This is a genomic window from Micromonospora sp. NPDC005299, from assembly GCF_042872345.1.
Taxonomy (GTDB): domain Bacteria; phylum Actinomycetota; class Actinomycetes; order Mycobacteriales; family Micromonosporaceae; genus Micromonospora.
Genome location: NZ_JBIAKG010000021.1, coordinates 1 through 44631, shown reverse-complemented (window position 1 = coordinate 44631; position 44631 = coordinate 1). Strand labels below are relative to the sequence as shown.

Genomic DNA, 44631 nt, shown 5'->3' with positions numbered 1-44631 from the left:
ATGCGTACGGCAACCGATACTGAGCCACACCCGACGCCCCTGGATCTCCCGGACCCTACGACTGGCCCGCTCAACCTTGAAAGAAGGTAGGACCGCTACTCGACGAACCTGCAGGTCGCCATCGACGCCAGCACCCGCCTCGTCATCGCCGTCGGCGACCCACAGCCCGGCAACCGCAACGACACCATCGTCTACCGCACCTCCGGCATCGACCAGAAGCTGGCCGGACGGCCCGTCATGGCCGACGGCGGCTACCGCGGCAACCCGGAGGTCATCATCCCGTACCGCAAGAACCGCGACGGCAGCCCGCTACCGGCGTGGAAGGAAGACCTCAACGCCCAGCACCGCACCGTCCGCGCACAGGTCGAACACGCCCTGGCCAGGCTCAAATGCTGGAAAATCCTGCGTGACTACCGCCGCGCCGGCAGCACATTGACCGACACCGCATCCGCCATCGCCCACCTGCACAACATCGCCCTCACCGGGTGAGCACCAACGCGGTCACGGACAACGCCTTCACCGAATTACGAGACGTCCCTTAGGTGCGGCTCCCTCAGCCAACGGACACCGTCCAACGCCAGCCTCGTTGTTAATCCGCTGGTCCGAATGGATGCTGTCGTATGGACATCGCCGCCATCGAGGAACTGAACTCACTCAGCATCCATCTAAGGCGGACGGTCCCCAAATCAGGACCTGCGAGACCAAGCCGGGCCTCAGGTAGCGATGAGGCAGCAAGCCGCCCGATCAGGCTGGTTAGACGAATGCAGAGAAGGCCTTTCACGAGCTGGGCAACAAGGTGGAGCCGGCCAATCGTCACTCCACGCTGGGCAGCTTCGGTCCCAGCACATCGTCCGCGTCCACGATGGTGTACGCGTACCCCTGCTCCGCCAGGAAGCGCTGCCGGTGCGCCGCGTACTCGGTGTCGATCGTGTCCCGCGACACCACCGTGTAGAAGTGCGCCTGCCGCCCATCGGCCTTCGGCCGGAGCACGCGCCCCAACCGCTGCGCCTCCTCCTGCCGAGACCCAAACGTCCCCGACACCTGAATAGCGACGGCAGCCTCCGGCAGGTCGATGGAAAAGTTCCCGACCTTGGAGATGACCAGCGTCTTCACCTCACCGGACCGGAACGCGTCGAACAACCGCTCCCGCTCGCGGTTCGTCGTCGACCCCTGCACGATCGGCGCGTCGAGATACTCCCCGAGCTGGTGCAACTGGTCGATGTACCCGCCGATGACCAGCACCTGCTCGTCCGGGTGCCGCTGCACCAGCGCCCGCACCACCGGCAGCTTCGTCCGCGCCGTCGCCGCCATCCGGTAGCGCTCCTCGGCCTCGGCCGTCGCGTACGCCATCCGTTCGGCGTCGGTCAGCGTGACCCGTACCTCGGTGCACTCGGCCGGGGCGATCCAGCCCTGCGACTCGATGTCCTTCCACGGCGCGTCGTACCGCTTCGGGCCGATCAGGCTGAAGACGTCGCCCTCGCGGCCGTCCTCGCGTACCAGGGTCGCCGTGAGGCCGAGCCGGCGGCGGGCCTGGAGGTCCGCGGTGAAGCGGAAGATCGGCGCGGGCAGCAGGTGCACCTCGTCGTAGACGACCAGGCCCCAGTCGCGGGCGCCGAACAGGTCGAGGTGGGTGAACGCGCCGCCGCGCCGCGAGGTGAGCACCTGGTACGTGGCGATGGTGACCGGGCGGATCTCCTTGCGCTCGCCCGAGTACTCGCCGATCTCCTCCTCGGTGAGCGACGTGCGGGCGATCAGCTCGCGCTTCCACTGCCGGCCGGCGACCGTGTTGGTGACGAGGATCAGCGTGGTGGCCTTGGCCTCGGCCATGGCCGCCGCCCCGACGAGGGTCTTGCCGGCGCCGCAGGGGAGCACCACCACGCCGGAGCCGCCGGCCCAGAACGCCTCGACGGCCTCCCGCTGGTACGACCGCAGCGTCCACGGCTTGCCGCCGTCCTTGCCGGCTTCGGCCAGCTCGATCGGGTGCGCCTCGCCGTTCACGTAGCCGGCCAGGTCCTCGGCGGGCCAGCCGAGCTTGAGCAGCGCCTGCTTGAGCCGGCCCCGCTCGGAGGGGTGCACCTGGATGGTGTCGTCGTCGAGCTTCGGGCCGAGCATGCCGGCGAGCTTCTTGCTCTTGGCGACCTCGATCAGCACCACCCGGTCCAGCGCGCGGAGCACCAGGCCGTGCGCCGGGTCGTTGGCGAGCTGGAGCCGGCCGTAGCGGTCCATCGTCTCGGCCACGTCGACCAGCAGCGCGTGCGGCACCGGGTAGCGGGAGTACTTGATCAGCGTGTCCACCACGCCCTCGGCGTCGTGGCCGGCGGCTCGGGCGTTCCACAGCCCCAGCGGGGTGAGCCGGTAGGTGTGCACGTGCTCGGGGGAGCGCTCCAGCTCAGCGAAGGGCGCGATGGCCATCCGGCACGCCTGCGCGTCGGGGTGGTCGATCTCCAGCAGCAGGGTCTTGTCCGACTGCACGATCAGTGGTCCACCGCTCACGCCAGCGTCCTCTCCCTATGCCGGAAATTCTCGCCCGCACGGCGGCTGACCTGCCGAAGGCGGACCATCCAGTGTTGCACGCCGACGGGTGTCCGGAAAAAGTCTCGTTGGACAGGCAACGGCACACTCCTCCCAGACGTCTAGCAAGCGGGACAACTGTCCAGGGGGAGGGCCCATGAAGCGTGTCCGTTTCGCCGCCCGGGCCATCGGCCTGGCAGCGGTCGTGCTGGTCGGCGTCGGTGCGTGCGCGCTCGATCCGCAGGGCGACGGATCCGGGGCGGCCGCCCCGGCCCCCGTCGGCGTGACGGAACAGGCATCGGGGGCGAGCGCGCCGCCCGCGCCGGAGCAGCCGACCGCGTCCCCGTCGGCGCAGCCGAGCCGGACGGCCACGCCGAAGCCCAGCCGCAGCACCACGCCGAAGCCGACCCCGTCTCGTTCGACGGGCTGCCCCCAGGGGGAGCAGCAGCGGGCCGTGGAGACGTACCTGACCCGGCTGGGCGGCTTCGGGACGCTGACCGTGGACGGCAAGCAGTCGGCCGCCGACTGCGCCGCCATCAAGAAGTTCCAGCGCCGGTACGGGATCAGCCCGGCCGCCGGTCGCGCCGGCGCCACCACGTACGACGTGGCGAAGCGGCTGGCCGGCACCGACACCGGGCGCTGCCGCGCCGGCTCCGGCACCACCTTCTGCGTCGACCTGACCCGGCAGACCGTCTGGGCCATGCGCGGCGGGAAGGTGGTCATGGGCCCGACCGTGACCCGCACCGGCATGGCCGGCTACGCCACCCCGGCCGGCACCTACTCGGTGGGTGGGAAGAACATGCGGGAGTGGTCCAACCCGTACGAGGTGTGGCTGCCCTACTGGCAGCGGTTCAACGGCGGGATCGGGTTCCACGAGACCACGACCTACCTGCACAACTCCTCGATCGGCTCGCACGGCTGCGTGAACCTGCTGCACCGCGACGCGGTCCGGCTCTGGGAGCTGGGCTCGGTCGGCACCCGGGTGGTCGTCTTCGGCCGCCGCCCCGGCACCTGATACCCGACCGGGCGTGACCTCCCGCCCGGATCAGGGTTTTATCCCCTGTCCGGGTGACCCCCTCCGGTGCCACGCTGGAGGCCGGGTCCACCACGGGGCGGGAGGGACTGGAGATGACCGTCAATCACGACGTGCTTCCCGAGGACGACCGGGCGCGCCAGCAGGAGGTCTCACCGGCAGCCTTGGTCGGCTACGCGGCCGCCGCCACCGGCGTCTTCGGCTGGTTCCTGTTCGGGCTGCTGGTCCAGCGGCAGGGCTTCGTGGACTCGGTCGGCGAGTCGGCCGGTGCGGCGTTCGCGCTGCTGCTCACCGTCTCGGTGGTCGGCACCCTGCGCCGCAACGGGGACTAAAACGGCGGTCAGTCCTCCAGCACCGCCGCGGTGATCCGGTGCAGCGCGAACGTGTGCAGCATCTCGGTGCGCTCGTCCTCGGCGCGCAGGTAGCCGGCCCCGATCGACACCGGCCGGACCAGCCGGGACGCGGTCGCCCCATGCGCGTCGACGTAGCCGACCCAGACCAGCGCCTTGTCCCGCACCGCCTGCTGGAGCACTGCGAGGGCATCGCTGTGGGTGTGTGCCGGCCCCGGGCCGGTGCGCGCCGACCCGCCGCGGACCACCGCCGGAGCCCGCCGCGCCGCCCGGGCCGCCGCGTCGCCCCGGCGGATCTGGTCGACCACGCCGAGCAGCCGGGGCATCGGCAGCCGCGGCGCCGCCAGGGGGTCCAGGCTGCGGCTGGCCGACGGTACCCGGGCCGGCGCCCGCCGGGTCTTCGGCCGGGCGAGCACGGTCGCGCCGCCGGCGTCCTCGGCCACCGGCGCGTAACCGGCGTCGCGCAGCGCGATCAGCATCCGGTTCACCTGGTACGGGGTGATCAGCACCGTCGGGGCCAGCCGGCGCAACGCGAGCGCCTCCAGCCGCTTGTCGGACAGCACCTCGGTGAGCAGCGCCTCGTCGTCGCTGCGCACGTAGCCGCCGGCCGAGCCGAGCCGCAGCCCGCCGTGCTTGCGCGCCACGTCGTCCACCAGGTAGCTCATCCCCTGCGGCACCGGGGTACGCGACCGGCGGCGGAACAGCGCGTGCAGGTCGTCGGCCGAGTAGCCGGCGTCCAGGGCCCGCCGCACGCTGGCCGTGGTGACCCGGTACACGCTCGCCCCGCCGGCCGACTCGTGCTCCGCCACCACGTCCAGTTCGGCGGCGAGCGCCGGGTCGGGCGGGCCGGGCACCACGACGGTCAGGTCGGCCTGCACGAGGAAGTGGTCGACCGGGGCGGGAAGCAGCGCGTCCAGCGCGCGGACGGCGGTGGACGGCTCGCCCGACTCGGCCTCGGAGCGCAGCCCGAGCGGGTCGTCGGCCCGCTCGTCGGCGTCGTTCAACTCGGCCAGCAGCAGCCGCCCGTACGAGGTCAGCGCCCCGAGTCCGGTCACCCCGAGCTGGGCCGCCTCGGCCAGCACCTCGCGGTGCGCACCCTCCCGGCCCCGGGCGCGGCGCGGCGCCCGCCAGTCCAGCAGTTCCAGCACCTCGTCGGGCGTCGGGGCGGTCGCCGGAGGCAGGTCGGCCAGCACGGCGAGCACCGAACGCCGGGCGGCCGGCGCGCCGGCCCGTTCCGCCTCGGCGGAGAGCACCGAGATGGGCCGGTCCCGGTCGTCGCGCTGGCCGACCAGGCCCACCTGGCGGGTCATGGTCAGCCAGGCCCGGGCCAGCTGCTCCCAGCGCTGGGCCAGCGAGGCGGCCCGCCACACCTCGTACCCGCCGGTGGGCAGGATCTGCTGGTCGCCCCCGTACCGGCTGGTGGCCGCCCCGGTCAGGTCCAGCTCGCCGACCAGCCCGGCCGCGTACGCCACCTCGAAGAGCAGCGCGGTCGTCGGATCGTCCAGCCCGAGGCCGCGGGCGAGCCGGCGCAGGTCGCGGACGCCCACGCCGCCGGAGCGCAGCACCGGGGCCGGCTCGGCGGCCAGGGCCTCCAGCAGCGCCTCGGTGTGCCGGACCACCTCCATGGTCTGCCCGGCGCCGGCCGAGTCGACGGCCTTGGCCTCCCGGGGCGGGCTCGACACCTCCGGCAGGCTGGTGCGCAGCGGACCGAGCGGGCCGGTGTCCCGCCGCAGCAGCAACCCCACCTCGCGGGGCAGTTCGACGGTGCCGCCGCCCTTGACGGCCGACATCCGCACGAGCAGCCGGTGCTCCACCAGCCAGCGGATCGGGGAGCCGGTGGCCGCCCCGCCGTTGACCAGGTCCGGCGGGAGGATGTCCTCCTCGCCGGTGGCGGGGGCCTCCAGCGCGCCCGGGGGCACGGTGCCGACCGGCGGGCCGGCGGCGAGCCGGTCCAGGATCGCCCGGGCCGAGGGCGGCGCGGCCAGCAGCGTCCGCCGCAGCTTCGCCGGGTCCGTGCAGACGGCCGCCGCCCGCGGGTCCAGCTCCGCGGCCGGCCGGCCCAGGCCCGCCAGGTACGGGGACACCTCGTCGACGCCGCCCACCACGTGCAGGTCGTGCTCCGGCCCGTACAGCAGGAAGAGCGCGCGGAGTCGGTTCACGGCGCCGCGGACCGCGGTCGGGGCGGGCGGGTGCGGGCCGGAGGTGGCCAGGGCCAGGATGGCCTCGGTGGCGGTGCCGCCGCTCTCCGGGTCCCGGGTGAGCCGGGCGGCGTCCAGGATCTGGAGGGTGAACTGGTCCAGCCCGTCGAGCGCCCGCGCCACGGAGACCCGCGACTGGGCGCGGATGGCGAGGGCGGAGACGTCTGCCGGCACCGGTACGACGAGGTCCGGCCGCAGTTGGAGGAGGGCGGCCAGGGACTCGTCGGGAAGGGTCCGCAGATGGTCGGCGAATGAGGTGGTCATCGTCGTTCCACGCTAGCCCGGCCGGGGGCCGTCGCGCCCCTCGGACGTCCGGCTCGGTCCGGCTTGGGCGGGTACGTTCTCGACATGCCCCCACTGATGGTCGGATTCGACCTCGACATGACCCTGGTCGACTCGCGCCCCGGCATCGCGGCCGCCTTCCGGGCGCTGACCGCGCGCACCGGCGTGCCCGTCGACGCGGAGCTGGCGGTCTCCCGCCTCGGGCCGCCGCTGCGCACCGAGATCGCGCACTGGTTCCCGCCGGAGCGGGTCGAGGAGGCGGTGACCGCGTACCGGGAGCTCTACCCGGCGTACGCGATCACCCCGGCCCTGCCGATGCCCGGCGCGGAGGCCGCGATCGCGGCGGTGCACGCGCGCGGCGGCCGCGTCATGGTGGTCACCGCGAAGATGGGCCGGCTGGCGAAGCTGCACCTGGACCACCTCGGCCTGGCCGTCGACGAGCTGGCCGGTGACCTGTTCGCCGAGCAGAAGGGGACCGCGCTGGGGGAGCACGGCGCGACCCTCTACGTCGGCGACCACGTGGCCGACATGGCCGCCGCACAAGCTGCGGGAATCCCGGGCGTGGGAGTGGCGACCGGCCCCTGCTCAAGGGAGGAGCTGAGCGCGGCCGGAGCACACGTGGTGCTGGATGATCTCGCCGGATTCCCGGCGGCGCTCGACCGGATCATCGGGCTAGCCTTGGAGGGGTAGAGGTTCCGAGCGAAGCAGGGGTTTCAGGTGCCGACGGGTCGAGTGAAGTGGTATGACGCGGCCAAGGGATACGGGTTCGTCACCAGCGACGAGGGTGGCGACGTGTTCCTGCCGAAGGGCGCGCTGCCGGCGGGTGTCACCGACCTGAAGGGCGGCCAGCGGGTCGATTTCAGCGTGGTGGACAGCCGGCGGGGCGCCCAGGCGATGGGGGTCAAGCTGCTGGAGGCGCCACCTTCGGTGGCGGAGCTGCGCCGCCGGCCGGCCGAGGAGCTGCACGGCCTGGTCGAAGACATGATCAAGGTGCTGGAGGCGAAGGTCCAGCCGGACCTGCGCCGGGGCCGCTTCCCGGACCGGAAGACCGCGCAGAAGATCGCTCAGCTGGTCCACGCGGTGGCGCGCGAGCTGGAGGTCTGAGGGACGAGCCCGGCGTCGGCGGCCCGGCCCAGCAGCGCCTCCACGGCGGCGAAGCCGGCCTCTCCCAGGTCGGCGGTGAACTCGTTGACGTAGAGGCCGATGTGCCGGTCCACCACGTCGGGCTCCATCTCCTGCGCGTGCGCGAGGACGTACTCCCGGCTGGCCTCCGGGTCGGCCCACGCCTGCCGGACCGACTCGCGGATCCAGGCGGCCGCCTCGACCGGGTCCACCGCGCCCTTGCGGGCCAGGATCGCGCCGAGCGGGATCGGCAGCCCGGTGTCGCCCTCCCACCACTCGCCCAGGTCGACCAGGGCGGTCAGCCCGTGCCGCGGGTAGGTGAAGCGCGCCTCGTGGATCACCAGCCCGGCGTCGTACCGCCCGGCTGCCACCCCCGGCATGATCTCGTGGAACGGCACCACCTCGATCCGCGCCGGCGGCTGCTCCGCCGCCCAGAGCCGGAACAGCAGGTACGCCGTGGTCCGCTCGCCCGGCACCGCCACCGTCGCGCCGGAGAGGTCGGTCCGGTCGCCCCGGGTGAGCACGAGCGGACCGCAACCCCGGCCCAGCGCGCCCCCGCAGGGCAGCAGGTGGTAGTCGTCGAGCAGCCACGGCAACGCCGCGTAGCTCACCTTCACCAAGTCGAACGCCCCACGCTCGGCGGCCGTGTTGGTGACGTCCACGTCGGCGTAGGTCACGTGCACGGCCGGCGCGCCGGGCACCCGGCCGTGCACGAGAGCGTCGAAGACGAAGGTGTCGTTGGGGCAGGGCGAGATCGCCAGGGAGAGCGCCACGCCCCCACCGTAACCCCGCCCGATCCGGTGCCCACCACCCCGGCCCCGCCAGGTGTGACGGGCGACCTGTCGTGCCTGCCCGTCAGCCCCGGCGCCTCCTGCTCAGCCGCTACGAACTTGATGACGTGAGTGGATCGCGGTGGACCGTTGACAACGTGCGCCCGGCGGAGGGTGCCGGCGTTGAGTTGTGACTCCCCGGCTCAGCCTCGTGCCACTTGTCCAGTCGCTAGGAGCTTGATGACGTGAGTGGATCGCGGCACGCCGTTGACAACGTGCGCCCGATGCAGGGCACCGGCGTTGAGGTCCGGATCTCCGGGCGTCGCATGCTTGACCACCCACACCGACCCGGCACTGCCACCGGCACCGGCCGCCTGCCACCGGCACCGGCCGCCTGCCACCGGCACCGGCCGCCTGCCGCCGCCAACCGCCTACGAATGACCTCCGCCGCCACCTCTGACGCCGGGAGCGACCTCTGATGCCCACAGCCGCCTCCGTCTGAGTCCTGAATCACCTACGTCATCAAGTTCGTAGCCGCCAGCGACCCCATTCATCCCCAGCCGGCGGGGTTTTCCACATGGTTGTCCACAGGTGGATACGTCGGGGTTGAGGGCGACCGGGAGGCCGCCCGAACATGGCTCGGTGACCGACGCCGAGTCCGTGACTGATCTGCCTGCGACGCTGCGGGCGCTGCGCCGCGCGGCTGATCTGAGCCAGCGGGAGCTGGCCGGTAGGTCCGGGGTGCCGCAGGCCACGATCGCCCGCATCGAGTCGGGCCGGTCAGCGGATCCGAGCTTCCGCACCGTCGAGCGGCTCGTCGGTGCCGTGGCCGGTCGGATCGTGCTCCAAGGGCCGGAGACCGGTGAGCTGGCGGCGGTGCCGCAAGAGGAGTTGCGGGACGCGGCGGGGCGGCACTGCCCCGCCCACCTGGACGCCCGCGAGGTGCGCGAGCCGAAGGACTGGCCCGGCGCCTGGTGGGCGCACTGGTTCAACGTTCCACCCCACCGTTGGCCCGCGTTGCCAGCCGTGACGTTCCGGCTCGATCGCACCGTGCGGGACCGGGAGCGGCTGCGCGAGCGGGTGCGCCGCGATCACCTGGTCCGCCGCTACGTCGACCCGGCGCTGCCGTCGACGTCCTGGCGGTTCGTCGCCGAGCTGCCCGACGGCGATCTCGTCGGTGAGCTGCGCGCGCACGAACGCAGCAGCGACCTGCTCATCGGGCATCCCGAGCTGGGCCAGCGGCAGGTGGTGCTGGACGGCGTGCTCGTCGCGCCGGCGTACCGGTTGCTGGGCATCGGGCGGCGGCTGGTCGCCGCGCTCGTGGCGGAGATGGACGCGGCCGGCGTGCAGTCAGCGCACGCGATCGCCGAGAGCGGCGGCGCAAGGTTCCTGCTCGCGTGCGGGTTCGAGCTGAAGGCGAGCCGACCGGCGGCGCTGCGGTTCGACCGGCCGGTCAGCGGAGGGCGGCTGCCGCCGCGGTGAGTGCGGCGAACGCCTCGCGCATGCGCCAGGATCCGCGGTCGCGGGGGCCGATCGGGTTGGACACCGTGCGCAGCTCGGCGAAGGGGAGGCCGGCCTGGGTGGCGGCGACGGCGACGCCGTACCCCTCCATGGCCTCCGCCACGGCGTCGGGGTGACGGTCGGCGAGGGCGGCGGTGCTCGCGGCGGTGCCGGTCACCGTGTTGACCGTGAGCACCGCGCCCACGGTGGCCGCCGGCAGGGCGGTCCGCAGGGCGCCCAGCAGGCCCGGATCGGCGGGTACGACGCTGCCGCCGCCCAGCAGCTCCGGCGGCATGCCCAGCTCCTCCAGCGGGATGAAGCCGGTGGGGGACTCGGCACCCAGGTCGGCGGCGACGCTGCGGGTGGCCAGCACGGTGCCGCCGACCGGCACGCGGCCGACGAAGCCGCCCGCGATGCCCGCGCTGACCACCGCCCGGTACGGCCGTCCGGCCGCCTCGGCGAGCGCCAGCAGCCGCGCGGTGGCGGCGCCGGCGACGGCGGGTCCGACCCCGACCGGCGCGACGGTGACCGTGGGATCGGTGAGGCCCGCCCGGACCGCGTCCGCCTCGGCGGGCACCGCGGTCACCACCAGCAACCCGGTCACGCCACCGGTCCCCGGGGCTCCCGCCGGTTCTCCTCCTCGCTGCCGCCCGGCCCGCCCACGGAGGACGAGGGGCGGTAGATGTGGAACCCGGGCGGTGCCAGCTCGTCGTCATCGGCGGGGAGCGGCCGGTCGGCCGGGGGCGGGGCCGGCGAGGTGGGGGCGGGATCGTCGAACTCCGTACCGGGCTCGGTGGCCAGTTCGTCGTCGCCGAGCGGGCGGCCGACCAGGTGCTCGCCGCGCAGCCGGGTGGCCACCAGCACACCGCGGGCGGCCACCAGCGCGGCCACGCAGGCGGCGACCGCCACGCCGACCGGGCCGGTGAACGGGACCAACCCGAGCCCGCCGCCGGCCACGAAGGCCAGCATCAGCGCCGTCTCCGAGTGGGCGAAGGAACTGGCCCGCAGCCGCTCCGGGATCCGCTCCTGGATCGAGGCGTCGACCGCCAGCTTGGCGATCCCGCTGAACAGTGAGGTGACCAGGCAGAGCAGCGCCACCATGGGCAGCGAGAACTTCAGCGCGGCGAGCACCGCCACCCCGGCCACGACGACCGTGCCGCTGGACTGGATCGCCGCCGGGCGGTGGATGCGCAGCCGGGTGCCGATCGCGGTGGCCAGGAAGGTGCCCACCGCCAGTGCGCCACCGACCAGGCCCAGCGCGCCCTGGGCGCCCAGGTTCCGGCCGAAGAAGTCGGTGGTCAGGTCGCCGGCCTTGATCGCGAAGGCCAGGAAGAGCAGCAGGAAGCCGTAGAGCCCGCGCAGCGCCGCCGCGCCGATCAGGGTGGCGATCACCAGCCGGCCGGCCGGCCGACCCCGGCCCAGTGGGCGTTCCCCGTCCCGCCGGCGCAGCGCCCGCAGCGGCCGCGGCACGCGCTCCGGTGGCTCCGAGTCGGCCCGCGGCGGCAGCCGCAGCGAGATCACCATGCCGATCAGGAAGATGAGCGAGGCGACCCGGAGTGGCCACTGCGGCCCGAACCAGAACGCGGCCAGCCCGATCGGGGCGACCAGCGCGCCGGCCACCGTGCCGTAGACGCTCGCCCGGGCGCCCACCTGGGACAGCCCGATTCCCTCGGGCAGCAGCCGGGGCACCGCGGCCGAGCGGGCCACCCCGTACGCGCGGGAGAGGGCGAGCACCCCGAACGCGGCCGGGTAGAGACCGAAGCCGCCGATGTAGTCGGAGATCAGCCAGGCCAGGAAGGCCCGGCCCAGCATGGTGGCGGCGAGCGCGTAGCGGCGGCCGTGCCGGAAGTGGTCCAGCAGCGGACCGACCACGGGGGCCAGCATGGCGAACGGGACCATGGTCACCAGCAGGTAGAGCGCGACCTTGTTGCGCGCCTCGCCCAGCGGGACGTCGAAGAAGATCGTGCCGGCCAGGCCGATGGCGATCAGGGTGTCCCCGGCGCAGGAGAGCGCGTGCAGGTCGAAGAGGCGGACCATGCCGACCTCGTTGCCGGCGCTGCGGGCCCGGGCCGTCCCGGCCCGCCGGGTCATCCACCGCCCGCCGTGCAGCGAGCCCCGGAGCAGCAGGCGGGTGGCACGGATGCCGGTGCCGACGGTCCGCCCGAGGACGGACCGGCCGGAGCGGGAGGACAGCGGCATGTGTCCCATCCTCGCCCATCTGATCCACGCGCGCCGCACCACCCGGAGAGAACGACTCCGGGGAGTGCCTGTCATCCGACGGCAGGCATGGGGAACAATGGTCCGGTGACCAGGCCCGCCTCCGCCCGCGCTCCCCGGCTCGACCAGCTGTGCGCCGCTGCCGTCGATGTGGCCCGCGCCGCCATCACCGAGGTGGACCCCGCCGACGTCGGCGAGCACCTCCAGGCCGTCGCCGAGGGCGAACGGCTCGTCACCCACTACTTCGAGTGCCGCCTGGCCGGCTACCGGGGCTGGCGCTGGGCCGTCACGGTGACCCGGGTGCCGCGCAGCCGCACGGTCACGATCTGCGAGACGGTGCTGCTGCCGGGTGCCGACGCGCTGCTCGCCCCGGGCTGGCTGCCCTGGCAGGAGCGGCTCAAGCCGGGCGACCTGGGCCCGGGTGACCTGCTCCCGACCCCGGCGGACGACGAGCGGCTCGCCCCCGGCTACCTGCTCTCCGACGACCCCGCCGTGGAGGAGACCGCCTGGGAACTGGGCCTCGGCCGGCCCCGGGTGCTGTCCCGCGAGGGCCGCACCGACGCCGCTCAGCGCTGGTACGACGGCGACCACGGCCCCAACGCCGCGATCTCGGTGGCCGCGCCGGCCGCCGCCCGCTGCGGCACCTGCGGCTTCTACCTGCCGCTCGCCGGCGCGCTGCGGCAGTCCTTCGGCGCCTGCGGCAACTTCTACGCCCCCGACGACGGTCGGGTGGTCAGCGCCGACCACGGCTGCGGCGCCCACTCCGAGACGCTGATCGAGGCGGCGGCCGAGACCCCGGTGGACGAACTGCCCACGGTCTACGACGACAGCGCGGTGGAGGCGATGTCGGTGAGCCGGGCACCGGGTTCGGTGGAGGCGGCCGAGCCGGCGGAGCCGTACGGCCACCCCTGACCGTTCAGCCCTGACGGGCGGTGGCACCTCGGCGGCGGCGCCGGTTGGCGTCGTGCCGCATCATCACGGCCAGCCCGGGAAAGCCCCACAGGAAACCGGCCAGGCAGGTCCAGAGCCAGTTCTGGTGCCCGTGCGCGGTGAGCCAGTCGCGGAAGAAGATCAGCAGCACCAGCCCGGCCACCGCCCAGGCGGCCAGCCCGGCGAGGGCGAACGGCACCATCGGCGGGTCGAGCGGCTCGGGCCGCGGCGGTTGCTCCTGGGGCACCGGCCCAGCGTACGCGACCGTTCTTCCCTGCCCCGTCGGTGATCTGGGACGATGCGCGCGACAACCGGTTGATCGATATGTGAGGACCCGATGGCCATTGCGCCGCCGCCGGACCACGGCACCCCACCTGATCCCGCGCACCCGCGCAACGCCTTCGACCGCTTCTTCGAGATCTCCGCCCGCCGGTCCACGCCGGGCCGGGAGGTCCGGGGCGGGCTGGCCACGTTCTTCACGATGGCGTACATCGTGGTGTTGAACCCGCTGATCCTGGGCAGTGCGGTCGACGGCGACGGGCGCAAGCTCGCCATCCCGGCGCTGGCGGCGGCCACCGCCCTGGTCGCCGGCGTGATGACCATCCTGATGGGGGTGGTGGCCCGGTTCCCGATCGCGCTGGCCGCCGGGCTGGGCGTGAACGCGCTGGTCGCGTTCGAGATCGCGCCGCAGATGTCCTGGGCGGACGCCATGGGCCTCGTGGTGATCGAGGGTGTGCTGATCGGCATCCTCGTGCTCACCGGGTTGCGTACGGCGGTGTTCCGCTCGGTGCCGACCCAGCTCAAGACGGCGATCGGCGTCGGCATCGGCCTCTTTCTGACCATCATCGGCCTGGTCGACGCCGGCTTCGTCCGGCGGGTGCCGGACGCGGCGCACACCACGGTCCCGGTCGGGCTGGGCATCGGCGGCAGGATCGTCAGCTGGCCCCTGCTGGTCTTCGTGGTGGGTCTGCTGTTGACCCTGGTGCTGGTGGTACGCCGGGTCCGCGGCGCGATCCTCATCGGCATCCTGGCGTCCACCGTGCTGGCGATCGTCGTGGAGGCGGTCGGCAACATCGGGCCGTCCTTCGTCGACGGGAAGCCGAACCCCAAGGGCTGGGCGTTGAACGTGCCCGAGTTGCCGGAGAAGGTGGTGGACATCCCCGACCTCTCGCTGCTCGGCAACTTCAACGTGCTGGACTCGTGGACCCGGGTCGGCTGGCTGGTCCCGCTGATGTTCGTCTTCACCCTGCTGATCACGGACTTCTTCGACACCATGGGCACGATGGTCGCGATCGGCCAGGAGGGCGACATGCTCGACGAGCGGGGCACTCCGCCGCGGGCGCGGGAGATCCTGCTGGTCGACTCGATCGCCGCCGCGGCGGGTGGCGCGGCCTCGGTGTCGAGCAACACGTCGTACATCGAGAGTGCCGCCGGGGTCGCGGAGGGCGCCCGGACCGGGGTGGCCAACCTGGTCACCGGCAGCCTGTTCCTGCTGGCCATGTTCCTGGCGCCGCTGGCGGTGGTGGTGCCCTTCGAGGCCGCGTCGACGGCGCTGGTGGTGGTCGGCTTCCTGATGATGACCGCGGTGCGCACGATCGACTGGACCGACTACGAGATCGCCATCCCCGCGTTCCTGACCATCGTGCTGATGCCCTTCACCTACTCGATCTCGAACGGCATCGGCGCGGGTGTGATCACTTACGTGCTGCTGAAGCTGGCGAAGGGCCGGGCCCGCGACGTCCACCCCCTGCTGTACGGGGTGGCCGCGCTGTTCATCCTCTATTTCCTGCGCGGGCCGATCGAGTCCGTGGTGCTCTGACCTCCTGGTGAGCCTGGTCATATCGCATGTCGTTAGCCAGGCTCATTAGTTAAGCTAACTAACGTGACGGAGCGGACGGTGACGGCGAAACGCGTGCCACCGGCGCAGCTGGCCCCTCAGCTGCGTGATGCGATCACTCGACTCAACCGGCGGGTCCGACAGGCCCGGCCGGTCGGCGACCTCACGGTCACCCAGCTCTCGGCGCTCACCAGCCTCAACCTGGCGGGCGCCCTGACACCCCGGGAGCTGGCCGACGTCGAGCGGGTGCAGCCGCCCACGATGACGAAGATCGTCGCGAAGCTGGAGGAGCGCGGCCTTGTGCAGCGCACCCCCCACCCGACCGACGGACGGCAGGTCATCCTGGCGGCGACCGAGGGAGGACGGGCCGTGCTCGACCAGTTCGAGCGGGCCCGCAACGAGTGGCTGGCCAGCCGGTTGGCTGCCCTGACCGAGGAGGAACGCGACACGCTGCGGCGTGCCGCCGAGATCCTCCAGGGCATCGCTCGCGCCTGAGCGGGTACCCGCGTCCCGCGGTCCGCTTCGTCCGTTGTGGATGAGGCGTACATGATCGCGAGGAGGCGCACCTAGAGTGCAGGCCAAGCTGAGCACGATGTTCCAGTCCCTACGAGTCCGTAACTACCGACTCTTCACCACCGGACAGTTGATCAAGTTGATCGGCGTCTGGATGATGTTCATCGCCCAGGACTGGCTCGTCCTCGAGCTCAGCGACAACTCGGCGACCGCGCTCGGTGTGGTCACCGCGATGCAGTTCACCCCCGTCCTCCTGCTGACCCTGCTCTCCGGCCGCCTCGCCGACCGCTACGACAAGCGGCTGCTGCTCTTCGTCGCCAACGCGTTCTGGACCGTGCTGGCGCTGGTGATGAGCATCCTGGTGGTCACCGGGCTGGTGCAGCTCTGGCACGTCTTCGCGTTCGCCGCCCTGCTCGGCGTCGCCAACGCCGTGGAGACCCCGGTCCGGCAGGCGTTCGTCTCCGAGCTGGTCGGCGTGCCGCTGCTGCCGAACGCGCTCTCGCTCAACGCGGCCACCTTCAACTCGGCCCGGATCGTCGGCCCGGCCGTCGCCGGCCTGGCCATCGCCGCCTTCGACGTCGGCCCGGTCTTCATGTTCAGCGCGCTCAGCTCGATCGCCCCGCTGGTCAACGTGGTCCGCATGCGCGCCGCGGAGCTGCACCGCAAGGACCTGCCGCCGGCCGGCCAGCGCGACCAGGCCAAGGTCGTGGACGGCCTCCGGTACGTCGCCCGTCGCCCCGACCTCCTGCTGCCGATGTTCGTCATGTCGGTGATCGGGATGAGCCTGTTCAACTTCCAGCTCACCCTCGCCGCACTGGCCAAGACCGTGTTCCACACCGGCGCCGCCTCCTTCGGCCTGTTCAGCACCGCGCTGGCGGTCGGCGCGCTCACCGGCGCCCTGTCCGGCACCGGGCGGCGCAGCCGGCCCTCGGTCTGGCTGGTGCTCGGCGCGGCGGTCGGCTGTGCCAGCTTCGGCACCCTGGTCGGGCTCGCCCCGACGTACTGGCTGGTGGTGGCGCTGCTGCTGCCCACCGGGTTCTTCATGGTCTTCTTCGCCCAGGCCGCCAACCAGCGGGTCCAGCTCGGCGTCGACGCCGCCTTCCGGGGCCGGGTGATGGCGCTCTGGGTGCTCGTCTTCCTGGGCACCAACCCGGTGGGCGCGCCGCTCATCGGCTGGGTGGCCGAGACCTACGGCGCCGGCGCGAGCATCTGGATCGGTGGCCTGATCTCGCTGGCCGCCGCCCTGCTGGCGCTCACCTGGCAGCTGCGCCGCTCCGGCGCCCGGCTGCGGATGCGGGTGCTGCCCATGCCGCGCTTCTACGTGGTGTCGCCCGGGGCGGAGTGACCCGTCGACCACCCGAAGGACCGGTTCCCGCCCGCGGGTACCGGTCCTTCCTCATTCATTCGCGTCCGGATCTCGCCAATCGGGTGGCGGGCCGGGACGACGCGGCATAGCGTCGATACGTGGGAGTGGTGCGAGGACTGCTGCTGATGCTGGCGATCCTCGCCGTCTGCTGCCTGCCGGCCCTCTTCGCGCTGGTCTTCTGCGCCGACGAGATCCTCGACCGGGTGGCCTGCGGCTGGGCGGAGTGGCGCGAACAGCGCCGGGAACGCCGCACCATCGCCCGGCTGGACCGGGCCATCGAGGCCGAGTCGCTCACCCGCGACATCGACCTCACCGAGTTCGACCGGGCGGACCGCCGCCCGCTGGAACAGCTCGCCGTCGACCTGCGCCGCCTCGGCGGCCACCGGCTCGCCGCCGCCGACCGTTCGGTGGTGTGGCACGGCGCGGTCATCGACGCGTACGACGAGCGGCTGCGGGCCGCCTGCGGGGCGCTGGGCATCGCCGAGCACCTGGCCGAGCTGGAGGGCGTCGACCGGGAGATCGAACGGGTACGCGTCGAGGGCCTCCTGCACGCGGCCGGGCTCACCCTGCCCGCCGCCCGTCCGGGCCACCACCAGCGGCACCGCTGACCGGTGCGGCTCTTCGTCGCCGTCTACCCGCCGAAGCCGGCGGTCGACGACCTGAGCGCCCAGGTGGCCCGGCTGCGCACCGGAGCCGCCGCGGCCGCCGGCACCAACGTCCGGCTGGCCGACCCGGCCAACGTGCACCTCACCCTGGCCTTCCTCGGCGACACTCCCGACGACCGGCTGGTCGACGTGGAGAGCGCGCTCGGCCTCGCCGCGCAGACGTTCCGGGACGCCCGGGGCAGCTCCCCGCTGCTGCGGCTCGGCGGCGGGGGCAGCTTCGGACGCGGCCGGTTCACGGTGCTCTGGGTGGACCTCCGCGGCGAGGTCGACGGGTTGACCGTGCTCGCCCGGCTGATCCGGTCCGGGCTGCGCCGGGCCCGGCTGCCGCACGACGAGAAGCCGTTCCGGGCCCACCTGACCATCGCCCGCCCCGGCGACCGGATCGACCGCGCCGACGTGCTCGCCGACCGGGAGACCCTGCACGACTACCTCGGCCCGGAGTGGAGCGCCGACGAGCTGGTCCTGGTGCGCAGCCACCCGGGCCCGCGCCCCACCTACGACCGCCTGGCCGCCTGGCCCGTCTGACCGGCCCTCCCCTGGCTCGCCGGGGCGGGCGGACGGCCCGCCCCGGCGCGGGGAACTACCAGGCCCAGGCTTCGGGGCCCGGGCCGCCGTTGCCGACCGGCGGGAAGAGCTCGTCGAGCTTCTCCAGCGTGGCCTCGTCGAGCCGCACGGCCAGCGCGCCCAGGTTGCGGTCGAGCTGGTCCATGGTGCGCGGGCCGACGATCGGGGCGGTCACGCCCGGGCGGGAGAGCAGCCAGGCCAGCGCCACGTCGGCCGGGTCGTGGCCGAGGTCGGCGCAGAGCTTCTCGTACGCCTCGATGGTGGACCGGTGCTCGGCGAGCGCGTCGGCCGACCGGCCGGTGGCGCCGCGGGCCGCGCCGCCCTCGGCCATCTTGCGGATGACCCCGGAGAGCAGCCCGCCGTGCAGCGGCGACCAGGGGATGATGCCCAGCCCGTAGTGCTGCGCGGCCGGGACCACCTCCAGCTCGACGTGCCGGGTCATCAGGTTGTAGATGCACTGCTCGGAGACGAGGCCGAGGAAGTTGCGGCGGCCGGCCGCGGCCTGCGCCTGGGCGATGTGCCAGCCGGCGAAGTTGGACGAGCCGACGTAGAGGACCTTGCCCTGGGCGACAAGGGTCTCCATGGCCTGCCAGATCTCCTCCCACGGCGTGGTCCGGGAGATGTGGTGCATCTGGTAGAGGTCGATGGTGTCGGTCTGCAGCCGGCGCAGCGAGTCCTCGCAGGCCCGGATGATGTGCCGGGCGCTCAGGCCCTGCTCGTTGGGCCACTCGCCCATCTTGCCGTAGACCTTGGTGGCCAGGACGACCTTGTCGCGGCGCCCGCCGCCCTGGGCGAACCAGCGGCCGATGATCTGCTCGGTGACGCCCTCACCGAGTTTCCAGCCGTAGACGTTCGCGGTGTCGAAGAAGTTGATGCCGTGTTCCAGTGCCCGGTCCATGATGGCGAAGCTGTCCGGCTCGTCGGTCTGCGGCCCGAAGTTCATGGTGCCGAGGCAGAGCCGGCTCACCGACAGGCCGGTGCGTCCCAGGTTCGTGTACTCCATGGGTCCACCCTGGCACGCGGGCACTTAGAGTGCCTCAAGCTCGCCAGGGTGGACCGTGGTCAGGAGGACTCGCGGGCCGCCGGGCCGGTGCCGAAGAGGACGTCGTCCCAGCTCGGCAGGCGCTTGCGCGGCTTGCCACCGGCCTCGGTGGACTCGGTGCCGGTGCCGCCGGTCGCCGCCGCGGGGCCGGTGCGCCGCGGCCGGAGCACGGCCAGCGACGGCACGGCCGGGATCTCCTTCGGCGCGTCCGAGTCGTCGTCGAACGCGGAGCCCTGGCCGCCGCCGAGCAGCGCGGCAGCGCCTCCGGTGACCGCCCGCTGGCGGGGGGCGTCGGACCCGGCCAGCGCGGCCGGGGAGCGGGTGTCCAGACCGCGACCGGACGTGCCGCCGAGCGGCCGGTCCAGCGAGGCGAGCAGCGCGTCCCGGCCGGCGCGGATCGGGTCCCGGCCCGGACGGGCGTGCTCGGCGGGCGACGGCAGGCCGTGCCCGCCCCGGCTCGGCTCGCCGCGCGACGGGCCGGGCAGCGCGTGGCCGCCCCGCTCCGGAGCCGGCTCCTGGCCGAGGATCGGCGTGGGACGCTCGGCGCACAGGTACTGCGCCATGTCGTCGTGGGGCGTGACGTTCTGCCGAAGCTTGTCGAGGTCCCAGACCGCCTGCGCGGTGGCCTTGCCGGACGGCCAGGTGGCGATGATCCGCCAGGTGCCGTCGTCGCGCCGGTAGGCGTCCCAGGAGATCTTCTCGGTGTCGATCCCGTGCTGGGCCAGCCGGCCGTTGACCACCTCGGCCAGCGGGGTGGGCTTCTCGGCGCCCTTGAGCCGGGTGCGCCGGGCGTGCTGGGCGAGCATGGCCCGCTCCTGGAGCACCGGGCCGGCGTAGCGCAGGACGCGGTCGACCGGGACGCCGGCGATCCGGGCGACGTCCTCGGCGGACTCGCCGGAGCGGATCCGGGCCTGGATGTCCCGCGGGGACAGCGACGGCGTCGGGTCGGCGGCACTGGGCACCACCGCGAGCGGGGCCGCGCCCGGCTCGGCGTGCAGCGCCGAGGCGATGCGTTCGTCGATCGGCAGGGCGAGCAGGCGTCCGACCTCGTCGGCGAGCACCAGAGCCTGGCCGTCCTCCGAGAGGGCGACGAAGCGTACTGGGCGCATGGGCTTGCCTCCGTCCCGCTTCGCTGGCCGTCACGCCACGAGCCGGCCACCCGGGCGTCTCGGACCACCGTACGCTCATCTACCCCGAGCTTGGGGAAGCGACACTCGGCATGTTGCGACTGAGCTGCGGCGATGATCACGGTGGGTGGTCGCCGGAGCCCCGACGGCCACCCACCGTCACCAGACGATCAGAGTCGCTCGACCACGTAGTCGATGGACGCGGTGAGCGCCTCCACGTCGGCCGGCTCGACCGCCGGGAAGAGCGCGACGCGGAGCTGGTTGCGGCCGAGCTTCCGGTAGGGCTCGGTGTCCACGATGCCGTTGGCGCGCAGCGCCTTGGCGATCGCCGAGGCGTCCACCCCGTCGGCGAAGTCGACGGTGGCGACCACGTTGGAACGCAGCGCCGGGTCGGTCACGAACGGGGTCGCGAACGACGAACGCTCCGCCCAGCCGTAGACGATGCCGGCGCTCTCGGCGGTGCGCTTGGCCGCCCAGGCCAGCCCACCCTGCGAGTTCATCCAGTCTGTCTGCTCGGCGGCCAGGAAGATGGTGGCCAGCGCGGGCGTGTTGTAGGTCTGCTCCAGCCGCGAGTTGTCGATCGCGGTGACCAGGTCCAGGAACGCCGGGATGTAGCGGCCCGACTCCTTGATCTCGGTGGCCCGGGCGAGCGCGGCCGGCGACATGAGGGCCAGCCAGAGACCACCGTCGGAGCCGAAGCACTTCTGCGGGGCGAAGTAGTAGACGTCGGTCTCGCCGACGTTGACCTCCAGGCCGCCGGCGCCGGAGGTGGCGTCGACCAGCAGCAGCGAGCCCTCGTCGGCGCCCGGCACCCGGCTGATCGGCACCGCCACGCCGGTGGAGGTCTCGTTGTGCGGGGTGGCGTAGACGTCCACGCCCGCCTCGGCGACCAGGGTCGGCGCCTTGCCCGCCTCGGACTTGCGCACGGTCGGCTCGCCCAGGAACGGCGCGTCCTTGACCGACTTGGCGAACTTGGCGCCGAACTCGCCGAAGCTGGCGAACTGGGCCCGGTCGCGCACCAGGCCGAAGGCGGCGACCTCCCAGAAGGCCGTGGTGCCGCCGTTGCCGAGCACCACCTCGTAGCCCTCCGGGAGGGAGAAGAACTCGGCGATGCCGCGGCGCAGCCGGGCCACCTGGTCGCGGACCGTCTTCTGCCGGTGCGAGGTGCCCAGGTAGCTGGTGGCGACGTCGGCGAGTGCGGAGACCGCCGCGGGACGGACCTTGGACGGCCCGCAGCCGAAGCGGCCGTCGGCGGGCTTGATGTCGTCGGGAATCCGGATGGTCGGTGCGTCAGCCACGGTGTTCTCGATCCTTCCGCGTGGGCGAGGGCGGGCCCTTCAGCGGGCGCGGAGCGACGACGGCCACGCGCGGGCGCGCGGCGGAGCCGGGTCCGAGCCCGGTCCGGCGGCGCTGCCGGCCTTCATCCTCGCACCCGGGTGGCCCGGCCCGACGGCTGGTCCCACTCCCGGTGCTGAGGGATGCGCCACAGGCGCCAGGGCCCGGTCCGCGACGGACCGAGCCCTGGCGAGGGGTACGCGGGAAGGATCAGACGCCGTGCGGGATGGCGTCCCAGCCCTCGACCTGCTGCGGCTTGCGGCTGCCCGGCCCCATGTAGCGGGCCGACGGGCGGACCAGCCGCTGGAGCTTCTTCTGCTCCAGGATGTGCGCGGACCAGCCGCCCATCCGGGCGCAGGTGAACATCGAGGTGAACATGTGCGCCGGCACCTCGGCGAAGTCCAGCACCACGGCCGACCAGAACTCGACGTTGGTGGCGAGGACCCGGTCCGGGCGGCGGGCCTGGAGCTCGGCCAGGGCGGCCTTCTCCAGCGCCTCGGCGATCTCGAAGCGCGGCGCACCCAGCTCCTTGGCGGTGCGGCGGAGCACCCGGGCGCGGGGGTCCTCGGCCCGGTAGACCCGGTGGCCGAAGCCCATCAGCCGCTCGCCCCGGTCGAGGACGCCCTTGACGTAGCCCTCGGCGTCGCCGCTGCGCTCGACGGCCTCCAGCATGCTGAGCACCCGGGACGGCGCGCCGCCGTGCAGCGGGCCGGAGAGCGCGCCGATGCCGGAGGAGATGCAGGCGGCGGCGTCGGCGCCGGTGGAGGCGACGATCCGGGCGGTGAAGGTGGAGGCGTTCAGACCGTGCTCGGCGGCCGAGATGAAGTAGGCGTCGACGGCCTTGACGTGCCGCGGGTCGGGCTCACCCCGCCAGCGCTTCATGAACCGCTCGACGATGGTCTCCGCCTTGTCGATCTCCTTCTGCGGCACGGCCGGCAGCCCGAGGCCGCGGGCGGACTGGGCGACGAAGGACAGCGCGGTGACCGACACCCGGGCCAGGTCCTCGCGGGCCTGCTCGTCGGAGATGTCGAGGAGCTGGCTGAGCCCCCAGTACGGGGCGAGCATGGCGACCGCGGACTGCACGTCGACGCGGATGTCGCCGGAGTGCACCGGCACCGGGAACGGCTCGGCCGGCGGCAGGCCCGGACCGAAGCGCCCGTCGACCAGCAGCGCCCAGACGTTGCCGAAGGAGACCTGACCGATCAGATCCTCGATGTCCACGCCGCGGTAGCGCAGCGCGCCGCCCTCGCGGTCCGGTTCGGCGATCTGGGTCTCGAAGGCTACGACGCCCTCCAGGCCCGGTTTGAAGTCGGCCATGTCGTCTCCTGGCTTCCGGCGGTGGTGGTGGCCGCGCGGGCTGACGGGCCCGCGGCTTGGGCGACCCTCAGGGGTGTGTTCGGAACATCTTGCCTGCTCGGCAACGGCTCCGCGACCCGCGGCGAGTGTGCGTCACATGACATCCCCGCCGGTGGACAAGCTCCCGGGCTGGAGAAGACTGGGTGGCGGGGCCTGGCCAGCGTCGGGGGACGCCGGCATCCCCGGGAGAGGGACGACGAGAGTGACGGGCGACACACCTGCCCCGGCCGGCATGCGTAACGAGTACGCCGCCGACCTGGGCCTTTCCGAATCGGATCTCGCGCCGGACTGGCACACCCAGTTCGCCCGCTGGTTCGCCGACGCGGTGGCGCATCCGCTGCCCGAACCGAACGCCATGGTGGTCGGCACGGCCGACGCCGAGGGGCGGCCGAGCGGCCGCACCGTGCTGCTCAAGGGGTACGACCCGGACGGGTTCGTCTTCTACACCAACTACGGCTCCCGCAAGGGCGGCGAGGCGACCGCCAACCCGTGGGCCAGCCTGGTCTTCCCCTGGTTCCCGATGCACCGCCAGGTGACGGTCACCGGTCCGGTGACCCGGGTCGACCGGGCGGAGACCGAGGCGTACTTCGCCGCCCGGCCGCGCGGCTCCCAGCTCGGCGCCTGGGCCAGCACCCAGTCCCGGGTGGTGCCGGACCGGGCGGCGCTGGACGCGGCGTACCGGGCGGCGGCCGAGCGCTTCGCCGACGTGGACGAGATCCCCGCGCCGCCGCACTGGGGCGGGTTCCGGGTGCGGCCGGAGACGGTGGAGTTCTGGCAGGGCCGGGCCAGCCGGCTGCACGACCGGCTGCGGTTCCGGCGTACCGGGGACGGCGCCTGGGTCATCGAGCGGCTGGCCCCGTGACGGGGGTGAAGGAGGCCCGGCCGCGCGGAGCGCGCCGCTGGGCCATCGACCTGCGTCCGCTGGGCGTGCCCGCGTACCGCCGGGTGTGGCTCGGCAACGCCGTGGCGATGTTCGGTTTCCAGTTCACCGCCGTGGCGGTGCCGGTGGAGATGTTCGACCTGACCGGCGGCTCGTTCTGGGTCGGCCTGCTCGGGATCGCCGGCTTCCTGCCGCTGCTGGTCTTCGGGCTGTGGGGCGGGGCGGTCGCCGACGCCCGGGACCGGCGGCGGGTGCTGCTGGGCGGGGGCGCCCTGCTCTGGGCGTCGACCCTGGCCCTGCTGCTCCAGTCGCTGCTGCGGGTGGGCAGCCCGGTGCTGCTGCTGGTCCTGGTCGCGGTGCAGTCGATCGCGTTCGCGATCACATCGCCGACCCGCAGCGCGATCCTGCCCCGCCTGGTGCCGGCCGAGCTGGTGCCGGCGGCCAGCACGCTGAACTTCACCACGTTCACCGCGACCTCGGTCTTCGGGCCGCTCGCCGCCGGCCTGATCTTCGCCACCTGGCACACCGACGTGGGGCTGCCGATCGCGTACGGGGTGGACGGGCTGCTGTTCACCGTGTCGCTCTGGGCCACCCTGCGGCTGCCGGCCATGCCGCCCGAACCGGACCCGGAGGGCGACGGCACCCCGCGCCGGGCGGGGCTGGCCAGCATCGTCGACGGGCTCCGCTACCTGGCCACCACGCCCGTGCTCCTGCTCTCCTTCGCCATCGACCTGATCGCGATGATCCTGGCCATGCCCCGGGCGCTCTTCCCCGAGCTGGCGCACGAGCGCTTCGGCGGTGGTGCGGCGGTCGGCTGGCTCTACAGCGCCATCGCGATCGGCGCGATGCTGGGCGGCCTCACCTCGGGCTGGATCGGCCGGGTGCGCCGGCAGGGGGTCGTGCTGGTGGTGGCCGTCGTCGGCTGGGGCGTGGCGATCGCCGCCGCCGGGCTGGCCCGCCAGCTCTGGCTGGTGGTGGTGCTGCTCGGCCTGGCCGGCGCCGCCGACCTGGTGAGCGCGACCCTGCGGCAGTCGATGCTGCTGATCTACGCGCCGGACCGGATGCGCGGCCGGCTCCAGGGCGTCAACACGGTAGTGGTCGCCGGTGGCCCGCGCCTGGGTGACCTGCGGGCCGGCGCGATGGCCGCCGCGTCCGGCACGACCATCGCCATGGTGGGCGGCGGTCTCGCCTCGGCCGTGCTCGCGGTGCTGCTGGTGGCGGTCTTCCCGGCCCTGCTCCGCTACCGGGCCGCCGGGGCGGGCGAGCGGACCTGACCGGGGGCCCCGGGGCGGACCGCCGCCCCGGGCCGGACCGGCCGCACGCTGGGACGTCGCCGGCCGCGCCCGGCGGCGGGCGGGGGAGACGGACTAAGGTCGCCGGCATGGAGACCGACGCGCGCCCGTCCCCGTCCGGAGCACAGTGGACCATCGCGGCCGGCGGCCACGAGGCCGTCGTGGTCGAGGTCGGCGGTGGCCTGCGGAGCTACCGGCACGACGGGATCGACTACCTCGACGGGTACGAGGCGGACGAGCTCTGCCCCGGTTCGGCCGGTCACGTGCTGGCCCCCTGGCCGAACCGGATCCGGGACGGCGCGTACACCTTCGGTGACCGGTCGTTGCAGCTCGACCTGACCGAGCCGGCCCGGCACAACGCCATTCACGGCCTGGTCAACTGGGTGCGGTGGCAGCTCGTCGAGCAGTCGCCGGAGAGCGTGACGCTCGGCTACGAGCTGCCGCCCAGCCCCGGCTACCCGTGGGCGCTGCGCCTGCGGAGCCGGTGGAGCGTCGGTGCGGACGGGTTGCGCGCCGACCACGAGGTGACGAACCTGTCCGGGGAGCCGGCCCCGTTCGGCTTCTCCGTGCACCCCTACCTGCAACTGCCGAAGGTCGGCGTGGACGAGCTGACCCTGCGGGTGCCAGGGCGGACCCGGGTGCTGCTGGACAACCGGCTGCTGCCGGTGGCCGCGACCGAGGTGGCCGGCTCGGAATACGACTACACCGAGCCCCGGGCCATCGGTGACGCGGTGCTCGACCTGGCCTTCGGCGACGTGGCGCGGGACGCCGACGGCGGCTCGTCGGTGACCCTGGCCGCGCCGGACGGCTCGACCGCGGTGCACATCTGGGCCGACGGCGAGTTCGGCTGGTGGCAGGTCTTCACCGGCGACACCCTCACCGGGGAGCGGCACCGGCGCTCGGTGGCGGTCGAGCCGATGACCTGCCCGGCCGACGCGTTCCGCTCCGGCAAGGACCTGATCACGCTGGCCCCCGGGCAGACCTGGCGGGGCACCTGGGGCATCCGGCCCGGGGCCTGAGCATGGAGTTCGCCGAGGTCGTCCGGCGTCGTCGGATGGTCCGCAACTACGACCCGGACCGCGCGGTCCCGCCCGACGTGGTGGACCGGCTGCTCGACCACGCCGTCCGGGCCCCGTCGGCCGGGTTCGCCCAGGGCTGGGGCTTCCTGGTGCTGGAGGAGCCGGCGGACCGGGAGCGGTTCTGGGCGGCGGCCACCCCGGGCGGCGGCGGCCGGGAGCGCTGGCTGGCCGGGATGCGCAAGGCCCCGCTGATCGTGGTGCCGCACGCCAACCGCTCCGCGTACCTCGACCGCTACGCCGAGCCGGACAAGGGTTGGGCGGACCGCTCCGAGGACCGCTGGCCGGTGCCCTACTGGTACGTCGACACCGGCTTCGCCGCCCTGCTGATGCTGCTCACCGCCGTGGACGAGGGGCTGGGCGCCTGTTTCTTCGGCATCCCGCCGCAGCGGATCGAGGCGTACCGGGAGGCGTTCGGTGTGCCGGCGGAGTTCCATCCGATCGGCGCGGTCACGGTAGGTTACCGGGCATCCGACCACCGGTCACCGTCGCTGCGGCGGGATCGTCGTCCGGTGGACGAGGTGGTCCGGCGGGGCCGCTGGAATTGAGGGTGGTTCAGCGTGTCCGGCCGGGGTATCGGCGGTAGCGAAACCGACATGAGGGAGTAAAACGCGGTGTGGCGGGTGCGGCTAGGCTGGCACCGACATCATCAGCCCGGCCGGGGGGAGGGGAGCGTGCCGTGATCTTCAGGGCGGTCCGGGACGGGCGTCCCTACCCGGAGCACAACCTCACGCTCAAGCAGTGGGCCGAGATCCCGCCGCGCCCGCTGCGGCTGGACCAGCTCATCACCACGAAGCGGGAGCTGGCGCTCGACAAGCTCCTCGCCGAGGACTCCACCTTCTACGGCGACCTGTTCCCGCACGTGGTGCAGTGGAACGGTGGCCTCTACCTGGAGGACGGCCTGCACCGCGCGCTGCGCGCGGCGCTCCAGCAGCGCAACCAGATCCACGCCCGGGTGCTGGTGCTCAGCGGTCAGCCCGAGTGACGCGCCCCTGAGTCTTCGTTAAGGTGACGCCATGACCCCTCTCGACCTGCTGGACATCGACGCGTCGCTGGGCGAGGAGGAGCGGCAGATCCGCGCCGTCGTGCGCCAGCTGATCGACGAGCGGGTCCGCCCGCACGTCGCCGGCTGGTACGAGGACGGCCACGTCCCGGCCCGCGAGCTGGCCCGCGAGTTCGGCAAGCTCGGCCTGCTCGGCATGCACCTCACCGGCTACGGCTGCGCCGGCGCGTCGGCCGTCGCGTACGGGCTGGCCTGCCTGGAGCTGGAGGCCGGCGACTCCGGCCTCCGCTCGCTGGTCTCGGTGCAGGGTTCGCTGGCCATGTACGCCATCTGGCGTTACGGCAGCGAGGAGCAGAAGCAGCGCTGGCTGCCCGCCATGGCGGCCGGCGAGGCGATCGGCTGCTTCGGGTTGACCGAACCGGACCACGGCTCCGACCCGGCCTCGATGGCCACCCGTGCCCGCCGTGACGGCGACGACTGGATCCTCAGCGGCAGCAAGCTGTGGATCACCAACGCGCCGATCGCCGACGTCGGGGTGATCTGGGCGCGCACCGACGAGGGCGTCCGAGGCTTCGCCGTACCCATGGACACTCCGGGGGTGACGGCGCGGGAGATCCGGCACAAGATGTCGCTGCGCGCGTCGCTGACCGGCGAGATCGCCCTCGACGACGTGCGGCTGCCGGCGGACGCCCGGCTGCCCGAGGCGATCGGGCTCAAGGCGCCGCTGAGCTGCCTCACCGAGGCCCGGCACGGCATCGTCTGGGGCGCGCTCGGCGCGGCCCGGGACTGCCTGGAGACGGCGCTGTCCTACGCGACCACCCGCACCCAGTTCGGTCGGCCGCTGGCCGGCTTCCAGCTCACCCAGGCCAAGCTCGCCGACATGGCGGTCGAGTGGAACAAGGGGCTGCTGCTGGCGCTGCACCTGGGCCGGCTGGCCGACGCCGGGAAGCTGCGCCCGGAGCAGGTCAGCGTGGGCAAGCTGAACAACGTCCGGGAGGCGCTGGCCATCGCCCGGGAGTGCCGGACCATCCTGGGCGCGAACGGGGTCTCCGGCGAGTACCCGGTGATGCGGCACGCCAACAACCTGGAGAGCGTGCTGACCTACGAGGGCACCTCGGAGATTCACCAGCTGGTCATCGGGCAGCGCCTGACCGGGCTCTCCGCGTTCGCCTGAGCTGCGGATTCACCCATTCGGGTCGCTCGGCGAGCGACTGTCGCACGGTGGCCGTACCGTCATTGTCAGTCGATGTGTCTGACGAGGACGGTGAGGGGCGATGGCCCGCGACGGTGAGATCAACGAGCCCACCAGGGAGTTCCCGGAATATCCGACCGGCGAGTCCCTCCGGGCCCGGTCGGACGACCCGTCCGACCCCCGGCCCGGTGCCCCGGCTTCGTCCGGCGGCCCGGTGCGCGGCCTGCTCTGGGTGCTCGGCGCGGCCGCGCTGGCCGTGGTGGTGCTGCTCGGCGTGCAGGCGACCGGCCTGCTGCCGGACTTCCGCAACCCGTTCGCCAAGGAGCAGACCGACCGCAGCCAGCCGCCGCTGCTCAAGTCGATCCGCGACCTGAGCCGCTACGTGGCCGCCGAGGGAAACTTCCAGGTGGTCGTCGACGTGCAGAAGGACCGGCGCAACGTGCCCGACTTCCTGCTCAACGAGCGCACGCTCTTCGTCGGGGCGGGCCGGATCGAGGCGTACGTCGACTTCGCGAAGATCGCCGACGGGGCCGTGGTGGTCTCCGACGACGGCAAGTCCGTGGAGATCAAGCTGCCCGCGCCACAGCTCGGCGAAACCGACCTGGACATGGACAAGAGCTACGTCTTCGCCGAGCAGCGCGGCCTGATCAACCGGCTGAACGACCTGGTCGGCGGCGACCCCAACCGGCAGCAGCAGGTCTACCAGCTCGCCGAGGACCGGATCACCGCGGCGGCCCGCGACAGCGGGCTCACCGCCCGGGCCCAGGAGAACACCCGCAAGATGCTGGAGGGGCTGCTCCGCTCCCTCGGCTACCAGAAGGTGACCGTCACCTACACGGCGCCCTGACGCCGACGGCGCCCGCCCCGGGTGGTCCCCGGGGCGGGCGGCACGGGGGTCAGTGGCTGGTGGCGAGGTAGCGGTCCTCGTTCGGCATGAGGACCCAGAGGATCAGGTAGACGATCACCTGCGTGCCGGGCAGCAGCAGCGACAGCAGGAACAGCAGCCGGACCATGCCGGCCGACATGCCGAACCGCCGGGCCAGGCCGGCGCAGACGCCGGCGAACATGCGCCCCTGGCGGGGCCGGACCAGTTTGCGACTCATCGTCGAACTCCCACTTCTGCGGCGATCCGCCGCGCTGATTCCACGGTAGGAACGGTCGCGCCTCCCGCCCTCGGTCCCGAGGAGGATCGGCGACCCGGGAACCCGTAGGTGCTTTACCCCGGCGGGCCATGACCGATTCACCGACCGGTCAGCTGGTGACGGTGGGTTGACGGCAGGCGCGGAGGGTAGGCTCGCCGGTCGGGCGCCCACACCCCGGGTGCCGCCCGCCGCCTCCGCACCGGGGAGCGGCACACACCGGGCCGGACCCGCACGACGGGGACGACGGCGAGGAAAGTGCAGCCATGATCAGTGTTTTCGATCTCTTCAGCGTCGGTATCGGGCCGTCCAGCTCGCACACCGTGGGGCCGATGCGGGCCGCGCGGACGTTCGTGGCCGGGCTCAAGGCCGACGGCCAGCTCGCCGACGTCGTGCGCGTGCAGGCCGAGCTGTTCGGCTCGCTGGGCGCCACCGGCCACGGGCACGGCAGCGACCGCGCCGTGCTGCTCGGGCTGGAGGGGGAGGTCCCGGAGACGGTCGACACCGACTCGGTCGGGCCGCGGGTGGAGCGGATCCGCGCCGACCGGCGGCTCAGCCTGATGGGCAGCCAGGAGATCGACTTCGACCCGGACCGGGACCTGGTGCTGCACCGCCGCCGCTCCCTGCCGTACCACCCGAACGGGATGACCTTCGCGGCCTTCGACGCGGCCGGGCAGGAGGTCCGGGCGCGCACCTACTACTCCGTCGGCGGCGGGTTCGTGGTGGACGAGGCGGCCGCCGGGGCGGACCGGATCAAGCCGGACAGCACCCGGGTCCGCCACCCGTTCCTCACCGGCGCGGAGCTGCTGTCGGTGACCACCGCCACCGGCCTGTCGATCAGCGAGGTGATGCTCGCCAACGAGCTGTCCTGGCGCAGCGAGGCGGACGTGCGGGCCGGGCTGCTGGAGATCTGGCGGGTGATGCGGGAGTGCGTCGAGAGCGGCTGCGCCCGCGACGGTGTGCTGCCGGGCGGGCTGAAGGTGCGCCGCCGGGCGGCCGAGCTGCGCCGCAGCCTGGAGGCGGAGGCCGGCGCCACCGACCCGCTGCACGCCATGGACTGGGTCACCCTCTTCGCGCTCGCGGTCAACGAGGAGAACGCGGCCGGCGGGCGGGTGGTGACCGCGCCGACCAACGGCGCCGCCGGGATCATCCCGGCCGTGCTGCACTACTACACCCGGTTCGTGCCGGGCGCCTCCGAGGAGGGCGTGGTCCGCTTCCTCCTCGCGGCCGGCGCGATCGGGGTGCTGTTCAAGGAGAACGCCTCGATCTCCGGGGCCGAGGTCGGCTGCCAGGGCGAGGTCGGCTCGGCCTGCTCGATGGCGGCGGCGGGGCTGGCCGAGGCGCTGGGCGGCACGCCCGAGCAGGTGGAGAACGCGGCCGAGATCGGCATGGAGCACAACCTGGGGCTCACGTGCGATCCGGTCGGCGGTCTGGTGCAGATCCCGTGCATCGAGCGGAACGCGGTGGCCAGCATCAAGGCGATCACCGCGGCCCGGCTGGCGCTGCGCGGCGACGGGGTGCACGCCGTGTCGCTGGACAAGGTCATCAAGACCATGCGGGAGACCGGGGCCGACATGAAGATCAAGTACAAGGAGACGGCGCGGGGCGGCCTCGCGGTCAACGTGATCGAGTGTTGAACCCGAAGGGGTGACCCGGCGCGTCCGTACGCCCCGCTTGGGCGGCCGGGGCGAGGATGGGACGGTGACGTCCGGCGTCGCCGCGCTCTGGTCCGCCCGCACCTCGCTGCGCATCCTGGTCCGGCGTGATCTCGCGGTGAAATACCAGCAGTCCGTGCTGGGCTACCTCTGGTCGCTCATCGAGCCCCTCGGCATGGGCCTGATCTACTGGTTCGTCTTCGGCGTGCTCTACTCCGGCGCCACCCGGCGGCACCTGGGCGACGCGGCGGGGTCGTACCCGCTGTTCCTGATCACCGGGATCTTCGCCTGGATGTGGGCCAGCTCGGCGCTGACCGAGGCGACCAACGCGCTGACCGGGCAGGCCCGGCTGATCACCACGATGAACCTGCCCCGGCAGGTCTTCCCGATCGGCCGGGTCACCGGCCGGTTCGCCGAGTACGCCGCCGGCCTGCCCATCCTGGCCGCCATCGCGGCCCTGTACGCCGCCCACGGCCGGATCCACCTCGGCTGGACCCTGCTCGCCCTGCCGCTGGCCGTGGCGGTGCAGTTCGTCCTGCTGGTGGGGCTGGCGCTGCTGCTGTCGGCGGGCAACGTGCTGATGCGCGACATCGAGCGCTTCATGCGGTTGATCATCCGGTTGCTCTTCTACGCCACCCCGATCATCTATCCGCTGAACCTGGTTCGGGACTCGGGCATGCCGGGCTGGCTGAAGATCGCGTACGAGCTGAACCCGCTGGTCGGCATCTTCCAGCTGCACCACGCGATCTGGTTCCCGGACGAGTTCCCCGACGCCCGGCTGCTCACCGTCACCGTGGCGGGCAGCCTGCTGGTGTTCGCGGTCGGCTGGTGGTCGTTCCGCCGCCTCGAACCCGCCGTGCTCAAGGAACTGTGAATGGCGGCGATCATCGAGGCGGACGGGCTCGGCATCCGGTTCGTCCGCAACCGCCGCCGCCAGCTCCGGCTGCGGGAACTGCTCATCCATCGGGGCTCCCGGGACCCGGACGCCGGCCGGTTCTGGCCGCTGCGGGACGTGTCGTTCCGGATCGAGCCGGGCGAGACGGTCGGCGTGGTGGGGCGCAACGGCACCGGCAAGAGCACCCTGCTGCGGCTGATCGCCGGGGTGCTGATCCCCGACGAGGGCGCGATCCGGGTACACGGCCGGGTGGCCCCGCTGCTGGAACTCTCCGCCGGCTTCTCCGGCGACCTGACCGGCCGGGAGAACCTCTACCTGGTGGGCGGGCTGCACGGGCTGTCGTCGGCCTACCTGCGGAAGCACTTCGACGAGATCGTCTCGTTCGCGGGTGAGCAGGTGGAACGCGCCATCGACACCTCGGTCCGGCACTACTCGTCCGGGATGAAGGTGCGGCTGGGCTTCGCGGTGATCGCCCACCTGCCGCACCCCGTGCTGCTGGTGGACGAGGTGACCGCGGTCGGGGACGCGGAGTTCCGCGCGAAGTGCTATGCGACCATCGAGCGACTTCTCGCGGAAGGGCGCACGCTGGTGCTGGTGTCACACAACGAAAAGGACCTCACCCGGTTCTGTCGTCGGGGGCTCTATCTCGACGCCGGGCGGCTGACCGTCGACGGGACGATCGACGAGGCGTTGCAGGCGTACGCCAGCGCGACGCAGCGGTGACGCTCGCGATCGTGCTCGCCGCCGGACCGGCGGCGGGCCTGACCACCGAGGCCGGGGAGCGCCTGGCCGACCGGCTCGCCGGGCAGTGGCGGCGGGCCGGGGCGGACGAGGTGCGGGTGGCCGCCGACCTGTCCGAGCTGGCCGACCTGGTGGCGGCCGCCACGGGGCCGGTGCTGGTCAGCGGGGCCGACCTGGTGGCGCACACCGCCGTACTCAAGCATCTGGCGACCAGCCCGGTGGGGCCGACGGTGGCCCTGGTGCTCACCGATCCGCCGGCCGCCGGGCAGGTGACGGTCCGCGAGGAGCGCGGCCAGGTGGTCGCGGTGGACGACCCGGCGGGCGCGACCGGTGTGTTCGGCGGGGCGCTGCGGGTCGGCCCGGCCGACCTGCCGGCGCTCGCCGCCGCCGCACGCACGGCGGCCGGGGGCGGGGTGGACCGGCTCTTCGCCGACCTGGCCGGGTGCGGCACGCTGACCTTCGCCCACCGGGTACGCCTGCTCGTGGCGCACCGGGTCGGCGACCCGGCGGAACTGGCTGCGGCGCAGGCGGCCGTGGCCGCGGTGGACGAGGACCGGGCCGAGCTGAAGCTGTCGGTGAAGGAGCGGGACGACTTCTTCACCACGTTCTTCGTCAGCACCTGGTCCCCGTACGTGACGAAGGCCGCCGCCCGGATCGGCCTGGGCCCGACCGCGGTCACCATGATCTCGGTGGCCTTCGCGGTGGCCGCCGCGGTGCTCTTCGGCGTCGGCGGGCGGCCCGCGCTGGTGGCCGGTGGCGTGCTGCTCTACCTGGGCTTCGTGCTGGACTGCGTGGACGGCCAGTTGGCCCGCTACACCCGGCACTTCAGCGCCTGGGGCGGCTGGCTCGACACGATGGCCGACCGGGCGAAGGAATACCTGGTCTACGCCGGTCTCGGCTACGGCGTCACGCACGCCGGCTTCCGCTACGGCTGGGCCCTGGCGATCGCCGCCATGACCCTGCAGACCGTGCGCCACATGACCGACACCTGGTACGGGGTGCTGCACGACGAGGCGGCCCGCCGCCCGCGCGCGGCGACCGGGGACGGGGGCGGCATCGGCGGGAAGCTGAACGCCGCCTCGACCAAGGTGCAGGCGGACACCGGCTCGGTGTCCTACTGGCTGAAGCGGACCGTGGTCTTCCCGATCGGCGAGCGGTGGGCGCTCATGGCGGTGGCCGCGGCGCTGTTCGGACCGCTGGTGGCGCTCTGCGCGGTGCTCGTGTGGGGGGTGCTGGCGTTCGCGTACACCGGGGCGCTGCGCACCCTGCGGGCGCGGTGGATGCGGGTGCCGGTGATGAGCACGGTCGACACCGGCCTGCACCGCGACGACGGGCCGCTGGCCCGGACGCTGCCGGCGGCCCGGCAACCGCTGGCGCTGGCGGCGCTCGGGGCGCTGGGCGCGGCGGCCCTGCTGGTCGTCGCGCTGCGGGTGGTGCACGCCGGTGCCGACCCGCGCGGCTGGGTGGTGCCGCTCGGGCTGCTGGTGCTGCTGGGCGGGGCGCTGGGCGCGCGGGCGGCGCACGGCGGGCCGCTGGACTGGCTGGTCCCGGCGGCGCTGCGGGCCGGCGAGTATCTCTTCGCGATCGCCGTCGGGGTGGCCGGGCGGGTGCCGCCGTGGCTCATCTTCGGGTACGTCTTCGTGCTGACCCTGCACCACTACGACCTGACCGCCCGGCTGGAGAAGCGGCAGGCCGCACCGCCGCTGCACGGCGCCACGCTCGGCTGGGAGGGACGTTCGGCGCTGCTGACCATCGGGTCAATCGCCGGAATCGCGAGCATCGCTCTAGCTACACTCGGTACGTACCTTCTCATGGTTTTTGTCGCGAGCGTGGTCCTCGCCTGGGTGGTCCTGCCGGCCCGCGCCCGTGGGGGTGACCGCTCGCCGGGCTGACGGAGGGCCGGCCGGGATGACCCTGATCAGCTTCGTCGTACCGGCCTTCAAGGTGCAGGGCTACCTGCGGGAGTGTCTCGACTCGATCCTCGACCAGCCGTTCGAGGACGTCGAGGTCATCGGGATCGACGACGCCTCCCCGGACGACAGCGGCGAGATCCTGGACGAGTACGCGGCCCGCGACCCCCGGGTCCACCCGGTCCGGCTCACCGAGAACGTCGGGCTCGGTCCGGCCCGCAACATCGGGCTGGACCGGGCCGTCGGCGACTACGTCTGGTTCGTCGACGGCGACGACTGGCTGGTCCCCGGCTGCCTGCCGCACGTGGCCGACCGGCTCCGCGCCACCCGACCGGACGTGCTGATCGTCGACCACGTCCGGGCGCACTGGAACAACGTCGGCACGCGCAGCGCCATGCGGGACGTGTTCCCCGAGTCGCCCGGCGAGGCGACCTTCCGGCTGCGGGAGCGGCCGGAGACCCTGCGGCTGCTGCACACCGCCTGGAACCGGCTGGTCCGCCGGGAGTTCCTGGTCGAGCAGGGGCTGCGCTTCGCGCCCGGCTGGTACGAGGACGTCTCGTTCAGCTATCCCGTGCTGATGGCCGCCGAGCGGATCGGTGTGCTGGACCGGGTCTGCCTCAACTACCGGCAGCGCCGCACCGGGGCGATCACCCGGACCCGGGGCGACCGGCACTTCGAGGTCTTCGCCCAGTGGCACCGGGTGTTCCGGCTGATGGACCAGTGGGGGCCGGCGGTGGTGGACGGGCTGCGTCCGGCCGTCTTCGAGCGGATGATCTGGCACTACCTGACCGTGCTGGGCAACGGCGAGCGGATCGCCCCCGAGCTGCGGCCGCCGTTCTTCGAACAGATCCACGCCGACCACGCCCGGTTCCTGCCGCCCGAGGGCTACCCGGTCCCGCCCGGCCTGGAGGGGGTGAAGCACCGGCTCGTGGCGGCCGGCCGGTGGCGGACGTTCAGCGCGCTCCGGGCCGCCCACCAGGCCGAGGAGCGGGCCCGGCGCTCGGCCCGGCGGGTCAAGCGGCGGGTGCTGCCGGTGGCCCGGCGCAACGCCCGCCGGGCCCGGGACGCGGCGCTGCGCGAGTACTACCGCGCCGAGCTGCACCGTCCGCTCGACCCGACGCTCGCCGTCTACGCCGCGTACTGGTACCGGGGCTACTCCTGCAACCCGGCCGCCATCTACACGGCCGCCCGCCGGCTCGCCCCGCAGGTGCGCGGCGTCTGGATCGTCCGCCGGGACCGGGTGGCCGGGCTGCCGCCGGGCGTCGAGTACGTGGTGGCCGGCACCCCGGACTACTACCGCGTGCTGGCCCGGGCCCGCTGGCTGGTCAACAACGTCAACTTCCCGGACTTCGTCCGCAAGCGACCCGGCTCGGTGCACGTCCAGACCCACCACGGCACCCCGGTCAAGGTGATGGGGCTGGACCAGCAGCGCTATCCGGTCGGCGCGGGGGGCATGAACTTCGCGAACCTGCTGCGCCGGGTGGACCGCTGGGACTACAGCGTCAGCTCGAACAGCTTCTCCACCCAGATGTGGGAGCGGGCCTACCCGGCCGACTACACCACCCTGGAGGTCGGCTATCCGCGCAACGACCGGCTGGCGCTGGCCACCGCCGAGGAGTGCCGCCAGGCCCGCGCCGCGCTGGGCATCGGCCCCGACGAGTACGTGGTGCTCTACGCGCCGACCCACCGGGAGCACCTGCCCGGCTGGCGGCCGCCGTTCGACCCGGACCGGCTGCGCGACGTGCTCGGCCCGGCCGGGCGGCTGCTGATGCGCAGCCACTACTTCCACGATCGGGAGCGGCAGCTCCGGGGCGCGTCCGACGGCGCGGTGCTGGACGTGAGCGCGTACGACCGGGTGGAGGATCTGTACCTCGCCGCGGACGTGCTGGTCACGGACTATTCCTCGGCGATGTTCGACTACGGGGTGCTCGACCGGCCGATCGTGGTCTACGCGCCGGACTGGGACGCGTACCGGGTGTCCCGGGGCGTCTACTTCGACCTGCTGGCCGAGCCGCCGGGCGCGGTCGCCGTCGACTTCCCCGGGCTGCTCGACGTGTTCCGGAGCGGCGCGGTACGCGGGCCGGCGGCCGAGGAGGCCCGGCAGCGGTTCCGAGCCCGGTTCTGCGCGCTGGACGACGGGCACGCCGCCGAGCGGGTGGTCGGCCGGGTCTTTTTCGACGAGCCGGCCTGAAAAGTGGTTACTGAGCGGTCGCTTTACTGATGGAAACCCGCCAATCTCGTTAATGGTTCTTTCACGAGTCGAACATGGCACGTTTACCCGATGCGCGAACGGCATGATCCTGGCCACAGTCATTCCCGGGTTCGGCCGAGAACTGGGGAGGCAGACGGTGACCACCGTCGCGCTCAAGGATGTCACCAAGGTGTTCCAGGACGGGACAGTCGCCGTCGACACCATCAATCTGGACGTCAACGACGGCGAGTTCATGGTGCTGCTCGGCCCCTCGGGCTGCGGCAAGTCCACCGTTCTGCGGATGGTCGCCGGGCTGGAGGATCCCACCTCGGGCGCGGTGATGCTCGGCGGTGAGGTGGCCAACGACCTGCCGCCCCGCGAGCGGAAGATCGCCATGGTCTTCCAGGACTTCGCGCTCTACCCGCACATGACCGTCGGCGACAACATCGGCTTCCCGCTCCGGCTCTCCGGCGTCGAGCCCGTGCCGCGCGGCGAGCGCATCCAGGACGTGGCGAGCGCGCTGGGCATCGGCGACGTGCTCGCGCGCAAGCCCAGCCAGCTCTCCGGCGGCCAGCGGCAGCGGGTGGCGATGGGGCGGGCGATAGTGCGCCGGCCCGGCCTGTTCCTCATGGACGAGCCGCTCTCCAACCTGGACAGCGGCCTTCGCGCCGAGCTGCGCGCCGAGATCTCCGGGCTGACCCGCGAGCTGGGCGTCACCACCATCTACGTCACGCACGACCAGGCCGAGGCGCTGACCATGGCCGACCGGGTCGCCATCATGCGCAAGGGCGTGCTGCAGGACGTGGGCACCCCCACCCAGGTGTACGGCCGCCCGGCCACCCTCTACGTCGCCGCGTTCCTCGGCAGCCCGCGGATGAACCTGCTGGAGGCGTCGGTCTACGTCCACCTCGACCGGTACGTCACGCTGAACCTCGGCGAGCAGTCGCTCTACCTGCCCTGGGACGACATCCGCAGCCGGGCCGTGGCGCACTACCACGGTGAGCGGATCGTGGTCGGCATGCGGGCCGAGGCGCTCACCCCGGTCGCCCCGGACACCGTCGGCGACGTGCTGCACGGCCGGATCCGCTACCTGGAGCACCACGGCCACGAGTCGCTGGCCTTCCTCGACATCGGCGCCACGGCCATCGTGGTGGACGAGATGGGCAGCCGGGCGGAGAACAGCGCCAGCGGCCAGCGCGGCCTGCGCCGGTTCGGTCAGGTGATGCAGCGGCTCGCCGGGCGGCCGGCGGACGAACCGGTCTCCGCCGCGCCGAGCGGCGGCGGGAACCGGACCAGCGTGCTCCCGGACCCGGGCCGGCACCACCGCCGCCCGGCGGAGCTGGCCGTGCGGCTGGCCCCGTATCCGGCGGTGTCGGCCGGGCATGCGCTCGCCGTCCAGGTGCGGATGGACGCGCTGCACTTCTTCGACGAGCGCGGCGACCGGATCGACGTCGGCTGGCGCTGAGGTGCAGGGAAGGGCCCCCGGTGGCGAAGGGGGGCCCGCCTGACAGCTACGGGGGGTCCACGACCGGCCGGCGGTAGGGGCCCCACGCCACGAAGCGCCGGAACAGGTCGGCGGGGGACGGGCCCGCGTCCGGGTTCAGGCGGTAGAGGTCCCGGGCCGCCTCGTGGAGCAGCCCGCACAGGTAGAGCGAGAGCCCGATCTGGTCGTCCGCGTACTCGGCCTTGAGCAACAGGCGCGCCTGCGCGCAGGGCCACGGCTGCCCGCAGGCCCGGCAGCACCACATCGGCCGCAGCGGCGTGTGCGCCGGACAGGGCCTCGACCGTTCCCCTGTGGTCGTTACCGGCGAGATCTTGGTACGAAGCGGCCACTCCGAGGGCCCCTTCGTACCAAGATCTGCTCGATCGTCCATGGGGCCTCCTTGAGTCGTGGGTGGGCCCGCCCCGGTTCGGGGGATTGGGGCGGGCCCCGGAGCGGCCCTTGACGGGTGTGGGCGGCTCCGCTGGGTGACAGTCTGGTGACCATGGGTCTAGGGTCGGAAGCCGATCCGCCCCCACCAGCCCGGCCGTGCGATCGGCCGTCCCCCGTTGTGCAGAGGTGTGCAGATGAGCCGGATGCCGATGCTGGAACTGTTCGCCGGGGAGTTGCGCCGGCTGCGCGGCGACGCCGGGCTGTCCCAGGAGGCGCTCGGTGAGCGGGTCAACTACTCGGCCTCGCTGGTGGCGGCAGTCGAGCAGTGCCGCCGCCCGCCCCGGGAGGAGTTCGCCCAGCGCTGCGACGAGGCGCTGCGCGCGGGCGGCCTGCTGGTGCGCATCCGGGACGCCCTGATCCGGGAGAGCCTGATGCCGTGGTTCCGCGAATGGGTGACCATCGAGCAGGAGGCGACTACCTTGCGCAGCTTCCAGCCGCTGGTGGTGCCGGGGCTGCTCCAGACCGAGGACTACGCCCGGGCGCTCTACGAGGGGGCGGCGCAGCTCGTCGGGGAGGAGATCGAGCAGCCCCTCGCCGCGCGCCTGGCCCGGCAGGAGGTGCTGAACCGGCCCGGTCCGCCGCAGTTCGTGGCGGTGCTCGACCACACCGTCCTGGAACGCCCGGTCGGCGGTCCCAAGGTCATGCGGGAACAGCTGCGGCATCTGGTCGAGGTAGGTCGGCGCCCCCGGGTCCACCTGCACCTGGTGCCCCGCGACGTCGGCGCCTACCCGGGTCTGAACGGGGCCTTCGTGCTCGCCACTCCGCCGGACGGCGACGACGTCGGCTACCTCGATAACCAGTTGCAGGGCACCATCGTCGAGCGGACCGTGGACGTAAACTCCCTGCGGCAGATCTGGGAGTCCGTGCGCGCGGAGGCGATGCCGCACGGTGCGACCCTGGCGGCGATCTCGGAGGCGGCAGAGCAATGGACCTGACCGGCGCGATCTGGCGCAAGAGCACGCGCAGCAGCGGCAACCAGGGCGACTGTGTGGAGGTGGCCGACAATCTGCCCGGCATGGTGGCCGTGCGGGACAGCAAGGACCGGGGCGGTCCCGTGCTGACCTTCACCCCGCTGAGCTGGGCCGCCTTCGTCCGGCAAGCCCACCGATCGGCCCTTGCCCGGCAAGTTACTGCCGAGTAGCGTCTGGGCATGTCCATCGACTCTCGCCAGGTGGCGGCCGGCCTGCTGGAGGCCGTGCCGTTCGCCCGCACGCTCGGTATCGAATTCGTCGAGGTCGCCCCCGAGGCCGAGGGCGGCGTCCGGGCCGTGGTCCGGCTCCCCGACGTCCCGGAGCACCACAACCACGTCGGCGGCCCGCACGCCGGGGCCATGTTCACCCTCGGGGAGACCGCCTCCGGGGCGGTGGTGCTCGCCGCGTTCGGGCAGGTGCTCGACCGGGCCGTACCGCTGGCCGTGACCGCCACCATCCGCTACCAGAAGGTCGCCCTGGGGCCGGTGCTGGCCACCGCGCGGCTGGGACGCACCCCGGCCGAGGTGATCGCCGAGCTGGACGCCGGCCAGCGGCCCGAGTTCCCGGTCGAGGTGGAGATCGGCACCGAGGACGGCACCGTGACCTCGGCGCTCACGGTGATCTGGACACTTCGCCCGAACCGCTGAGGTCCGAATCGGGTTTGCCCGGCCGGTGCCCTGGATAGATTCAGGCAATGCTGGGCCTACCCGCGCAGGTGACCGCCTGTCTCTTCGATCTGGACGGTGTGCTGACGCAGACCGCCAAGGTGCACAACGCCGCCTGGACCGAGACGTTCAACGCGTTCCTGAAGGCGCGCGCCGTGGCTACCGGCGAGCCGTTCCGTCCGTTCGACCCCGGCCCGGACTACAACCGGTACGTGGACGGAAAGCCGCGGGCCGACGGGGTGCGCTCCTTCCTGGCCTCGCGCGGCATCACCCTGCCCGAGGGATCGCCGGACGACCCGCCCGAGGCGGACACCGTCAACGGGGTGGGCAACCGGAAGAACGTCATCCTGCTCAAGCGGATCCACACCGACGGCGTCGAGGTCTACGAGGGCTCGGTGCGCTACCTGGAGGCCGCCGCGAAGTCCGGGCTGCGCCGGGCGGTGGTCTCCGCCAGCGCCAACTGCCGGGACGTGGTCGCCGCCGCGGGGCTGGACCCGCTGCTGGAGGCCCGGGTGGACGGGGTGGTCGCCCGCGAGCGCGGGCTGCGCGGCAAGCCGCACCCGGACACGTTCCTCGCCGGCGCGCAACTGCTCGGCGTGAACCCGGAGAACGCGGCGGTCTTCGAGGACGCGCTGGCCGGCGTCGCCGCCGGGAAGGCCGGCGGCTTCGGGTACGTGGTTGGCGTCGACCGGGTCGGCCAGGCCGACGACCTGCGTGCGCACGGCGCCGACGTGGTCGTCACCGACCTGTCGGAGCTGCTGACCGGGGCGCACGCGTGATCCGGGAACGGGCGTACCCGGTCGAGCCGTGGCACGTCCGGGAGACGCGGCTCGACACGGATGTGCTGGCCCAGTCCGAGTCGGTCTTCGCGCTCTCCAACGGCCACGTGGGGCTGCGCGGCAACCTCGACGAGGGTGAGCCGCACGGTTTGCCCGGCACCTACCTGAACTCCTTCTACGAGCTGCGCCCCCTGCCGTACGCGGAGGCCGGCTTCGGCTTCCCGGAGTCCGGGCAGACCGTCGTCAACGTCACCAACGGCAAGCTCCTCCGGCTGCTGGTCGACGACGAGCCGCTCGACGTCCGGTACGGCGAACTCATCGCCCACGAGCGGGTCCTCGACCTGCGCGCCGGCACCCTGCACCGCGAGTTGCACTGGCGCTCGCCCGCCGGCCGGGACGTGAAGGTCCGCAGCACCCGGCTAGTGTCGTTCACCCAGCGGGCGGTGGCCGCGATCCTCTACGAGGTCGAGGCGCTGGACGGGCCACTGCGGCTCATCGTCCAGTCCGAGCTGGTGGCCAACGAGACCCTGCCGCCGCAGAGCAAGGATCCCCGCGTCGCCGCCGTACTCGAATCGCCGTTGCAGGCCGAGGAGGAGCTGACCACCGACGACGGCGGCCTGCTCATCCACCGCACCAAGGTCAGCGGCCTGCGGGTCGCCGCCGCCATGGCCCACGACGTGGAAGCCCCGGAGCGCGTCACCATCGAGTCCGAGGGCTACGAGGACTGGGTCCGCACCACCATCGGCTGCGTGCTCAAGCCCGGCCAGAAGCTGCGGGTGGTCAAGTACCTGACGTACGGCTGGTCCAGCCGGCGGTCGCTGCCGGCGCTGCGCGACCAGGTCGGGGCGGCGCTGGCCGCGGCCCGGCTGGACGGCTGGGACGGGCTGCGCCGGGAGCAGCGGGAATACCTCGACGAGTTCTGGGACGCCGCCGACGTGCGGGTGGAGGGCGACCCGGAGGTGCAGCAGGCGGTCCGGTTCGGCCTCTTCCACGTGCTCCAGGCCGGCGCCCGCGCGGAACGCCGGCCCATCGCCGCCAAGGGCCTCACCGGCCCGGGGTACGACGGGCACGCCTTCTGGGACACCGAGATGTTCGTGCTGCCGGTGCTCACCTACACCCAGCCGGGCGCGGTGCGGGACGCGCTGCACTGGCGCTACTCGACGCTCGGCCAGGCGCAGGAGCGGGCCCGCACGTTGAACCTGGCCGGGGCCGCGTTTCCCTGGCGGACCATCGAGGGGCCGGAGTCGTCGGCGTACTGGCCGGCCGGGACGGCCGCGTTCCACATCGCCGCCGACATCGCCGACGCGCTCCGCCGCTACGTGCTGGTCACCGGCGACCGGGCGCTGGAGGAGGAGATCGGGCTGGAACTTCTGGTCGAGACCGCCCGGCTGTGGCGCTCGCTCGGCCACCACGACCGCACCGGGCGGTTCCACATCGACGGGGTGACCGGCCCGGACGAGTACACCGCCGTGAAGAACGACAACGTCTACACCAACCTGATGGCGCAGCGGAACCTGTTCACCGCCGCCGACTGTGCGATGCGCCATCGCGACCAGGCCCAGGACCTCGGCGTCACCGAGGAGGAGGCGGCCGCCTGGCGGGACGCGGCGAACGCCATGCACGTCCCGTACGACGCGGAGTTCGAAGTGCACGGGCAGGTGGAGGGCTTCACCCGGTTGCAGGAGTGGGACTTCGAGCACACGCCGCCGGAGAAGTACCCGCTGCTGCTGCACTACCCGTACTTCGACCTGTACCGGAAGCAGGTCGTCAAGCAGGCGGACCTGGTGCTCGCCATGCACTGGCGGGGCGACGCGTTCAGCAGTGCGGAGAAGTTGCGGAACTTCCTCTACTACGAGCGGCGCACCGTGCGGGACTCCTCGCTGAGCGCCTGCACCCAGGCGGTGATGGCGGCCGAGGTGGGTCACCCCGAGCTGGCGCACCGCTACCTGCGCGAGGCCGCGCTCATGGACCTGCACGACCTGAACGAGAACACCCGGGACGGCGTGCACATGGCCTCGCTCGCCGGGGCCTGGATCGCCCTGGTCGCCGGCTTCGGCGGCCTGCGCGACCACGACGGGACGCTCTCCTTCTCGCCCCGCCTCTCCAGCCGGCTGGGCCGACTGGAGTTCTCCCTCCAGTGGCGATCCATGCGACTGCGGGTCGACGTCCGGCCGCACCAGACGACGTACTCGCTGCGCAACGGGGGGTCGGACACCGTGCTGGAGCTGCGGCACCACGGCGAGCCGCTGCGGGTCACCGCCGCCCAGCCGGTCACCGTGCCGGTGCCGCCGGCGCACCCGTCCGGGCCGCAGCCGGAGCAGCCGCCGGGCCGGGCGCCCCTGCTGCACCTGCCCGAGAACATGAGCTGAACGAAGCCCCGACCCACGTGGCCGCGGGTCGGGGCTTCGTCGGCGTACGTCAGAACTGGCGACCGTTGGACGGCCGGCCGCCGGCGTCACGCGGCGCCGTCGCCCGCGCGTCGTCGGCGGTGCGTGCCACGGAGGCGCGGTCCGCCCAGTCCGGCGAGCCCTTCAGCTCCTGTTTACGGTTTTCCTGGTCGGTGAGCTCCTGCTCTCGGGACCTGTCCTGTTTGGCCATGACGATCCTCGCGATCCGTCGGGGTCCGTGGTCACCCCGCGCCTTCCCGATCCTGGCCGGCTCAACCGTCGAGGTGCCGGGCGAAGCTCAGCCGCAGGTGGTTCTTCGGCCGTGCGCCGACGATCGACCCGACGACCTGGCCGTCCCGGAACACCAGCATCGTCGGCATCGACATCACCTGGTACGCCCGCGTGCTCTGCGGGTTCTCGTCCGAGTTCACGGTGACGAAGCGCAGCGCGTCGCCGAACTCCTCGGCCAGCTCCGCCAGGTGCTTCGAGACCGGACGGCAGGGCGGGCACCACTCCGCCCAGAAGTCGACCACCACCGGCCGGTCGGCGGCCAGCACGGTGGCCGCGAAGGTCTCGTCGGTGACCGGGGTCAATCGGCCCTGTTGCGTGTCCTGAGGCATGTTTCCTCCCGATGGGCGATCGCGCGGGCGAGCTGGTCGTGCAACTGGTGGCGCACCACGCCGAGCCGGTCGAGGTAGTCGTCCACCTCGGCGAGCTTGCGCCGCAGCACCGCCACCGAGTCGGGGCAGACGTCGCCGGAGCTGTTGCCGGCCCGCAGGCAGGCCACGAACGGCCGGATGTCGTCCAGCCCGAAGCCGACCGCCAGCAGCGCCCGGATCTCGTGCACGACGCGCAGTTCCGCCTCGTCGTAGACCCGGTAGCCGTTCGCCGACCGGCGCGGGCACACCAGGCCCTGGGACTCGTAGTAGCGCAGGGTCCGGGTGCTGGTCCCGGCCCGCTCCGCCAACTCGCCGATCCGCATCCACCCACCCCCACCTGGCGCTCGCCCTCTGACCGCCCTCACGCTAAACCTTGCCGCCGACGTCAAGGCAACCGTCCGGCCGGGCCTCCTCACCGCGTTGATCATGAAGTTATTGCCGTCCGCACCGGGGCGGTTTCTAGGCTTCAGTGCAACTGATCTTGGTTGGGCTGGAGGTGCTGGTGGCGAGGCCGGGTGTGTTGACGTTCGGGCATCGGCAGGTGT

At 73.1% G+C, this 44631-nt stretch carries 44 protein-coding genes and 1 pseudogene; 30 read left to right on the top strand and 15 right to left on the bottom strand.

Annotated elements, in window-relative coordinates; translation table 11 throughout:
- Positions 1-93: 93 nt before the first annotated feature.
- A pseudogene (locus tag ACFYPD_RS32805) lies at positions 94-489 on the top strand (transposase family protein); the annotation flags it as partial.
- Positions 490-813: 324 nt separating this feature from the next.
- On the opposite strand, the gene ACFYPD_RS32800 reads toward ACFYPD_RS32805, so the two are convergent.
- Entirely contained in the window at positions 814-2493 is a 1680-nt protein-coding gene (locus ACFYPD_RS32800; RefSeq protein WP_387122253.1) for a DNA repair helicase XPB, read from the bottom strand.
- A 175-nt stretch (positions 2494-2668) separates the two neighbouring features.
- Here ACFYPD_RS32800 and ACFYPD_RS32795 point away from each other — a divergent pair, with 175 nt between their 5' ends.
- Both ACFYPD_RS32795 and ACFYPD_RS32790 read left to right on the top strand, forming a co-directional pair.
- On the top strand, positions 2669-3526 hold the full coding sequence (locus ACFYPD_RS32795) for a L,D-transpeptidase family protein (RefSeq protein WP_387122251.1): 858 nt from the start codon (positions 2669-2671) through the stop codon (positions 3524-3526).
- Between the two features lie 113 nt (positions 3527-3639).
- The gene (locus ACFYPD_RS32790) at positions 3640-3876 is read left to right on the top strand and encodes a hypothetical protein (protein WP_387122258.1); all 237 of its coding nucleotides are present in this window, start codon (positions 3640-3642) and stop codon (positions 3874-3876) included.
- 8 nt (positions 3877-3884) lie between these two features.
- Here ACFYPD_RS32790 and ACFYPD_RS32785 read toward each other — a convergent pair whose 3' ends face one another.
- On the bottom strand, positions 3885-6356 hold the full coding sequence (locus ACFYPD_RS32785) for a helicase-associated domain-containing protein (protein WP_387122248.1): 2472 nt from the start codon (positions 6354-6356) through the stop codon (positions 3885-3887).
- Positions 6357-6440: 84 nt separating this feature from the next.
- Here ACFYPD_RS32785 and ACFYPD_RS32780 point away from each other — a divergent pair, with 84 nt between their 5' ends.
- Positions 6441-7064 (top strand): HAD family hydrolase, encoded by a 624-nt coding sequence (locus tag ACFYPD_RS32780; RefSeq protein WP_387122246.1) that lies wholly within the window; start codon positions 6441-6443, stop codon positions 7062-7064.
- 27 nt (positions 7065-7091) lie between these two features.
- On the top strand, positions 7092-7478 hold the full coding sequence (locus ACFYPD_RS32775; RefSeq protein WP_088997128.1) for a cold-shock protein: 387 nt from the start codon (positions 7092-7094) through the stop codon (positions 7476-7478).
- Here ACFYPD_RS32775 and ACFYPD_RS32770 read toward each other — a convergent pair.
- Positions 7439-8269 (bottom strand): 1,4-dihydroxy-6-naphthoate synthase, encoded by an 831-nt coding sequence (locus ACFYPD_RS32770; RefSeq protein WP_387122243.1) that lies wholly within the window; start codon positions 8267-8269, stop codon positions 7439-7441. The two genes, ACFYPD_RS32775 and ACFYPD_RS32770, sit on opposite strands and share 40 nt — an antisense overlap.
- A gap of 657 nt (positions 8270-8926) precedes the next feature.
- Between ACFYPD_RS32770 and ACFYPD_RS32765 the strand changes: the two genes are divergently transcribed.
- Complete coding sequence (locus ACFYPD_RS32765) at positions 8927-9748, top strand: GNAT family N-acetyltransferase (protein WP_387122240.1); 822 nt, start codon at positions 8927-8929, stop codon at positions 9746-9748.
- Here ACFYPD_RS32765 and ACFYPD_RS32760 read toward each other — a convergent pair.
- A complete protein-coding gene (locus tag ACFYPD_RS32760; RefSeq protein ID WP_387122237.1) occupies positions 9720-10370 on the bottom strand; it encodes a futalosine hydrolase in 651 nt (216 codons plus the stop codon). The two genes, ACFYPD_RS32765 and ACFYPD_RS32760, sit on opposite strands and share 29 nt — an antisense overlap.
- On the bottom strand, positions 10367-11965 hold the full coding sequence (locus ACFYPD_RS32755; RefSeq protein ID WP_387122234.1) for an MFS transporter: 1599 nt from the start codon (positions 11963-11965) through the stop codon (positions 10367-10369). The genes ACFYPD_RS32760 and ACFYPD_RS32755 overlap by 4 nt, the downstream gene beginning before the upstream one ends.
- 87 nt (positions 11966-12052) lie before the next feature.
- Here ACFYPD_RS32755 and ACFYPD_RS32750 point away from each other — a divergent pair, with 87 nt between their 5' ends.
- On the top strand, positions 12053-12895 hold the full coding sequence (locus ACFYPD_RS32750) for a DUF3027 domain-containing protein (protein ID WP_387122232.1): 843 nt from the start codon (positions 12053-12055) through the stop codon (positions 12893-12895).
- Between the two features lie 4 nt (positions 12896-12899).
- Here the strand turns inward: ACFYPD_RS32750 and ACFYPD_RS32745 are convergent, their stop codons facing one another.
- The gene (locus ACFYPD_RS32745; RefSeq protein WP_387122229.1) at positions 12900-13160 is read right to left on the bottom strand and encodes a DUF2530 domain-containing protein; all 261 of its coding nucleotides are present in this window, start codon (positions 13158-13160) and stop codon (positions 12900-12902) included.
- Positions 13161-13250: 90 nt separating this feature from the next.
- Here ACFYPD_RS32745 and ACFYPD_RS32740 point away from each other — a divergent pair, with 90 nt between their 5' ends.
- The 5 genes from ACFYPD_RS32740 (at position 13251) to thpR (ending at position 17819) form a co-directional block, all read left to right on the top strand.
- A complete protein-coding gene (locus tag ACFYPD_RS32740) occupies positions 13251-14732 on the top strand; it encodes an NCS2 family permease (protein ID WP_387122226.1) in 1482 nt (493 codons plus the stop codon).
- 63 nt (positions 14733-14795) lie between these two features.
- Positions 14796-15245, top strand: a complete 450-nt coding sequence (locus tag ACFYPD_RS32735) for a MarR family winged helix-turn-helix transcriptional regulator (protein WP_387122223.1) — start codon at positions 14796-14798, stop codon at positions 15243-15245.
- 76 nt (positions 15246-15321) lie between these two features.
- On the top strand, positions 15322-16608 hold the full coding sequence (locus ACFYPD_RS32730; protein ID WP_387122220.1) for an MFS transporter: 1287 nt from the start codon (positions 15322-15324) through the stop codon (positions 16606-16608).
- 119 nt (positions 16609-16727) lie between these two features.
- Positions 16728-17237, top strand: a complete 510-nt coding sequence (locus ACFYPD_RS32725; protein ID WP_387122217.1) for a hypothetical protein — start codon at positions 16728-16730, stop codon at positions 17235-17237.
- Between the two features lie 3 nt (positions 17238-17240).
- Complete coding sequence (gene thpR, locus ACFYPD_RS32720; RefSeq protein WP_387122214.1) at positions 17241-17819, top strand: RNA 2',3'-cyclic phosphodiesterase; 579 nt, start codon at positions 17241-17243, stop codon at positions 17817-17819.
- Positions 17820-17874: 55 nt separating this feature from the next.
- On the opposite strand, the gene ACFYPD_RS32715 is transcribed toward thpR, so the two are convergent.
- From ACFYPD_RS32715 to ACFYPD_RS32700, 4 genes are all read right to left on the bottom strand, one after another.
- The gene (locus ACFYPD_RS32715) at positions 17875-18861 is read right to left on the bottom strand and encodes an aldo/keto reductase (protein ID WP_387122211.1); all 987 of its coding nucleotides are present in this window, start codon (positions 18859-18861) and stop codon (positions 17875-17877) included.
- A 59-nt stretch (positions 18862-18920) separates the two neighbouring features.
- Positions 18921-20009 (bottom strand): septation protein SepH, encoded by a 1089-nt coding sequence (gene sepH, locus ACFYPD_RS32710; protein WP_387122208.1) that lies wholly within the window; start codon positions 20007-20009, stop codon positions 18921-18923.
- A gap of 188 nt (positions 20010-20197) precedes the next feature.
- Positions 20198-21325, bottom strand: coding sequence for a phosphoserine transaminase (gene serC, locus ACFYPD_RS32705; RefSeq protein WP_387122205.1), 1128 nt, complete (start codon positions 21323-21325; stop codon positions 20198-20200).
- Positions 21326-21572: 247 nt separating this feature from the next.
- On the bottom strand, positions 21573-22679 hold the full coding sequence (locus ACFYPD_RS32700) for a citrate synthase 2 (RefSeq protein WP_387122202.1): 1107 nt from the start codon (positions 22677-22679) through the stop codon (positions 21573-21575).
- A 271-nt stretch (positions 22680-22950) separates the two neighbouring features.
- On the opposite strand from ACFYPD_RS32700, the gene pdxH reads away from it, so the two are divergent.
- From pdxH to ACFYPD_RS32665, 7 genes are all read left to right on the top strand, one after another.
- Positions 22951-23580, top strand: coding sequence for a pyridoxamine 5'-phosphate oxidase (gene pdxH / locus ACFYPD_RS32695; protein ID WP_387122200.1), 630 nt, complete (start codon positions 22951-22953; stop codon positions 23578-23580).
- Complete coding sequence (locus ACFYPD_RS32690; RefSeq protein ID WP_387122197.1) at positions 23577-24872, top strand: MFS transporter; 1296 nt, start codon at positions 23577-23579, stop codon at positions 24870-24872. Before pdxH ends, ACFYPD_RS32690 begins: the two co-directional genes overlap by 4 nt.
- Positions 24873-24979: 107 nt before the next feature.
- On the top strand, positions 24980-25909 hold the full coding sequence (locus ACFYPD_RS32685; protein WP_387122194.1) for an aldose 1-epimerase family protein: 930 nt from the start codon (positions 24980-24982) through the stop codon (positions 25907-25909).
- 2 nt (positions 25910-25911) lie between these two features.
- A complete protein-coding gene (locus tag ACFYPD_RS32680; RefSeq protein ID WP_387122191.1) occupies positions 25912-26514 on the top strand; it encodes a nitroreductase family protein in 603 nt (200 codons plus the stop codon).
- 131 nt (positions 26515-26645) lie between these two features.
- The gene (locus ACFYPD_RS32675) at positions 26646-26951 is read left to right on the top strand and encodes a type II toxin-antitoxin system VapB family antitoxin (RefSeq protein ID WP_073839113.1); all 306 of its coding nucleotides are present in this window, start codon (positions 26646-26648) and stop codon (positions 26949-26951) included.
- A gap of 31 nt (positions 26952-26982) precedes the next feature.
- Positions 26983-28143 (top strand): acyl-CoA dehydrogenase family protein, encoded by a 1161-nt coding sequence (locus ACFYPD_RS32670; protein ID WP_387122188.1) that lies wholly within the window; start codon positions 26983-26985, stop codon positions 28141-28143.
- A gap of 100 nt (positions 28144-28243) precedes the next feature.
- On the top strand, positions 28244-29008 hold the full coding sequence (locus ACFYPD_RS32665) for a DUF4230 domain-containing protein (protein ID WP_387122185.1): 765 nt from the start codon (positions 28244-28246) through the stop codon (positions 29006-29008).
- Positions 29009-29057: 49 nt separating this feature from the next.
- Here the strand turns inward: ACFYPD_RS32665 and ACFYPD_RS32660 are convergent, their stop codons facing one another.
- Complete coding sequence (locus ACFYPD_RS32660) at positions 29058-29264, bottom strand: PspC domain-containing protein (RefSeq protein ID WP_387122182.1); 207 nt, start codon at positions 29262-29264, stop codon at positions 29058-29060.
- Between the two features lie 302 nt (positions 29265-29566).
- On the opposite strand from ACFYPD_RS32660, the gene ACFYPD_RS32655 reads away from it, so the two are divergent.
- The 6 genes from ACFYPD_RS32655 (at position 29567) to ACFYPD_RS32630 (ending at position 38157) form a co-directional block, all read left to right on the top strand.
- Positions 29567-30937, top strand: a complete 1371-nt coding sequence (locus tag ACFYPD_RS32655; RefSeq protein WP_387122179.1) for an L-serine ammonia-lyase — start codon at positions 29567-29569, stop codon at positions 30935-30937.
- 64 nt (positions 30938-31001) lie between these two features.
- Positions 31002-31829 (top strand): ABC transporter permease, encoded by an 828-nt coding sequence (locus ACFYPD_RS32650; protein WP_387122176.1) that lies wholly within the window; start codon positions 31002-31004, stop codon positions 31827-31829.
- Positions 31830-32573, top strand: a complete 744-nt coding sequence (locus ACFYPD_RS32645) for an ABC transporter ATP-binding protein (RefSeq protein WP_387122172.1) — start codon at positions 31830-31832, stop codon at positions 32571-32573.
- Positions 32570-34483 (top strand): DUF5941 domain-containing protein, encoded by a 1914-nt coding sequence (locus ACFYPD_RS32640; RefSeq protein WP_387122169.1) that lies wholly within the window; start codon positions 32570-32572, stop codon positions 34481-34483. The genes ACFYPD_RS32645 and ACFYPD_RS32640 overlap by 4 nt, the downstream gene beginning before the upstream one ends.
- Before the next feature lie 16 nt (positions 34484-34499).
- Entirely contained in the window at positions 34500-36692 is a 2193-nt protein-coding gene (locus tag ACFYPD_RS32635; protein WP_387122166.1) for a CDP-glycerol glycerophosphotransferase family protein, read from the top strand.
- Positions 36693-36849: 157 nt separating this feature from the next.
- Positions 36850-38157, top strand: coding sequence for an ABC transporter ATP-binding protein (locus tag ACFYPD_RS32630; RefSeq protein ID WP_387122163.1), 1308 nt, complete (start codon positions 36850-36852; stop codon positions 38155-38157).
- A 46-nt stretch (positions 38158-38203) separates the two neighbouring features.
- Here the strand turns inward: ACFYPD_RS32630 and ACFYPD_RS32625 are convergent, their stop codons facing one another.
- A complete protein-coding gene (locus ACFYPD_RS32625; protein WP_387122256.1) occupies positions 38204-38506 on the bottom strand; it encodes a hypothetical protein in 303 nt (100 codons plus the stop codon).
- A 253-nt stretch (positions 38507-38759) separates the two neighbouring features.
- Between ACFYPD_RS32625 and ACFYPD_RS32620 the strand changes: the two genes are divergently transcribed.
- Genes ACFYPD_RS32620 through ACFYPD_RS32600 form a run of 5 tightly spaced genes read left to right on the top strand, consistent with a single transcriptional unit; the run spans position 38760 to position 43409 of the window.
- Positions 38760-39560 (top strand): Scr1 family TA system antitoxin-like transcriptional regulator, encoded by an 801-nt coding sequence (locus ACFYPD_RS32620; RefSeq protein WP_387122160.1) that lies wholly within the window; start codon positions 38760-38762, stop codon positions 39558-39560.
- Positions 39551-39766 (top strand): DUF397 domain-containing protein, encoded by a 216-nt coding sequence (locus ACFYPD_RS32615; RefSeq protein WP_387122157.1) that lies wholly within the window; start codon positions 39551-39553, stop codon positions 39764-39766. Before ACFYPD_RS32620 ends, ACFYPD_RS32615 begins: the two co-directional genes overlap by 10 nt.
- A gap of 9 nt (positions 39767-39775) precedes the next feature.
- Positions 39776-40243 (top strand): DUF4442 domain-containing protein, encoded by a 468-nt coding sequence (locus tag ACFYPD_RS32610; RefSeq protein ID WP_387122154.1) that lies wholly within the window; start codon positions 39776-39778, stop codon positions 40241-40243.
- 47 nt (positions 40244-40290) lie between these two features.
- Entirely contained in the window at positions 40291-41040 is a 750-nt protein-coding gene (locus ACFYPD_RS32605; protein ID WP_387122151.1) for a beta-phosphoglucomutase family hydrolase, read from the top strand.
- Positions 41037-43409 carry a glycoside hydrolase family 65 protein gene (locus ACFYPD_RS32600; RefSeq protein WP_387122148.1) on the top strand — a complete coding sequence of 791 codons (2373 nt, stop codon included), beginning with the start codon at positions 41037-41039 and terminating at the stop codon, positions 43407-43409. Before ACFYPD_RS32605 ends, ACFYPD_RS32600 begins: the two co-directional genes overlap by 4 nt.
- Before the next feature lie 49 nt (positions 43410-43458).
- Here ACFYPD_RS32600 and ACFYPD_RS32595 read toward each other — a convergent pair whose 3' ends face one another.
- The 3 genes from ACFYPD_RS32595 to ACFYPD_RS32585 all read right to left on the bottom strand — a co-directional run bounded on the left by ACFYPD_RS32595 (position 43459) and on the right by ACFYPD_RS32585 (position 44409).
- Complete coding sequence (locus ACFYPD_RS32595; RefSeq protein WP_262283215.1) at positions 43459-43638, bottom strand: hypothetical protein; 180 nt, start codon at positions 43636-43638, stop codon at positions 43459-43461.
- A 61-nt stretch (positions 43639-43699) separates the two neighbouring features.
- Entirely contained in the window at positions 43700-44047 is a 348-nt protein-coding gene (gene trxA, locus ACFYPD_RS32590; RefSeq protein WP_387122146.1) for a thioredoxin, read from the bottom strand.
- The gene (locus ACFYPD_RS32585; RefSeq protein WP_387122143.1) at positions 44017-44409 is read right to left on the bottom strand and encodes a MerR family transcriptional regulator; all 393 of its coding nucleotides are present in this window, start codon (positions 44407-44409) and stop codon (positions 44017-44019) included. The genes trxA and ACFYPD_RS32585 overlap by 31 nt, the downstream gene beginning before the upstream one ends.
- Between the last annotated feature and the right edge of the window lie 222 nt (positions 44410-44631).

Bases quoted from the DNA above. Each gene is read 5' to 3' on its own strand.
- ACFYPD_RS32795 (WP_387122251.1), top strand. From the start codon at position 2,669: ATGAAGCGTGTCCGTTTCGCCGCCCGGGCCATCGGCCTGGCAGCGGTC.
- ACFYPD_RS32790 (WP_387122258.1), top strand. From the start codon at position 3,640: ATGACCGTCAATCACGACGTGCTTCCCGAGGACGACCGGGCGCGCCAG.
- ACFYPD_RS32785 (WP_387122248.1), bottom strand. From the start codon at position 6,356: ATGACCACCTCATTCGCCGACCATCTGCGGACCCTTCCCGACGAGTCC.
- ACFYPD_RS32780 (WP_387122246.1), top strand. From the start codon at position 6,441: ATGCCCCCACTGATGGTCGGATTCGACCTCGACATGACCCTGGTCGAC.
- ACFYPD_RS32755 (WP_387122234.1), bottom strand. From the start codon at position 11,965: ATGCCGCTGTCCTCCCGCTCCGGCCGGTCCGTCCTCGGGCGGACCGTC.
- ACFYPD_RS32750 (WP_387122232.1), top strand. From the start codon at position 12,053: ATGGGGAACAATGGTCCGGTGACCAGGCCCGCCTCCGCCCGCGCTCCC.
- ACFYPD_RS32740 (WP_387122226.1), top strand. From the start codon at position 13,251: ATGGCCATTGCGCCGCCGCCGGACCACGGCACCCCACCTGATCCCGCG.
- ACFYPD_RS32715 (WP_387122211.1), bottom strand. From the start codon at position 18,861: ATGGAGTACACGAACCTGGGACGCACCGGCCTGTCGGTGAGCCGGCTC.
- sepH (WP_387122208.1), bottom strand. From the start codon at position 20,009: ATGCGCCCAGTACGCTTCGTCGCCCTCTCGGAGGACGGCCAGGCTCTG.
- ACFYPD_RS32700 (WP_387122202.1), bottom strand. From the start codon at position 22,679: ATGGCCGACTTCAAACCGGGCCTGGAGGGCGTCGTAGCCTTCGAGACC.
- pdxH (WP_387122200.1), top strand. From the start codon at position 22,951: ATGCGTAACGAGTACGCCGCCGACCTGGGCCTTTCCGAATCGGATCTC.
- ACFYPD_RS32685 (WP_387122194.1), top strand. From the start codon at position 24,980: ATGGAGACCGACGCGCGCCCGTCCCCGTCCGGAGCACAGTGGACCATC.
- ACFYPD_RS32680 (WP_387122191.1), top strand. From the start codon at position 25,912: ATGGAGTTCGCCGAGGTCGTCCGGCGTCGTCGGATGGTCCGCAACTAC.
- ACFYPD_RS32670 (WP_387122188.1), top strand. From the start codon at position 26,983: ATGACCCCTCTCGACCTGCTGGACATCGACGCGTCGCTGGGCGAGGAG.
- ACFYPD_RS32665 (WP_387122185.1), top strand. From the start codon at position 28,244: ATGGCCCGCGACGGTGAGATCAACGAGCCCACCAGGGAGTTCCCGGAA.
- ACFYPD_RS32660 (WP_387122182.1), bottom strand. From the start codon at position 29,264: ATGAGTCGCAAACTGGTCCGGCCCCGCCAGGGGCGCATGTTCGCCGGC.
- ACFYPD_RS32655 (WP_387122179.1), top strand. From the start codon at position 29,567: ATGATCAGTGTTTTCGATCTCTTCAGCGTCGGTATCGGGCCGTCCAGC.
- ACFYPD_RS32645 (WP_387122172.1), top strand. From the start codon at position 31,830: ATGGCGGCGATCATCGAGGCGGACGGGCTCGGCATCCGGTTCGTCCGC.
- ACFYPD_RS32635 (WP_387122166.1), top strand. From the start codon at position 34,500: ATGACCCTGATCAGCTTCGTCGTACCGGCCTTCAAGGTGCAGGGCTAC.
- ACFYPD_RS32620 (WP_387122160.1), top strand. From the start codon at position 38,760: ATGAGCCGGATGCCGATGCTGGAACTGTTCGCCGGGGAGTTGCGCCGG.
- ACFYPD_RS32615 (WP_387122157.1), top strand. From the start codon at position 39,551: ATGGACCTGACCGGCGCGATCTGGCGCAAGAGCACGCGCAGCAGCGGC.
- ACFYPD_RS32610 (WP_387122154.1), top strand. From the start codon at position 39,776: ATGTCCATCGACTCTCGCCAGGTGGCGGCCGGCCTGCTGGAGGCCGTG.
- ACFYPD_RS32605 (WP_387122151.1), top strand. From the start codon at position 40,291: ATGCTGGGCCTACCCGCGCAGGTGACCGCCTGTCTCTTCGATCTGGAC.
- ACFYPD_RS32595 (WP_262283215.1), bottom strand. From the start codon at position 43,638: ATGGCCAAACAGGACAGGTCCCGAGAGCAGGAGCTCACCGACCAGGAA.
- trxA (WP_387122146.1), bottom strand. From the start codon at position 44,047: ATGCCTCAGGACACGCAACAGGGCCGATTGACCCCGGTCACCGACGAG.
- ACFYPD_RS32585 (WP_387122143.1), bottom strand. From the start codon at position 44,409: ATGCGGATCGGCGAGTTGGCGGAGCGGGCCGGGACCAGCACCCGGACC.